Raw genomic sequence first — 56,405 nt, 5'->3', positions numbered from 1 at the left:
ATTCTCAAAGGCCTGACCGAGGAAGGTTTCGAAACGCTCCTTGTCTTCGTCGCTGCCATCGACATCCTGCTCGATGATGACAAAAAACGGATAGGCCCTGTCGAAGAACGTCAGGTTGAGTGCTTCGGCATTGAAGCGGAAATAGCTTTGCCACATCGCCTCGAAGGCTGACAGGCCGGGCAACCCGCGTTGCGCGGATTTCAGCAACGTGACGACTTGGTCGTAATTTTCGATGGCGCACAGTGCCGTCAGGCGGGCAGCGGGAAGGGGCCGTAGCCGCAGCACGGCGCGGGTAACGATCCCCAAAGTGCCTTCCGAACCGATGAACAGCTGGCGCAGATCGTAGCCTGTATTGTTCTTGGTCATCCGGTTGAGCGACGACAGCACGGTGCCATCAGCCAGCACGGCCTCAACGCCGAGCACGTTGTCGCGGGTGACGCCATGGCGGATGACGCGGATGCCGCCGGCATTGGTGGAGATATTGCCGCCGATCTGGCAGGAGCCGCGGGCGCCGAGATCGATCGGCAACAGGAACCCGGCGGTTTCGGCGACCAGTTGCGCCACTTCCAAAGGTGTGCCGGCCAGAACCGTCATGGTGCCGGCAGCCGTATCGATATCCTCGACACCGGACATGCGTTCCAGTGAAATCGCGATATCGCCCGAGCGTGCATTGGCACCGCCGGCAAGACCGGTCAGGCCGCCCTGCGGCACGACAGGCTGGTGGTGGCGATCGCAGATGGCGAGCGCTGCTGCGACCTGCTCGGTGCTTGCTGGACGCAGTACGGCGAGCGGCAGGAACTTGCCGGTGCCACTGGCATCGCTGCGGTAGCGGCCGCCAATGGCATCGCCGGTGAGCACCACATCCGTGCCAAGAGCTTCGATCAGGTTATCGATGACGGTCATGGCTGGTGTCTTCCATAATTCTGGGTGGGAGCATGGAGGAAGGACGACAACTCCGCAACCGTCCGGCAGCCGAGCTGGGCCATCGTGCTGGAGAGTTCGGCCTTGAGGATATCAATCAGATGATCGCCACCCGGAGCGCCCATTGCGGCGCTGGCATAGACGAACGGGCGGCCGATCAGGACGAAATCGGCGCCGAGCGCCAGCAGGCGGGCGACATCGAGACCGGAGCGGATACCGCCATCGGCGGCGATCAAAGCATCGGGGCCCAACGCACGGCGGATAGTGGGCAGAACGGAGACGGCGGTGGGGGCGGCATCGAGCTGACGGCCACCGTGATTGGAGACGATCAGACCGTCGGCACCCATCTCCAGATAGGCCTGCGCTTCCGAAACATCGAGCACGCCCTTGATCAGGAGCTTGCCTTTCCAAGCATCGCGGATGCTGCGGACACGCTCTGCACCCAGGTGGCCGGTCATGACACGGCCGACGAATTCCGCCGACTGCTTCAACGACGAACCCTTCGGATAATAGGGCGACAGGTTTTCGAAGTCGGGAATGCCGTGGCGCAGCACATGGCTTGCCCAATGCGGATGCGTGGCGATCTGGAACATCGTCTTCAGATCGAGGATAGGCGGCACGGACATGCCGTTGCGGATGTCGCGCTCACGGCGGGTGGGGGCGGGGATGTCGACGGTGAGTACCAACGTCTGATAGCCGGACCGCGCCGCCCGGGCGATCATGTCGGCTTCCATCGCGAGATCGTTTGGCGGATAGAACTGGAACCAGCCATTGTCGCCGGTAATAGGGCCGATGGTTTCCATGGAACGGTTGGCAAATGTAGAGAGCACATGCGGGATATTATGGGCCTTGGCCGCTTCAGCCAGCGGCACTTCGCAGCCGGGCCAGAGCAGGCCAGCGAGCCCCAGCGGAGCGACGCCGAATGGCGCGTCGAAACGTTTTCCGAACAGGGTGACGCCCAGATCCGGCGAAGGGGCTTCCGAGAGATAGCGCGGCATCAACTCGATGGTGTCGAAGCTTTCGACGTTGCGCCGGACGTTGCTTTCCCGGCCAAGGCCGCCGATCAGATAGTCATGCACGAACCCCGGCATGCGTCGCGCTGCGGCCTTCTCCATATCGGGAATGCAGGGAAAACGTCTGTTCAGGTCTGTCATGCTTGGGTCCGGATGCTCCTCGAATCGCCGGGAACCTTAGCGGGTTTGGTGGGGCTGGAGAAAGCCCTGCAACTCCATTGTCAGTCGGTTAGAAGAGCAATTCCGCCTGGCATTTTGGCCGGTTCGGACCTCTTCTCCTTCTCCTCAGCGGGGGGGAGTGCCGAACGGAGTGAGGCGATGAGGGGGCGGTTCGGCAAACTCGTCAATGAATGGCTTCGCCCCCTCATCCGTCCCTTCGGCCCCCCTTCTCCCCGATGGGGAGACGAGCGACGGTTTTACGCCGCTTCCCTCACCAGAGCCTGCGCCATGCAGTGAATGCCGCCACCGGTTTTGGAGATTTCACTCATGTCGATGGCAGCGACCTCGAAGCCGCGGGCGCGCAGTTTTTCGATCAGGGTTTTCGATGACGTCGGTGCGATAACGCGGTCGCGGCCCAGCGACATGAAATTGCAGCCGAGCGCCATCGTATCCTGGAAGGGAACGTCGATGATCTCGTGGCCCTTGGCCTTCAGCCAGTCGATGATGCCTGGTTCCGTGCAGGCAAGGCACACGGCCGTCAGTTTCGGCGCGATGGGCACGACCATCAGGTCGATATGGACGTAGTATTCGTCGATGAAGGCAAGGCGCGTTTCCCAGCCTTCCTTCTTGAACCAGTCTTCAACTTGGCGGGCGCCTTCCTCCTGGGTGCGGGCGCCGCCGCAACCGATCAACACGCAACCATCCTCGATGACGTTGAAGTCGCCACCTTCGAAGGTGCCGGCCGTCACCATGTCGTAGATCGGGATGCCGAGTTTTTCATAGGTGCGGATGGCCGCATAGTTTTCGCCGCGCCGCCACCAGTTGGCCATGGCGGTGATGATGGCCCCATAGGGGGTCATGACGCTCGAATCGCGTGAATAGACCTGCATCGGCAGTTCCGGCGTCGGCTCGTGCCAGTGAATTTTCACGCCGAAATGCTCATAGGCTGACACCAGTTCCTTGTGCTGCGATTGCGCCACCTGGATGTTGCAGGGTGCCTCGCGCAGGTGTTTGCGCGACAGCGAGCTGGTGGAGAGATGCCGCAGATGCGCCGGCGATCCGAGCAGCACGTCGGTCAACGGATCGGTTTCGTTCTTGAAGCCCCAGCGGGTGAGGGGCGCGGTTCCACCCTTCGGGTTACGGCGCTGAAGCGAAAAGGGTTCGTTGAACTGCATGTCATGCCTCCGGGGTTGCGGGTTTGGGGATCCACCAGTCGCGGCCGCGGGCGGTGGTCACATATTCGGGCCAGCGGAAATGGATGGGGGGTGCGTAGTCACAAAGGGGCGGGATCCATTTCGATCCGCCAATGCCGCCGCCAGTGCGCTCATTGAACTCGGTCTTGGCAGCGGCGCGAACCGTCTCGTCTTCCAGAAGCCGGATGGCCGACAGGGAAAGGGTCTTGGCCGCGCAAAGGACCGTCGGGTCGATCGTGGCGGGAATGCCGCCGAGCGCATTGGAGACCCAGACGGGATAGGTGTAGCCGGATGGCGCTTTCAGCGCCGGGCGTGCGATGTAGAAGCGGGCGGTCGGGGCGTGCCAGCTCATATCGGTGTAATCGTCGGAGGTGGAATTCAGCTGCGAAGGGGCGAGGTCGCGGCGCAGGATGGCTTCGGCGTCCTGCGGTGAAATCAGTTTTTCCATTTCGTCGATGAACGGCTGGGCCATCGCTTCGACGCCAAGATTGGCCTGGATTTCGCGGCCGACGGTCCTTGCTGCCTCATCCCAACGTGGCGGACCGGCGGTTTGCAAGGCATCCCAAACGAGATTGGCCATAGCGTGGTTTGCAAGACCAGGCCGGGATTTCGAGACCCAGTGGCGTTCATACCGGCAGCCGGTCATGGCGGCGGCCGCAGCCGCATTGCGGTCCAGGACCGACGTCACCTGTTCGGCCATGGCGATGGTCGGCACGCGGATCATGTACTGGATCTCGGCAAGGCCGGCAGGGAGATTGTCGGCGGTCGCCTGGCCTGCCGTCAGGATTGCCTCGCTGATCGACCAGCCGCCCTGATGGGTGAGCATTGAATCGCGCAGGGCCTTGGAAGCCATATACATCGTCATTAGCGCATCGTTGGCGCCGGGTGCACGCACGGCGGAATGGGACTGCGGGATTGGCGCATCGTCGCTGCGGCCCCAGGCTTCCGGTTGGTCGCAGATGAAGCGGTAGATCATCGAATAGGCGGCGCCGCAGTGCGTGTCCCAACGCACGGTATTGCACATTGGCAGCATATAGAACGGATGGAAGGAAAACATGCCGTCCAGGCCGTCATAGTAGCCCTTGGCCGCGTGGATCGGCTTGGAACCGCGCACTTTTTCCGCGGGTTCACCGGTGAAGCGTAGCGTACCCTTGATGCCGTGCCGTTGCATCGCCGCCTTGGTGGCGAGCAGGCCGCCGAGCGAACCGATGCCGAGCGCCGAATGCGGATCGGTATGGCCGCCAGCCTCGAAGCTCAGGCCGCCGCGTGGCTCTTTTTTGGTCGTCGCGGCCTGGCAATTGCCGGGGACAGCGTCGTATTCCGCATACATGCCGATCATGGGACCGGGACCGTTGCTCCATTCGGCACAAAAGGCCGTCGGCATTCCGGCTGAACCTTCCTCGACGGAAAAGCCCTGTTTGCGCAGCAGATCGACATACCAGTCGGCGGATTCATATTCGCGCCAGGCGGTTTCACCAAACGAGAAGATTTGGGCAGTCCAATCTGACAATTCGGCCCGGATGGTCTCGAGATAGGTCAACGCAAATGACTGGGCGGCAGATATCGGCACAGCGGCTTCGTTTCGCTGGAGGGATCGGCTGAGGTACTACGGTGAGTTAAGCGCCGATCCGACTTTTGAAAAAGTGAAATGTTTTCCCGCCTTCGACAAATTAAGTTCGCCAATGCTCAAAAACCGGACTAGCTTTTCACTCTGATCAGGAGGGAGCCGATGCAGAGAATTCCATCGACGCAGGCTTTGCGCGCGCTCGAAAGCTTCGCGCGGCACGGCACTGTGTGGAAAGCGGCCGACGAGCTGAACCTGACGCGCAGTGCCATCAGCCATCAGTTGCGCTTGCTGGAGCGGGAGCTCGGCTTCCAGATTTTCAACCGGGTCGGCACGCGTATCGAGTTGACGGAGCAGGGGCTCGGCTATGCCGCCGATATCAGGCAGGCGCTGAACGCCATTGCGGGTTCTGCTTCACGTCATGCCAGCCGCGGCGTCAGTGGTTCGATCACTGTCAGCTGTCCGCCGGGTTTCGCCTCCAACTGGTTGTGCAATTACATTTCCCACTTTCGCGATGCCTATCCCGATGTGCGGATTTCCATCGTCACTCCACGCCGGTTGGACGATATCAGCAATCCCGATGTCGATGTGTTCATCGCGTTCGGCACGGGAAACTGGCCGTCGATGCAGGTGGAGCTGATCATCGAAGTGGAGTTTGCGCCGCTCTGCAGTCCGGCTTTACTGAACAAGATCGGTGGTCTCAATGGCCCGAACGACATCAAGAAGATGTGCCTGCTGCACCTCACAGATTATGAGGATTGGGAGACCTGGCTCGCCTTGGCGGGGGTCGATCAGAGCTATGCGTCGACCGGCATTGTCTTCTCCGACATGAACCTGGTTTTCGCCGCGACATTGTCGGGGCAGGGCGTTGCGGTTGGCGACCGTTTTACCTGCCGGCACGCCATGAACAGCGGCCAGTTGGTGCAGCCGTTCGATATCAGCATCAATTCCAGCCGGTCCTATTATCTGGTGACATCGGAGGCCAAGGCCGACAATCAGGCCGTCGTGGCGTTCAGTTCATGGCTGCGCTCCGAGATGCTTAAAAATGACGCAGATGCCTAGCCGCTCGCTCACGGATCAGGCGGCTTTTGGCAAATTATATTTGTCCAAGCGGGGAAAAGATTTCGTTTGTCCTGTTGCTAAAACGCCCATACGATTTCGGTGTTGGAAAAGGAGCGTCTATGCGGAGCGGACACGAGGCGGCCGAAATCACAGCGAACGGAATAGGCAAGGCCTATGGGGATTTCCATGCCCTGCGCGATATTTCACTGACCATCGGCTCCGGTGAATTCCTCACGCTCCTTGGCCCTTCCGGCTCCGGCAAAAGCACTTTTCTGATGATCCTGGCGGGCTTCGAGACGCCGACATCCGGAACCCTGAGCAAGAACGGCGCCGATATCACAGCCGTACCAGCCGAGAAGCGTGCCTTCGGTATGGTCTTCCAGGGATACGCGCTGTTTCCGCACATGACGGTCGAGCAGAACATCGCCTTTCCGTTGCAGGTGCAGCGCCGGACCGACGCCGATATCAAGCGCAGCGTCGATCGGATCATCGATCGCGTCGGCCTTCGCGGGCATGAGAAAAAGCGGCCGGCGGGCCTGTCCGGCGGACAGCAGCAGCGTGTTGCCCTCGCGCGCGCCCTGGTATTCGAGCCCTCCGTGCTTCTGCTCGATGAGCCGTTTTCGGCGCTCGACAAGAACCTGCGTTCCTCGATGCAGGAAGAAGTCCGGCGGCTGCATCAAGAGACGGGTACCACCTTCGTGTTCGTTACCCATGACCAGTCCGAGGCCTTGGCGCTCTCGACCCGTATCGGCATTTTCAATCAGGGACAGCTGCAGCAGATCGGCACACCGAAGGATGTTTATGAACGTCCGGCCAACCGGTTTGTCGCGGAGTTTCTCGGTGACGTGAATTTCCTGTCGCTATCCTCGGTCAAGCCAACGTCTGATGGTGCAGAGGGACTGTTTGAGGGGCATCCGATGCGGATCTGTGCGCCCGGCCAGTCTGTCAGCGAACATTTCGCCATCCGGCCAGAGCATATGGTGATGTTCGAGCAGGCTCCGGCAGAAGGAAACATGCTGAAGGCGGAGATTGGCGAGATCACCTATCTCGGCGCCGAAACCCGCTTTGGCCTGAAGACGCCGGGTGGCATCGATCTCGTTTTGCAAATGCCGACGCGGGAGGTGAAGAGCGCTTTCCAGCCGGGACGGCAGGTCTGGGCCGGTTGGCCAACCAATCAGGGTTTCTTTCTGTAAGTGCTTTGTAGTGCGTGACACGAGCGACGCCGATAAAGGCGCGCCGCAAAAACCAGAGGAGAACGGCATGAGCGAAATATTGGCCAATGGCGGCATGTCCCGCCGCAGATTCACCCAGCTGGCGGCGTTGTTTCTATCGGTCAGCCCGATCGCGCTTGGCGCAACGCGCGGCTGGGCAGCGGAAGGCGAACTGGTCTTCGTCAACTGGGGCGGCGATGCAGGCCCCGCCTATGACAAGGCCTATGGCGCGCCCTTCAAGGAAGAAGCCGGCATCACGGTGAAGCAGGACGGCTCCGGCCCGACGGAAGGTGCTGTCGCGGCGCAATTCTCAAGCGGCAAGCCTGCCTGGGATATCGTCGATATCGACCCCTTCTCAGCAGAGGCGCTCGGCAAAAAGGGCATGATGGAGCCGATCGACTATGCGATCGTCGATAAGACGAAGATGCGTGAGGGCTTTGGCTGGGAATACTCCGCCTCGTCCTATTTCTTCTCCTATATCATCGCCTATGACGCTTCGAAATTCGGTGACAAGGTGCCGACCGGCATGGCCGACTTCTTCGATGTCGAAAAGTTCCCCGGCAAGCGTTCGCTCTATAAATGGGGGGCGGGCATGTGGGAAGCAGCGCGTCTCGCGGATGGTGTCGAGCCAGCAAAACTCTATCCTCTGGACCTCGAACGCGCCCACAAGAAGCTTGCTGCCTTCAAGGACAATGTCGTTTCCTATTGGGGCGGCGGCGCCGAAAGCCAGTCGGTGCTTCTGAATGGGGAAGCCTCAATGGCGCTGATCTGGTCGACCCGCGCCGGGCTGATCGAAAAGGATTCCGGTGGTTCGATCAAGTTTGTCTGGGATCAAGGACTGATTTCGCCCGGCGCCATGGGCGTGATCAAGGGCAATCCCGGCGGCAAGGACAACGCCATGAAGTTCATCGCTTCGGCGCAGGACCCGAAGAAGCAGGTGATCATGTTCGAGATGCTTGGCCAGGGCCCGGCAAACCCGGCGGCCGACAGCCTGCTCTCGCCGGAACAGGCGCGTCTCAGCCCCGTCGATCCGGCCAACATGTCCAAGCAGATCGCACTCGATATGAGCTGGTACGAGACCCATTACGGCCCGGCGCTGGATGAATATACGAAGATCATTTCGGCGTAGTTCGGACAGCTCCCTCCCCCTTGTGGGGAGGGTTGGGGAGGGGATTCCTTTTCAGCGGCAAAACCCCTCCCGGCCCTGCGGGCCACCCTCCCCACAAGGGGGAGGGATCGCTCCGAACCCGCTGTAACCTTTTGCCGGAAACATTTGATCGCGCACCGGAAAGGAGCCGCCATGAAATCCGATAGACTGAAACCGGCGCTCCTGCTTGGCCCCCTCGTTTTGTTTCTCGGCTTTGCCTATCTCGTGCCCTTTCTCGGCGTCATGCAGTGGAGCGTCACGCTGCCAGAGCCTGGCTTCGGGCAATATGGCAAGGCGGTGACCGATCCGCTGATCCAGTCGGTGTTTTTCCGGACCTTCCGCATCTGCCTGATCGTCACCATCTGCGCCGTCGCGGCCGCCTATGCGATTGCCTATGTCTGGGTGCGTGGCACGCCAGCGCAACGGCTGGTGACGGAACTCTGTATCCTCATTCCTTTCTGGATTTCGGTGCTGACCCGCGCATTCGGCTGGGTGGCGCTTCTGTCCAATCGCGGGCTGATCAATACCTGGCTGCAAGCGACCGGCATCATTTCCGAGCCGCTGACCATGGTGCGTAATGAATTCGGCGTCGTGCTCGGCATGATGCATTTCCTTATTCCATTTGCGGTCTTTCCGATCGCCTCGGCGATGCGCAGCCTTGATGAGCGCGTCTTTCTAGCGGCCCGCGGTATGGGCGCATCGCGGCTGCGCATTTTCTGGTCGATCTTCGTGCCGATGACAATGCCGGGCATTCTCGGGGCCGGGCTGATGGTTTTCGTCTTTGCGCTCGGTTTTTTCATCACTCCGGCGATCCTCGGTGGTGGCCGCAGCGTCATGATCGCTGAGCTGATCTATCTGCGCCTGTTCCAGAGCCCGGACTGGGGCCTGGGAGCCGCCATCAGCGTCATCCTGATGTTGATTGTCGGAGCGCTCCTGATCCTGATGCTGCGGCTGGTGCGGCCCAATAAGATGCTGGGTTGAGCCGATGTCGATGAGACCCACGCCGATTGCCATTTTCTTCGCCTTTGTGGTGGCTCTGTTCCTGCTTCTGCCGCTGATCGCCGTCGTGCCGGTGTCATTCACCCCGGCGCGCTTCCTGTCGATGCCGACTAATGTCTGGTCGCTCAGGCACTATCAGGCCCTCCTCGACAACCCGGCCTGGCTGCAGAGCATCTGGCTCAGCCTGCGTATCGGCATCCTCAGTTCGGTAATCGCGACGCTTTTGGCGCTGATGTTCAGCCTCGGCATCTGGATGTTCCGGCCGTGGTTCGGCAGCCTGCTGTTCGGCTTCGTGCTTTTGCCGATGGTCGCGCCGCCGGTCGTTTCGGCCATCACGCTGTATTTCTTCCTGACGACGCTTTCCAAGGTCAACGATATCGTTGCCTATGACACGTGGGTTGGCGTCGCCGTCGCCCATGCGGTGATGATTGCACCGTTCGCGGTGGTAATGATCACCGTGGCATTGGCACAGGTGGACCGGCGGATCGATCTAGCGGCGCGGGGTTTTGGCGCTTCCGTCAGCCAGCGGGTGTTCAAGGTCATCCTGCCGAACATCAAGTTTGGCATCTTCACCGCCTTCTTCCTGTCCTTCGTGCTTTCCTGGGAAGAAATCGGCGTAACGCTGTTCATCACCAGCGTCGATGCGGTCACCCTGCCGCGGATGATGTGGATGGGGTTGCGCGACAATATCGATCCGGCCATCGCGGCGATTTCGGTGATCCTGATTGTCATCGTCATCGCGGTCATTCTGGCGAAGACCGCCTTCACCCATAAGTTTTCCCGGAAGACCTGAGGCTGATCATTCCCGGATGGTAGGCACCGATGAATTATACAATCGTATAACAGTAGATGAGACGAGGAATACCCGCATGATCAGCACCGGCATGTACCTGACGAAACTGCTGACATCCTATGGCGTCGATACCGTCTTCGGCATTCCGGGGGTGCACACGGTCGAGCTATATCGCGGGCTGGCGGGCAGCGAGATTCGGCATGTGACCCCGCGCCACGAGCAGGGGGCGGGTTTCATGGCCGATGGCTATGCGCGGGCGACAGGCAAGCCGGGTGTGTGCTTCATCATTACCGGGCCGGGCATGACCAACATCGTCACTGCGATGGGGCAGGCCTATGGCGACAGCATTCCGATGCTGGTGATTTCGACCGTCAACGCCCATGGCCGGATGGGCTCGGGCGAGGGGTGGCTGCATGAACTGCCGAACCAGCAAGCGCTGGTGAGCGGTGTTTCTGCCTTCAGTTGCACCGTCAACCGGCCGGAGGATCTAGCTCCAGCCTTGGCGCGGGCCTTCGCCATCTTCGACAGTGCCCGGCCGCGGCCGGTGCATATCGAACTGCCAATCAATGTCATGCTGGCTCCGGCGGATCATTTAGCCGTGCCGGAAAAGCCTGTTCGCTTGGCGCGACCGGCTGGAGACGCAAATGCGTTGAACGCGGCAGCGGCGCTGCTGAATAGGGCCAAGGCTCCGGTCATTCTGGTGGGCGGCGGGGCCATCGGTGCGGCGGCACAGATCCGGGCGCTCTCGGAAAAGCTCGATGCGCCTGTCGTGATGACCACCAATGGCCGGGGCATCCTGCCACCGGGGCATACACTGGCGGTCAATCTTTCGGCCAGCCTGCCGGCCACCCGGGCGCTGATCGAGAGTGCCGATGTGGTGTTCGGCATAGGTACCGAACTCGGACCGACCGATTACGATTTTTATGAGGACGGATTCTTTTCCATTCCTGGTACCTTCGTTCGTGTCGATATAGATCCGGCCCAGTTGATGCGGACACGGGCGCCCGAGGTCGGCATTGTCGGAGATGCGGCGGCATGCGCGGCGACCTTGTTGGATCTGGTCTCGGCGGGGTCGCGGGAGGGGCCTGCTCGGGCAGCGCAGGTCGAAACGCTTGTTCATCGCGATGTTCCCGCCGCCATGCTTGATGATCTGATCATTCTTGAGACGGTCCGCGATACCTTGCCGGACGTGCTGATCGCCGGGGATTCGACGCAGCTCGTCTATGCCGGAAACACCGCTTATGAGGCAGCCTCGCCTGGCTCTTACTTTAATTCTGCAACCGGTTACGGCACACTTGGCTATGGCCTTCCAGCGGGCATCGGCGCCAAGATCGGTCAGCCGGAACGTCCCGTTGTGGTGCTGGCGGGAGATGGCGGGCTGCAATTTTCACTGGCCGAGCTCGCCTCGGCAATGGAGGCAAAGGCGCCCGTCATCCTGATGCTGCACGACAATGGCGGCTACGGCGAGATCAAGTCCTACATGGTCGCCAAGAACATTCCTCCGCTCGGGGTTGATCTGCATACGCCGAATTTCATCGCCATCGGCCGTGCCTATGGCTGGCATGCGGAGCGGCTGGAAAGCTTCGAAGCCTTGAAACCGGCGCTGGAGGCGGCGCAGGCGCGCAGTATTCCGACGATGCTGGTCTTTGGCGACGCCGTTCGAGCTCAAGCGGCAAGTGGCAGACGCTGATTAGCCGATAGGTGCTGCGGCCGGACACAGGATTCTGACTCTCGACCGTCGGCCACGCGTCGCTTGTGCCTGGTCTTGATGACGTTGCGCGCCAACTATCTTGAAGTCGGCCAGCCGATGTAATACCTTTGTAAAAATATTCCTTACCGAGGTTGAGATGAGCGCGACAGTGACGACGAAGGGGCAGGTGACCATTCCGAAGCCGGTGCGGGATTTTCTCGGTATCGTGCCGGGAACGCGGGTGGATTTTCAGCGCGCTGCCGATGGCAGTGTGGTTTTGACCCGCGCCGACGAAAAGCGTCCCGCAAGCCGTTTCAGCAAGCTGCGTGGCCATGCCGGCAAGGGCTTGAGCACCGATGCCGTCATGGCGCTGACGCGCGGTGACGAGTGACGCTGGTCGATACCAATGTCCTGCTTGATGTGGTGACCGACGATCCGAACTGGTCGGACTGGTCGATCGAACAGCTGGAAGCCGCCGCCTTGCGCGGCCCGCTCCTCATCAACGACGTCGTCTACGCCGAACTGGCGGTGCGCTATGAACGGATCGAGCGGTTGGAGGCATTTCTTGCCGAGGCCGGGATCGAGATGGCCGCCATGCCGCGCGCGGGCTTGTTTCTGGCAGGCAAGGTCTTTCAGAAATACCGCAAGGCTGGTGGGTCGCGCGCCGGTGTGCTGCCGGATTTCTTCATCGGCGCGCATGCGGCTGTCGAGAAGCTGGGTCTTCTGACCAGGGATACGGCGCGGTACCGGACGTATTTCCCGACTGTAACGTTGATCGCACCGGACCGGTAGGCGCGACGCTACGCCATCCCGCCAAAGACGAAAGGGCCGGACATTCCTGCCCGGCTCCTTAGTCGTCAAATCATTCCTGATTCCGGCGGGATCGGTTTTTCCTTTGGCTTGTACCCAAAGGACCTGAGCGCGACGTAAAAGACCGGAGTCAGGAACAGGCCGAGGAATGTTACCCCGAGCATGCCGGAGAACACGGCGGTGCCGAGCGATTGGCGCATTTCGGCACCCGGGCCGGTGGCGATCATCAGCGGCACGACACCGAGGATGAAGGCGAAGGCGGTCATCAGGATTGGCCGCAGGCGCAGGCGGCTGGCCTCAATGGCGGCATTGACCGGGTTCATGCCATCATCCTGCGCTTGCCGGGCGAACTCGACGATCAGGATGGCGTTCTTCGCCGCAAGGCCGATGAGAACAATCAGTCCGATCTGGGTCAGGATGTTGTTGTCCTGCCCTCTGAGATGCACCCCGATCAGTGCGGCGAGCACCGCCATCGGCACGACGAGGATGATCGCCAAGGGCAGAATCCAGCTTTCATACTGAGCCGACAGCGCCAGGAACACGAAGATCACCGAAAGCGCGAAGATGAAGATCGCGGTATTGCCGGTATTGCGTTCCTGGAAGGCAAGGTCCGTCCATTCGAACGAGGTACCCGGCGGCAGGATCTTTGCCGCGAGGTCTTCCATCTTGTCGAGCGCGGTGCCGGTCGAGACGCCGGGAGCGGGATTACCCTGGATCGGGACCGACACGTACATGTTGTAGCGCTGGACGAGCGAGGGGCCGGTGGTGTCGCGGATATCGACCAACGTTCCAAGCGGCACCAGTGCGCCGGTGGCGGAACGTACCTTCAGATCGAGAATATCTTCCCGCTCCAGGCGGTACTGCTGGTCGGCCTGCGCCCGTACTTGGTAGACGCGGCCGAAGGCATTGAAGTCGTTGACGTAGGATGTGCCGAGGTTGATCGACAGCGTTTCGAAGATATTGGGGATAGGTACACTCAGTGCCCGCGCCTTGTCGCGGTCGATTGCCAGGAAATATTGCGGGCTGGAGGCGGAGAAGGTGGTGAAGACGCCGGTCAGGCCCTCCGTCTGGTTGGCGGCGCCCATCATCTGATAAGCAAGACCCAAAGCCCGGCGCATGTCGGAGCTTTCCCGGTCGACGATCTGCATCTTGAAGCCGCCGGAATTGCCGATGCCGCGGATTGACGGTGGCGGCACGGCAATGATGAAGGCCTCCTGGATCTCCTGCATCGTGCCGTAGAGCTGGCCGATGATCTGGTTGGCGCTTTGGCCATGCTTCAGACGCTCCTCGAAAGGCGCGAACGGTGTGAAAATGACGCCGGAATTCGAGGCATTGGTAAACGTCGCCCCGTTGAAACCGGCAAAAGAGACGGCGCCGCTGATGCCTGGCACCTTGCGGATCAGCTCGGTTGCCTTTTGGACGACGGCGTCAGTGCGTGAAAGCGAGGCGCCATCGGGCAACTGCACGACGACGATTGCATAGCCCTGGTCCATGGTCGGCACGAAGCCGCGCGGCACGATCTGCGCCATATACCATGTGCCTGCCAGCAGGCCGAAGAAAACCAGCAGGCTGGCTCCAAGCGCCACCTTGGTCGACACCAGATGATGCACGACCCAGGAGTAGCCGTGAGTCATCTTGTCGAAGCCGCTGTTGAAGCCGTTGGCAAGGCCCCTTGCAACGCGCGTAAATGGATTGCGGGTCTCGTGGTGCTCCTGGTGCGGGCGCAGGATCAGGGCCGCGAGCGCGGGTGACAAAGTCAGGGAGTTCAGCGCCGAAATTGCCGTCGCCACGGAGATCGTCACGGCGAACTGCAAGTAGAACTGGCCGGAAATGCCAGGGATGAAGGCTGTCGGCACGAAGACGGCGATCAACACCAACGAGATAGCGATAACAGCCGTACCGACCTCGTCCATCGTCACATGTGCCGCCTGTTTCGGCGTCATGCCCTTGGCCAGATTTCGTTCGACGTTCTCGACCACGACGATCGCATCATCGACCACGATGCCGATCGCCAGAACCAGCCCGAACAGGGTCAGCATATTCAACGAGAAGCCAAAGGCGAGCAGGAAGGCAAAGCAGCCAATCAGCGACACCGGAATGGCGATAATCGGGATCAGTGCGGTGCGCCAGGATTGCAGGAAGACAAGCACCACGATCGCAACCAGTATGGCTGCTTCGAGGATGGTCTTGTAGACCTCGTTGATGGATTCCGAGATAAATTCCGTCGGGTTGTAGACGATGGTGTATTCAAGCCCAGGCGGGAAATCCTTCTTCAGGTTTTCCATTGTGGCCTTGATCTGTTCTGCGGCTTCAAGAGCATTGGTGCCAGGCCGCGAAAAGATACCCATAGCCACAGCGGCCTTGCCGTTGAGATAACTATTGGTGACATAGTCCTTGGCGCCGAGTTCGATACGGGCAACGTCCTGCAGTGTAACAAGCCGTCCATTTGCCGTCGATTTGACGATGACGTAGCGGAATTGGCGGGGGTCGTTGAAACGGCCCTGGGTCGTCACGGTGTACTGGAAGGCGTTGGTCCCCGCGTTCGGTGGTCCGCCGATCGAGCCGCCGGAGACCTGGACGTTCTGGTCGCGCAACGATTGCACCACATCGCCTGACGTCATGCCGTAGGAGGCAAGTTTTTCAGGGTCGAGCCAGATGCGCAGCGCATATTCGCGCTCGCCGAACAGGATGACGTCACCGACCCCCTCCAGCCGGACCAGCTGATCGCGGGCGCGGCTGCGGGCGTAGTTGGAGACGTAAAGTTGATCGTAGCGATCGTTCGGTGAGAGCAGGTGGACGACCATCATCAGGTCGGGCGAACTCTTCGCTGTTGTGATGCCGATGCGGCGAACCTCCTCCGGCAGGCGAGGTTCGGCGATCGACACGCGATTCTGGACGAGCACTTGAGCCTTGTCGAGGTCTGTGCCGAGTTTGAACGTTACGGTCAGCGCCATCGATCCATCGGCGGTGGAATAGGAAGACATATAGAGCATGTCCTCGACGCCGTTGATTTCCTGTTCAAGCGGCGTGGACACCGTATCGGCGATGGTCTCGGCATCGGCGCCCGGATAAGCGGTGCGGATGACGATGGTTGGCGGGGCGATCTCCGGATATTGGGCGATCGGCAGCTGGAAATAGGCAATGCCACCGACAATCAGGAGCACAATCGACAGGACCGATGCGAAGATCGGCCTGTCCACGAAGAAATGGGCAAATCTCATTGACCGTTCTCCGTCGTCGCGGCGGCTTCGGGCGGCAACACAACCAGCTTGGGATCGACGATAACGCCGGGACGCAGCCGTGTCAGGCCGTTGACGACCAGTGTTTCATCGCCCGTCAGGCCTTCGCGAATGACGCGATAACCATAGAGCCTTGGCCCAAGGCGAACCGGTTTGGTCGTGAAGCTGCCATCCTCGGCAACCACATAGACGACGCGCTGGTCCTGATCGGCGCCGATTGCCTCGTCGGGGACGAGAATGCCCTTGTAGGTATTGGAAGCACTCACCTGGACGCGGCCGAACAGGCCGGGCTGCAGGACGAAATTCGGATTGTCGAAGCGGGCGCGCACGCGCATCGTGCCAGTTTCCTGGTCAACACGGTTTTCCGCGAAATCAAGTTTGCCCTTGAAGGGTTTCTCGGTGCTATCGGCGATGGTCACGAGGACATCCAGCGAGCCGCCGCCCTCCTGCAGGTTGCTTCCGTGTTCGCGCGCCTGCCGCGCATAATTGAGCACCCGCCGCTCGTCGACATCGAAGTAGAAGTCAATGGGGTCGAGCGAAACGATCGTCGTCAGCGCGGTTTGGTCAGCCTGCACCAAGTTGCCGATCGAGATCAGCCGGCGGTCGATCCGGCCGCTGAGCGGCGCGACGATGGTCGTGTACTCCATATCGAGCTTGGCGCGTGCAAGGCTCGCCTCTGCGCCACGCAGATTGGCTTGTCCGGACTGCAATTCCCGGCGGCGGTCGTCAAGGGTCGATATCGACAGAGTGCCTTTCTGGACCAGCCCTTCGGTTCGGGTGAATTCAGCCTCTGCGAAAGTGAGGGTGGATTTCGCGACCTCCAGCGAGGAGTTTGCGACGTCCAGCGCTGTCTGGAAGGGGCGTTGGTCGATGACAAAGAGCGGATCACCCTTCTTCACCATCGCGCCATCCTTGAAATTCACCTGATCGAGATAACCGCCGACCCGCGAGCGTAACGTCACTTCATCGACGGCCTCGAAGCGGCCGATGAACTCGTCGCTGTCGACGACATCGCGGACAACGGGCTTGGCTACGGTGACTGCGGCTTTAGGTTGTTCTTGTGCCAGTGAAGGGACGGTATAGAGAGCTGAAGAGACGGTGAGTATCGCCGGAACAAGCCAGTGTCGTAGCATGTGTAAGTCCCTCTGAAGCGCATGAAACACATTATTCCGCGCGGTTGCGCGGGGCAGTTATTGGCGTTTTTCAGTGGTCTGTCTTGCCGGACTTCACGTGATTTCGGGCAGTCTGGGCACGGGCATGACCAAGTCGCGGTTCGTTCAAAATCAGCAGATATTTCAAGTCGGTAGATGCTTCTTCCGCTCGCCGCCGCCAGCTTTTGAAGCCGCGGCTATATCAAACAGGCAATGCCATCTTCATCCTCAACTTACATCATTCGGATATCGTGTCACCACGGAAATGGCCTGATCCGGTCTGCGCATGGCATTTAAGAATTTCCTTCAGTTCGCCAGCATGATTTATCGCCGGGCAGGCTCATAACCAAGCTGGTGAAAGGCTGGATGCCGGGTAGAAGATTGCCGGCCATGACGACTCAGATCATGCCGCCATTGGCGCGCAGCACCTGACCGTTGATCCAGGAGCCGTCCGGGCCGGCGAGGAAGGCGACGGCGGAGGCGATGTCTTGTGGCGTGCCGAGGCGCTCAAGCGGGTTCATCCTGGCCATACGGGCGATCAATTCATTGCTCTTGCCGTTGAGGAAGAGGTCTGTGGCCGTTGGGCCGGGTGCCACTGCGTTGACGGTGATGGAGCGGCCACGCAGTTCTTTCGACAGGATTGCGGTCAGCGTTTCGACGGCGGCCTTGGTGGCAGCGTAGATGCCGTAGTTTTCGAGCTTCAGGCCGACGACGCTGGTCGAGAAATTGACGATCCTGCCACCGTCGCGCAGGCGCCTTGCAGCTTCTCTCAGCGTGTTGAAGGTACCCCTCAGGTTGACGGCGATCTGGCGGTCGAACAGAGCGTCGGTGCTTTCCGCGAGCGACGAGAGCATCATGATACCGGCGTTGTTGACGAGGATGTCGATGCCACCGAAGGCGGCTTCCGCCGCGTCGAACATTTGACGCACGGCGTCCGTGTTACTGACATCGGCTTTTGCGGTGAGCGCGCGGCCGCCTTTGTCTTCAATTTTCCGGGCGAGCGCCTCGGCCGGAGTGGTTTCCCCGGAGTAGTTGATGACGATCTTAAAACCGTCCCTGGCAAGTCGCTCGGCAATAGCGGCGCCGATGCCGCGCGAAGCACCGGTGACAATGGCCACTTTGTTGCTGTTGTCTGACATTTTCTTCGTCCTTGATTAACCACGCCGCAGCGCGATTTCGATGAGGAGAAGATGCAGCTTTTCATTCGGCGGATAATTAGCCATCATTCGGTATCACTATTCGAAAATGGCGAACAATCCCGATGGATAGATTTGAAGCGATGCGGGTGTTTTCGCGCGTGGTGGAGAGGCGCAGTTTTACGCTGGCCGCAGAAGACACGGGCCTTCCCCGCTCCACGGTGACGGATGCGGTGAAGCAGCTGGAAGCTCGGTTGGGTGTGCGCCTGCTCCAGCGCACGACCCGGCATGTCAGCCCGACGCTCGATGGCGAGGCCTATTATCGTCGTTGCCTGACCATTCTGTCCGATATTGAGGATGCTGAAAGTGCCTTTGCCGGGGCAAAGCCGAAGGGGCTGTTGCGTGTCGATGTGCACGGCAAGCTGGCGCGGCATTTCGTTTTGCCTGGATTGCCGGCCTTCCTGAAGGAATATCCCGATATCCAGATGTATATGAGCGAAGGCGACAGGCTGGTCGATCTGATCCGCGAAGGGATCGACTGCGTGCTGCGTGTCGGCGATTTGCAGGATAGCGACATGATTGCCCGGCGCGTCGCGCTTCTGGAAGAGGTGACCTGTGCCTCACCGGATTATATTGCACGCTTTGGCCTGCCGCAAAATATTGACGATCTCGGCGGGCACCAGATGATCGGCTTCTGGTCGACAGCCATCGGCGGCTTGCTGCCGCTGGAGTTCACGGTAGCGGGTGGAATCCGCAGCGTTTCCTTGCCGACGGTGGTATCCGTCAATGGTGCCGATACGCTGGCGGCGGCGGCGCGGCTGGGGCTCGGCATCATGCAGGCCCCGCGCTATTCCCTGGAGGAGGACCTGAGAAACGGCACGCTCGTTGCCATCCTGCCGGACAATCCGCCATCCCGCACGCCGGTTTCGCTACTCTACCCTCGCAGCCGCCAGCTGTCACCGCGGGTGCGTGTCTTCATTGACTGGCTGTCTCGCGAATTTGTCACACGGCAGGACGAAATTTAAAAAGGCTGCGGTTGAACCTTGCCTTTTGGTTGGGGCTTACCCACATCCGCGGCAACTTCAGAGGCCTTCCCTCGCACGTCTTCCCCGCATGGCCGATCGACCCGGCCGGCCGTTCCTTATATCGATTCCGGATCGATAGGTTATGCGCTAGACGTGTGAATGTCCGCCGGAACCAAGGAAATCGACATGAACGCAGACGATATCAGCGAGATTTCCGCCTGGTTGACGACGCAGGGCCTGAAGGGCGTCGACGAAATGGACATCGTCAACGGCTTCTGCCAGCGCGCCCGTGCCGCCGGAATGCGACTTGATCGCGGCCTTGCCCTGATCGATACGCTGCATCCGGTCTATGAGGGGCGGGCCTTCCAGTGGGACAGCAAAGAGCCCGTGAAAGCGGCTTTCGAATACGGGCCGACGAACGAGGGTGTTTCGGCTGAAAATTGGGAGCGCTCGGCGTTCTTTCACCTGCGCGAAAAAAATCAGAACGAGATCCGAAGGCGCCTCGGTTTCGGCGACCCGACCGATTTCTACATGTTGGATGTCATGTTGGCGGCTGGACACAAGGACTATGTCGCGATGATCCATCGCTTCGCCCAGGACAGCCATATCGGTGACATGGACTGTTTTTACTCGCATTGGACGACAATGGACGAGGAGGGTTTTCGCGAGGAAGATCTGGCAGCCCTTCGGCAATTGGTTCCGGTGCTGGCGCTGGCGATCAAGTCGGGATCGCTGACGCGTATTTCACGGACCATTGCCGAGGTCTATCTCGGCGAGGACGCCGCCAAGCAGGTGCTTGAAGGCCGCATATCGCGTGGCAAGGCCGAGCGGATTTCGGCGGTTCTGTGGTTCTCCGATCTGCAGAATTATACCCGTATCTCCGACAACCTGCCGCCGGACGAGATCATTCCGTTTCTCAATGATTATGCCGATGCGGTGATTTCCTCCATTCACGAGGCCGGCGGCAATGTCTTGAAGCTGATCGGCGATGGCACGTTGGCGATCTTCAAGGCCGAGGAACGCGAAGACGCCTGTGGGCGGGCGCTGCTGGCGGAACAGAACTTGCGCGCGAAGCTGAAGGGGCTGAACGAGTTGCGCATGCTCGAAGGGCGCCCAGTAACCGAGGTTTATCTCGGGCTGCATATTGGTGATGTCTTCTATGGTAATATCGGTTCGAGCGACCGGCTGGATTTCACCGTCATCGGGCCAGCCGTTAACGAAGTCAGCCGCATCGCCTCGATGTGCCGCTTCGTCGATCGCAGCGTGATCATGTCATCGCAGTTCGTTGCCGCAGCACCTCCTCTGCGCAATTCCGAAGTCGTTTCGATCGGGCGTTATGCCCTGCGTGGCGTCAAGCGCGCCCAGGAATTGTTCACGCTGATGCCGTTGGAAAAGGCTGCCGAATAGGTCAAAGGCTTTCGGTGGACTGAGTGCGGCGATGCCTCAAAAAGGCTGCGTCCGACGGATTGCTTGTAAGGTCGATGGCGCGGTCGTAGGCCGCAAGTGCGGCACTGGTCCGGCCGCACCGCGACAAAAGTTCTGCGTTGGCCGCATGAAATGGCTGATAGGCATCGAGCACCGACGCCAGAGATTCCAGAACGCGCAGACCGGCCTCCGGTGCACCGGCCTCGGCCAGGGCCACGGCGCGGTTCAATTGCACCACCGGGGTCGGCTCCATGCGCAGCAGGCTGTCGTAAAGCAGAACGATCTGGCTCCAGTCCGGCGGTTCGGACTGGACATGCAGGGCGGCGATTGCCGCCTTGATCTGGAAGGGGCCGGCAGCGCGGCGGGCCATCGCCCGGTCGAGCAAAGAAAGGCCGTCGGCAATCCGCCCATCGTTCCAGAGCTTGCGGTCCTGCGAGGCAATGGGAATGCTTGTCCCATCGGCGTCCAGCCGTGCCGCCCGGCGGGCTTCGGTAATCAGCATCAGGGCCAAAAGCCCCTCGATCTCGGCCTCGCCCGGCCGCAGGCTGTCGAGCATGTGCCCGAGATAGATTGCCTCCTCGCCGAGCTGCCGCACCCGGTCCCCCGCGGCACAGGAGTAGCCCTGATTGAAGATCAAGTAGACGACGGTCAGCACGGATTGCAGCCGTTCCGCCCAGGCTTCCGGACCGGGCACCACATACGGGATGCCGGCAGCAAGGATTTTTGCGCGTGCCCTGGTCAATCGCTGGCCCATGGTTGTCTCGTTGTCGAGAAAGGCGCTGGCGACCTCGGGCGTGCTCAAGCCGCCAAGCGTGCGCAGGGTGAGTGCCACTTGGGTCTTCGATTCCAGCGCGGGATGGCAACAGGTGAAGATCAGCCGCAGGCGTTCGTCGGGAATGTCGTCTGTCGTATTCTCGTGAGCCTCGTCCACGGAGAGGCGGGCGATCTCGGCGGTCTTGCGATCTTCCCGGGCATCCTTGCGCAGCAGGTCGATTGCCTTGCGCAGCGCAACCTTCAGCAACCAACCTTGCGGTGAGGCGGGAACCCCCGTTCGTCCCCAATGCACGACGGCGGAAGCCAGTGCGTCCTGCAGCGCATCTTCGGCCAACTGGAAGTTTTTGAGCCGGGCGATCAGTGCCGACAACAGCCGCCCCCGGTCCGTGCGCGCCAGGGCATCAATGGCCCGGGATACGGCTTGAGGATCGGGGGCAGCTGAGTGCATCAGCTATAGTCCATTACCGGCCGGACTTCGACGGTGCCGTAGGTGGCGGAAGGGATCATCGCGGCATAGCGAAGTGCCGTATCCAGATCGGGAACATCCAAGATGTAATACCCGCCCAACTGCTCCTTGGTTTCGGCAAAGGGTCCGTCCATCGTTTCGACCTTGCCGCCCCGAACGCGCACGCTCGTGGCTGTTTCGACACCTTGCAGGCCTTCGCCCGAGACATAGGCGTTGGCGGCCTTCAGCATTTCACTAAAGGCGGCATAACCTTGCATCATTGTCTCGAATTCAGGTGTGCCATAGGCCGGTTCCACGGATGGATCCCCATAAATCAGCGCCATATATTGCATAGAAGGTCTCCTGTGTTTGGAATATTCACGGTTTCAGTTCAAAGGGCAAAGGCCGAAAGGGTGAGAGCGACAGCGAGGACAACCATCGCGAGGATGCAGGCGGTGTTGCCGATGATCCGCAGCGGATGGGCCGGTGCATTGGCGCGCAGTCCGAACGGGTGCAAGATCCGACCGGCCACCGTCAGTGCGCCTGCCGCATGCAGCCAGAGCGGGCCTGCACCCTGTCCCTCGGCCAGCACCATCAGGATCAGGATCATCGGCACCCATTCGACGAAATTGCCGTGCCGGCGGATACGTTCATGCAGATCGACATTGCCGGCGTCGCCGATGGACAGGCTAAGCGCCGAACGGGTTTTGCTGACATTGATCCATAGGAGCAGGAAAATGACGGTCAGAGCGACCGCGTAAAGCGAGGTAATCGGAAAATTCATTGCTGTTACTCTTTGTGTTTCTGTCTCTACACCCCAAGAACGTTGCTCGTTTTGGGATTTCGACATGGCGTGAAAATTATTTCGTATTTTTTTGATGCCGCCGCTGGGGCAGCGAGACTGGATGCTATTTTTCCGTGGATTTGGAAAAACGGATATCCGCAAGCGATGCTGCGATGGTGATCTCGTCCCCGAGCGACCATTCCGCTGCCCGCGCCGCCATGCTGGCTGGAACCATTGGCGATCCGCCGGGACCTGGAGGCACGTCATAGGTCGCATGAGCGTCATGCGGCAGGATGACGTGATAGCCGCGCTGGATGGCGGCCCGTGCCGTCGCTGCCACGCACATTTCGGACAGCACACCGCAGAGGGCAACGGTTTGCACGGCGGATGCCGCGAGCAGCCTGTGCAAGGGCGTACCGTCGAAACCGTCATCTGTGGTTTTCCGCACGACGCTCTCATCGGCAAGTGGCGGAAAGTGAAGTGCCCAACCGGGCCGATGCGGCTCATCGACCGTTCCGGGCTCTCCGTCGTTTTGCAGGAAAATAACCGGCACCTTTGCTGTACGCGCCGCGGTCATCAAAGCCTCGATTGCCGCCAGCAACGTGGAATGGTCCGGAACAGCCTCGATTCCGGTGACGAATGCCACCTGCACATCGACAACGATCAGGGCATCCGCTGTCGCCTCAACGCTTTCTGATCGCTCCATCAAAACCTACCTCGTTGGCTTTCGTAACGTCGGAAGAAGTGGGATGCCGTATGGAGGTCAAGGCCGTTTCGTCGCCATGACGTGGAGCCATTCGGTCGGCTTGTTATCATAGCCGCCCCCTGCTTTGGCTTCGATCGAGACCGATGCCCAGGCAAGCTGCGCGTAGACGTTTCTCAGCCAGCTTTCGGAGGGATAGTTGTAATACCGGTCGAACTCGTCGCGGCCTTCAGCTTCCCCGGCCTTGAAGCTGGCGTAAAACACCCCGCCGGGTTTCAACGCGGCATGGATGCGGGCGAGGATGTCCGGCAGGCCGGCTCTGGGGATGTGGAGAAGACACGCATTGGCCCAGACGCCGTCATACATGGCCTGCTCATTCAGATCACCGAACAGCAATGTGGCAACCGGGATCCGGAGGCGTTTTTCCGCTTCGTGGGCAATTTCGGGAGTGCCATCCGTCGGGCGGACGTCGAAGCCCCGTGCGAGCATGAATTCGCTATCCTGACCACCGCCGCACCCGAGTTCAAGAATGCTTGCGCCGGGCTGCAATTGCGACAGAAAGTTCGCGATCCGGCTCTCGCTCGGCTCCTGGCCTCTGGATGTGTATTTGGCGGCTTCCATTTCGTAGAAGCGCAAGGTGTCGCGATCGTGAGACATCGCTCTTTCAGAGTTTTCTCATAAACTATTGTTTATATTGAAAATACTGAAAGTCACTCGCAATGTCAAAACCGGACGTTGAGCCCGTCTTCCGGATCAGAATGTCAGACCTTCTGTCCGGCCTCGTTAAAGAAATGCAGGTTTTTGACCGGAAGCCTAACATTCACTTCACCGTGCATGCCCAGGAACCGCCGGTCGAGCGTAAAGGCCTTGAAGGCGACCGGGCCGAGCTTGAGGTGAACGATGATGCCGAAGCCGGTCGGCTCGACCAGATCGACGGTGGCCTTCAGGACGTCGGGACCTTCGGCCCCCAGAACCACATGTTCCGGCCGGATGCCGAGCGTGGCGCGGCTGCCGTCGATAAGATTGGCGGTGCCACTGAGCGGCAGCGTGACGCCGCCGGTGAGCGCAAAGCTGGCGCTGTCGCCGGTCACCATGTAGCGGCCTTCGAAGAAGTTCATGCCGGGTGAACCGATGAAACCGGCGACGAAGAGGTTCGCCGGATTGTCGTAAAGTTCGAGGGGGCTGCCGACCTGCTGGATGACGCCGCCGTGCATGGCGACAATCCGGTCGGCCAGTGTCATCGCTTCGATCTGGTCGTGCGTGACATAGATCGAGGTGGCGCCAAGATCCTGATGCATCTTCTTGATTTCGGCGCGCATCTGTTCGCGCAGGCGGGCATCGAGGTTGGACAGCGGTTCGTCGAACAGGAAGGCCTTCGGTTCACGCACGATGGCGCGGCCCATGGCAACGCGCTGGCGCTGGCCGCCGGAGAGAGCCTTCGGGCGGCGTTCCATCAGCGGGTCGAGTCCGAGCTTGCTGGCGGCACCGGCAACAACCGAAGCGATTTTTTCCTTCGGCGTTTTCCTGAGCCGCAGGCTGTAGCTCATGTTCTTGGCGACGCTCATATGCGGATAAAGCGCGTAGGACTGGAAGACCATGGCGATGTCGCGGTCCTTCGGGGCAAGATCGTTGACGCGCTTGCCGTCGATGCGGATTTCACCCGATGTGACGGCCTCCAGGCCGGCAATCATCCGCAGCAACGTGGACTTGCCGCAGCCGGATGGGCCGACCAGGACAACGAACTCGCCATCCTTGATCTCAAGGTCGACACCATGCAGCACCGGATGGATGCCGTAGGATTTGCGGATGGCGGCGATATCGATGGATGCCATGGGATCAGCCTTTCACGGCGCCGGCCGTCAGGCCCTGCACGAGGTAACGTTGGATCAACAGGAAGAACAGGCAGGCGGGGATAAGCGCCATGACGCCCGCCGCCATCATCTGTCCGAAATCGACCGAGAATTTCGAGACGAAGGAAAGCAGCCCGACCGGGAAAGTCGCGGAGTCGTTGCCGGAGATCAGCATCAGCGAGAACAGCAGCTCGCTCCATGCGGCCGTAAAGACGAAGCCAAGGGTGGCTGCGATACCCGGCAGCGTCAGCGGCAGGATGATCTGACGGAAGGCGACGAACTGGGTGGCGCCGTCGATCATCGCGGCTTCCTCGAGATCCTTCGGGATACCGTCGAAGAAAGACTGCATCAGGAAGGTGGCGAACGGCACGTTGAAGGCGGTGTAGACGATGACGAGGCCGGTGAGGCTGTTGGTCAGCCCGAGTGGCGACAGCATCTTGAAGATCGGCGCCACCAGCATGACCAGCGGAAACATCTGGGTCAGCAGCATCAGCGTCACGATCCAGTATTTGCCACGGAAGGTGAAGCGCGACATTGCATAGCCCGCCAAGGAGGCGAGCACGGTGACGATGATCGCCGTCGAGCCGGAAACGATCAGGCTGTTCTTGAAGAAGGTCGGGAATTCGCTGTGTTTCAAGACGAAGTCGAAATGCTCGAAACTGGTCTGCGACGGCCACATCCTGATGCCCTCGGAATAGAGCAGCTTGTTGGGAGTGACCGAGACTTTCAACAACCAGTAGAGCGGGAACAGCGCGAAGACGACATAGGCGAGAATGGCTAGACGGTGCGCGAGAATGGAGGCGATGCGTTTGCCGGTCATGATCTCAATCCTTGCTCAACAGCCACTGACGTAGGATCACGATCAGCATCGAATAGGTGATCAAAAGCGCCAGCAGCACCAGTGCGATGGCTGAGGCATAGCCGAAATCCAGCCGCTTGAAGGCCTGGGTGAAGATGTAGCTGGCGACGATCTGGCTGCGGTCGGCCGGTCCGCCATTGGTCATGACGATGATCAGGTCGGCGAAGTTTGAAATCCACACTGTCCGCAGCAGCACCGTGATGGCAATGGTCGGGGCGAGGAAGGGCAGGGTGATCGAGATGAATCGCTGCACTGGCCCGGCGCCATCGATGCTGGCTGCCTCGTAGAGATCACGCGGGATCGCTTGAAGGGCCGCCAGGAGCGTGATGGCGAAGAACGGGATGCCCCACCAGACATTGGCGATGATCGGCCCCCACATGGAAAGCTGCGGATCGGACAAGATATTGTAGGGCTCGCTCATCAAGCCGAGCGAAAACAGCCAGTGCGGAATGGGGCCGACGACGGGGTTGAACAGCCAGGCCCAGTTGAGGCCGGCAAGAAAACTTGGAACTGCCCATGGCAGGAAGACCAGCGCCTGCACGATGGCGCGTCCGGCAAACGGCTTGTCGAGCAACAGCGCGAGGATCAGTCCGAGAACGAACTGCAGCAGCACGGACCAGCCTGTCCACCACAGCGTGTTCTTCAAGGCCCGATAGAAATTCTGGTCTTGCGACAGGGTTTTGAAATGATCGAGCCCAATGAAGCCGCCGGAAAAGGGATTGAGCAGCTGGATATCGCGGAAAGCATAGGAAATACCGAGCACCAGCGGCACCAGCATGACGGTGACGATCAGGATCAGCGCGGGCGCGCTATAGAGATAGGGGGCGGAGGCATCGGCAAGGCGCTTCTTCAGCGGCCGCTGGTCCCTGCGCGCGCCGCCATTGCGGGCTGCTGCATGTGAAGCCATCGTCAAATATTTCCAGTTTGCGGCGCGGGGAGGCGTGCCGGCTTTTCCGTCAGGGGAATGGGCCGCAGGCAGCCGGCATCATGCCGGTGCCTGCGGTTAAAGGCTGATGACTTATTTGCTCGCGAGGAACTTCTGTTGAGCCTTGGTCATGTAGTCAGCCCATTGCTTGGCCATTTCCTCCGGCGTGATATCGCCGAGCATGGCTTCCTGGCTGGTCTTGATCGCCATCGAATCCTTAAAGAAGGCGAACTCTTCCAGATAGGTCGGCATCACCGTCGGGATGGCGTCCTTGTCGGCCAGTTCCTCGAACCAGCCCTTGAACTGATCCGTTGCAAAGAAAGGATCCTTCTCGGCGGATTTGAGGGCCGGCAGGGCGCCGATCTTCTTGTTCCACTCGATATTGCCTTCCGGGCCTTCGAGCGTGGCAATCAGCTTCCAGGACAGGTCCTTGTTGGCGCTCGCCGACATCATCGACCAGCCGGCAAAGCCGATGGTCGGGAATGTCTTGCCCGACGGACCCTTCGGCATGGTGGTGACGCCATAGTCGGCCGCGTCCATGCGCTCGGCGATGGCGATCAGCGCGTCCGGATCCTGGTCGAGCATCGCGCAGGTGCCGGTGTAGAAGCCGGCGACGATCTCGTTGAAGCCCCAGTTGACGCTGTCCTTCGGCGCATAGCCGTTCTTGTAGAGGTCGATCAGCCAGGTGAAGCCCTTGACCCAGCCTTCTTCCGAGAATTTCGATGTGCCGTCGGCGTTGAAGTAGGTGTTGTCGCCCGCCATCGTGGCGCCCATCATCATCCAGCCGTTGAGGCCGCCCGGACCGCCGCGCATGCAATAGGCATATTTGCCCGGCAGCTTCTTGATCTTCTCGGCGGCGGCGACGAAATCGTCCATCGTCTTCGGCGGGCCATCGACGCCTGCTTCCGCGAAGATCTTCTTGTTGTAGAACATGGCGCGCAGATAGAAGCCGTAAGGCAGCATATAGGCCGTGTCCTGGATGTCGCGGCCAAGTTCGAGCGCGCGATCGGTCAGTTCAGGCGTCTGGTCCCAGGTCTTCAGGTAGGGCTCGAGGCTTTCAAGCATGCCATTGTTGGCATAGAGCGACAGCCAGGTATCGGGCATTTCCATCACGTCTGGGATTTCGCCTGCAGAAACCATGGTGGCGAACTTCTGGAACGCTTCGCCCCAGGGCAGCGAGATGATCTCGACCGTCGTGCCGGGGTTGGCGGCTTCGAACTTGGCGACGATCGATTTCAGCGTTTCGGTACGTTCCGGGCTGGTGATGACTTCAACCAGCTTCAGCTTGGTGTCGGCAAGAGCTGTGCCTGCCATCAGCGTGGCGACCATGGTCGCGGCAATCAGTTTCCTCATTTTCGTTTCCCTTTTATTGTTGGTTGGGTTGCATGCTGTCGTGTCAGCCTATCGCTGCGGCAGCGATTGCCGCTTCGATATCGCTCCAGAGGGCCTCCGTTCCCTCCAGGCCGACATGGAGCCGTACCGACCGCGGACTGATGCCGAAGGCGACCGCGGAATTAGGTTGTGCTTTTTGCGAGAGGACGACTTCGCCCGGCACGATCAGGCTTTCGTGCCCGCCCCAGCTGACGCCGAGCTTGAACAGCTCAAGGTGATCCGAGAAGGTACGGACATTGATGCCTTCCTTGAAAATGAACGAGAACAGGCCGGATGTGCCCTTGAGGCCGGGCGGCAGATGATTGGCGAGGCCGGGATAGTTCACCGATTCGACTGCATCATGCGCCTGCAGACGCTTGGTGATCTCGACAGTGGATTGCTCATGCGCTTTCATGCGGATCGGCAGCGTGCGCATGCCGCGGATGAGAAGCCAGGCATCGAACGGCGACAGCTTGCCGCCGAGATAGGGATAGGCTTCCGAGCGGATGCGTCCGATCAGTTCCTTGGAGCCTGCAACAACGCCAGCGACGACGTCGCTATGACCGCCGAGATATTTCGAAGCGGAATGAATGACCAGATCGACGCCGAGCGAGATCGGCTGCTGGAAGACCGGGCTTGCCCAGCTGTTGTCGATCGCGGAGGTAATGCCGTGCGACTTGGCCAAGGCTGCGAGCGCTGCGACATCATGGGTCTGCATCACCCAGCTCGTCGGGCTTTCGAGATAAAGAAACTTCGCGCCGGGCAGGGCCTTGGCGACCTCTTCTTCATCGCGGCCATCGACATAGGTAACCTCGATGCCCATGCGCTTGAAAAACGTACCGAACAGGCGGTAGGCATCGGGATAGAGATGCTTGACCGCAACGATGCGGTCGCCGGGTTCGACGAAAGACAGAACCGTCGAGGAGATCGCCGACATGCCGCTGGCAAAGCCGATAGCGTCTTCAGCACCTTCAAGTTTGGCCAACATTTCCTCGAAGATCCGCACGGTCGGGTTCAGGCCGCGCGTATAGATCGGCCGGACCTTTTCGCCGCGATAGGACGCGACCATGTCGTCATAATCGGTGAAGGTGAACAGCGACGTCTGCACGATCGGCGGCACAACGGCGTCATAGGCATTGCTCACGTCATGGGTGACGATGAGAGAGGCATCTTCGAACGGATCAAACCCGTTGCTCATTTGGACATTTCCTTGATGTCTTCCTCGACGATCGCGAGGATTTTCAGTGTTTCAGCGCGCGCGGCTTCAGGGTCCTGAGCAGCGATCGCATTGAAGAGGGTGCGGTGGAATGGAAAGGAGCGGCGGGCGAAATCCAGCCGGTCGAAAGGCCATTCCCAGAAGCGTTCGAAAGCGCCGCGCATCTGTTCGAGCAATTGCTTGAACAGCGGGTTGTGGGTGGCGTCATAGATGGCGAGGTGGAAGGCCAGGTCTTCCGGGCCGGATGTACCCTTGGACAGGTGCACCCGCTCCATCTCATCGAGCTTTTCTTCGATCATCCGCACGTCTTCCGGCGTCCGGACGCGGGCTGCAACCATGCCAGCTTCCGCCTCGATACCCCGGCGCACTTCCAGCGTCATCAACAGCACATCACGCAGATGCGTCGTTTCCAGCGATAGCGGCATGTGGATGGTGCTGCCGGAGATCGGCTTCAGCAGGTAGGTTCCGCTGCCCTTGCGGGCCTCGACGACACCGAGCGCCTGAAAATGGCGGATGACCTCGCGGATGGTCGAACGGCCGACGGCAAGGGCGCTCATCAGCTCTCGCTCGGCCGGAAGACGGTCGCCGGGAACGAGGTTGGAGCGCTGGATATAGTCCGCAAGCGCTGCTGTCACCTGCTGCGCCCGGTCGGCCGGGGGCAGGGGGGCGAGTGCCGCTCTTGCATCCTTCTGCATCACTGTCCGCTTTCTAGTTAAAACCAGAATTGGTCTGACATCTGAGCAATAATGCAAATTGCAAGGAGTGCGTCAAGGGGCGGATTACGGTTCGGGGGGCATTGGAATGGCTGGCGCGACGAATACCGGTCGGGATGGTGGAAATGGCGCCCTGCCCGGCGATAGGTTAAACTGGCCACACCGCATCGGGGCTGGAGTATTCCTGCGGTTGAAACGGACAGGTGCGAGATGTCATTCGCAAACCGCAAGGACGCAGGCTCCAGACTGGCTGCTGCACTGACAGGTTACCGCGGAAAATGCCCGGTCGTGATTGCGCTTCCGCGTGGCGGCGTCGCCGTCGCTGCGGAAATTGCCCGTGCGCTTGATGCGCCGCTGGATCTCCTTTTCGTCCAAAAGATCGGTGTGCCTTTCCATTCCGAGCTTGCGATGGGCGCGATTGTGGATGGGCCAGAGCCAATCATCGTTCGCAATGAAAACGTCATCCGGCAGGCGCGAATCCGCGACAGGGAGTTTTCGGCGATATGCAGATCGCAACAGATGGAGATCGAGCGGCGCAAGCGGCTTTATCTCGGCAATCGCAACACTATCCCGCTTGCCGGGCGCGTGGTCATCGTTGTCGATGATGGCATAGCCACCGGCTCCACCGTCAAGGCGGCGCTTAAGGCCATTCGGAACCAGGGGCCGCAGGAACTGGTGCTGGCCGTTCCGGTTGCGCCGGCCGTTTCCCTGGAGGAGTTGGAGCGAAACGTTGATGCGCTCATCTGCCTCGAAGCGCCATTCGTCTTTCGCGCCGTCGGGCATTTTTACGATGATTTCCGCCAGGTGAGCGACGCGGAAGTCATTTCCGCGCTGGAGGTCGCCAATCAGAGTGGGTCAGCGTAACGGTTGACAGTCGGAGGTGGGGGAGGATCGCGGTGAGCGGCTGTCCCATTCTGTGGAGGAATGCAGGTGCTAGGCACTCTCAAGCTCGGGGTTTGCAATTCCGCGCGGATATGTCCGATCGCTGAGCGGCACGGCCGCGACGGCGGCGAGTAGCCGGTCTATCAGCAAGGTCTCAGCCCTGCTGCTGCGCGCAGAACGCTTGGTGACCAGATAGACATCGGCAGCCGGCGGGTTTTCATAGGGCGGCAATTGCCAGAGTTGCCGTGCCTCGATGTCGGCTGCCACCACATGGATCGGCAAGGGACCGAAGCCGAACCCGACCTTGATGAGGCGCTTGACTTCTTCGAGATTGGTGAAGAGCCCCAGCACCGGCCCATTGAAATTCTCCCGTTGCCGTAGGCGAGCGATTGGCGCCAAGGCACCGCCGAGTTGATCCGTCTTGAAGGAGACGTAGTCCAGCGTTGCGAGTTCGGTAATATCGGTGTCGCGCTTTCCAAACAGCGGGTGGCCGGGCGCACAGAAGAAGCCGAAATGTTCGCGATAAAGCACGGTGTAGTCCAGTTCCGGGTGCTTTTCGTGGGCAAGGCAGATGCCCAGGCAGGCCTCGCCGGATAGGACATTGTCGATGACCGTTTGGCTGGCGGAAACGGTGGTCGAGAAGCTGACCCGCGGAAAGGTCTTGTGGAAATCGGCAAGGAAGCGATCAAGGAACGGGCATTCGATATGGCTGGCAAAGGCCATTTCGACATGGCCGGTGACCAGGTCGGGGTCGTCCTTGATGAGATCGGGCAGGCCGGTGACGATCGAAAACATTGTCAGACATTCCGCGTAGAGCCGTTCGCCAGCTGACGTCATGCGGAAGTGGTTGGAGGATCGGTCGATCAGGCGGCAGGCCATATGCTCTTCGAGGCGGCGCAGTGCGTTGCTGATGGTCGGCTGCTTCAGCGACAGGCGGTTGCCTGCAGCTGTCAGGCTCTTTTCTTCGACGATCACCGTGAAGGTGCGCAGAAGGTTCCAGTCGATCTCCCAGACGAAACGGCGTCTCGGGCTGAGCATAGTTGCCTCATTCATTTGGTGAATGCTGGTCCTTCACCTAATGTATTTGTCGGGCCAAGTCCATTGTGGTTTGATCGTCGTCACCGGAGACCCAGCGAGGCGTGACGTGACCGATACTACCCAAATTTTCCCCGATTTCGGATTGACCGCCGAGCAACGGCATCAGGCGGTGCGCGGTCACTATTACGAATATCCGGGCATGGACGGCGAGCGTGGCGAGATCTGGTGCTATACGCGCGCTTACGCTTATGCGCCCGGTGAGATGGTGGATCTGCACATCAGCTCGACAGCGTCCTCCTGCCGGCTGGAGATCGTCCGCGACGGGGCGGTCGAGACAAGCGTTTATGGCACCGATGATATCGCCACGGCCTGGCAGGAAACGCCTGATCAGGTCTCCGTGCTCGGCTGCGGCTGGGAACCGACCTTTGCTTTCCAGGTTCACGACAGCTGGCCATCTGGCGCCTACCGCATCACGCTGACGGCCGAGGGACGCGACGGCAAGCCGATCCAGTGTCACCACATGATCATTGTCCTGCCAAAACCCGGTCCAAAGCCAGGCCGGATCCTGCAGGTTGCCGCCACCGGCACCTGGACAGCCTATAATACCTGGGGTGGATCGAACCATTATCAGGGCATCACTGGCCCGAACCGCGACAAGTATGCCACCACTGTCAGTATCGAGCGGCCGCTTTGCCGTGGCTTCGTGGTACTGCCGCCGGATGCGCCCCGTGTGCCGCTGGAAGTAAGCCTGCCGCCGGGCACCATTCCGCGTTATCCGCATATGGAATGGGCTTTTGCCAACGGCTATTCGAAGAAATACACCTCGTCCGGCTGGGCCAGTTACGACAGTCAGTTTTTCCGTTGGGCCGAGCGGGTGGGATACGATGTCGATCTCGCCAGCCAGCACGAATTGCACAACGATCCGGATATACTGAACGACTACGACTGCGTCGTCTTCGTTGGCCATGACGAATACTGGACCTGGGAAATGCGCGACGCCGTCGACGCCTATGTCGATCAGGGCGGGCATGTGGCGCGCTTTGCCGGCAATTTCATGTGGCAGACGCGGCTGGAAGATGAGGGGCAGCGGCAGGTCTGCTACAAATATGTGGCCCGCAAGGAAGACCCGATCTACCAAAACGGCGACGTCACCCGTGCCACCAATTCCTGGGAAGCGCCCGAAATTGGCCGTCCCGGCGCGCTGACCTTCGGGCTCAACGCGACGAATGGCGTCTATTCCGGCTGGGGCGGTTGTGCGCCGCGCGGCGTTCGCGGCTTCCCGATCTACCGGCCGCGTCACTGGGCTTTTGCCGGAACCGGCCTGTTCTATGGTGACCTTCTGGGAGCCGACAGCCATATCTACGGCTACGAAGTCGATGGTCTCGCCTATGAAATCCGTCATGGACTGCCTTATCCAACAGCCGACAGCGGCGCGCCGGAAGGACTGGAAATCCTCGCGCTCGGTATGGCAAGCCAGGTCGAAGAGAGCGATATCCTGACGCGCGAAGACCTGTTCTTCGGCGACGAGGATGGCCGCTTCATCGCCGAAACCCTCTATGGCGAAGCCTCCGACGAGAACATGGAAAAAGTCCGCTACAGCAACGGGATGATCATCAATTTCAAGCGGGGGAAGGGCGAGGTTTTCCACGCCGGAACCTGCGAATGGGTGGCGGGCCTGCTGCGGAAGGACGCCATGGTGGAGCGCGTCACCGCCAATGTGCTTAACCGCTATCTCAATCGATAAATTCAGCCAGAGCAGAGCATCATGAACATCCAAGCCAACGAGCGGCCCGCATCCCATCTCTTCTATGTCACGCGCCTGCGCCGGCCGCTGGTCGACCGCGCCGAAGGCATTTATTTCTGGACCGAGGACGGCCGCCGCTTCATCGACGGCTCCAGCGGGCCGATGGTCAGCAATATCGGCCACGGTAACCGCCATGTCATTGAAGCCATGAAGCGGCAGATGGAGAAGACAAGTTTCGCCTATCGGCTGCATTTCGAAAACCAACCGGCCGAAGAGCTGGCCCGGCGTCTTGCCGGAAAAATGCCCGGGGATCTGGATCGGATCTTCTTCGTTTCCGGTGGGTCGGAAGCGGTGGAATCGGCGATCAAGCTGGCACGGCAATGGGCTGTTGCCACCAATCAGCCGAAGCGCTGGAAGGTCATCTGCCGGTTTCCGTCCTATCACGGCGGCACGATGGGTGCGCTTGGCGTTACCGGCGACCTGGCACTGACGGAAACCTTTGCGCCGCAGATTCAGCCAATGCCGGCCATCCCGGCACCGACAGCTTATCGCGATCGCGACAACCTGACGATGGAACAGCGTGGTTTGCGCTATGCCGATATGCTGGAAGAAAAAATCCTGTCCGAAGGGCCGGAAAGCATCGTTGCCTTCATCATGGAGCCGATCGGCGGCGCGGCAACAGCGGCCCTGGTTGCACCCGACAGCTATTTTGCGCGCATCCGCGAGATCTGCGACAAATACGGTATCCTGCTGATCCACGACGAAGTCATGAGCGGTGCTGCGCGCACCGGCAAATATCTCGGCGGCGATCACTGGAATTGCAAGCCGGATATCATCACGCTGTCGAAGGGCATTGGCTCCGGCTATGCGGCGCTCGGCGCCATGGCTGCCTCGGCAAAGCTGGTAAAGCCGGTGCTCGACATGGGTGGCTTCCAGCACGGTTATACCTATGCCGGCAATCCGCTCGCCTGTGCTGCGGGCCTCGCAGTCCTCGAAGAGATGGAGCGGCTCGGCGTCGAGGCCAATGCTGCCGCAATGGGCGATCTCTTGAAGTCCGAGCTGGAAAACCTGTCGAAGCGCTTCCCCTTCATCGCCGGAGTCCGCGGCAGGGGGCTCCTGATCGGTGCAGATCTCGTCGCCGATCCGGTGACCTTCAAATCCTTCCCGAAAGCGCAGGCGACCAACCAGCGGCTGCTCGATATCGCTTACGACAAGGGGCTGATCCTGTACTCCCGCCGGATTCGCGGTGATGGTTATGAGGCTGACAACCTGATCCTTGCCCCGCCGCTGGTGATTACAGCGGCGGAAATCGGCGAAATGGTCTCGATCCTGGGCGATAGCTTCGAACAGCTGGCACGTGAACTTGATCTGCCGGTCAACGGCTGAGAACGGGATCATGAAGAACAAAGTCATTATCACCTGCGCCGTTACCGGCTCCGTCCATACGCCGTCGATGAGTCCGTATCTGCCGGTAACGCCGGACCAGATCGCCGAACAGGCGATCGCTGCGGCGGAGGCCGGCGCATCGATCCTGCACCTGCATGCCCGCAACCCGGCCGATGGACGGCCGACCGCTGATCCCTCTGTGTTCATGCAATTCCTGCCACGCATCAAGCAGGCAACCGATGCCGTCATCAATATCTCGACCGGCGGCAGTTCGCTGATGACGCTGGACGAGCGGCTGGCGGCATCGCTGCAGGCGCAGCCGGAAATGTGCTCGCTCAATATGGGCTCAATGAATTTCGGCATTTTCCCGCTCGCCAAGCCCGGCATGGAATGGCAGCACGACTGGGAACCGCAGCTTCTGGAGGCGACGCGCGGCACGATCTTCAAGAACACGTTTGCCGATATCGAAGACATTCTGAAGCGGCTGGGTGAGGGGTGTGGCACGCGTTTCGAATTCGAATGTTACGACGTCGGCCATCTCTATTCGCTGAAGCATTTCTATGATCGCGGGCTGGTAAAGGGCCCGCTGTTCATTCAGTTCGTGCTCGGCATTCTCGGCGGCATCGGTGCCGATCCCGATAATCTCAGCCATATGAAGCGCATTGCCGACAAGCTGTTCGGCGCCGACTATCGTTTCTCGGTGCTGGCGGCGGGCCGCCAGCAGATGCCATTGATCACCATGGGAGCTGCGATGGGCGGCAATGTTCGCGTCGGGCTGGAAGACAGCCTCTATCTTGGACGGGGGGAGCTTGCCAAGTCCAATGCAGAGCAGGTGAGCCGCATCCGCACCATCCTTGAAGCCCTGTCGCTGGAGGTTGCGACGCCGGAGGAGGCACGTACCATGCTGGCGCTCAAGGGCGGCGATCGGGTGGCCTTCTGATGGCGGATGTCTCGAACCAGGGCGTCGAAATCCGTGTCGCAACGGCTGAAGACGTGCATCTCATCCATACCGGTTTGCTGAGCATTGCCCGGCATCTCGATGCTGAAGGCAAAGTCACGGCAACGCCGGAAGACCTTCGCAAGCATGGTTTTGGCCCGCAGCCCGCGTTTATGGTGCTGCTTGCCGAAATTGACCGCGAATTTGCCGGCATGTGTCTGTTCTTCCAAAGCTTCTCGACCTGGCGTGGACAAAAGGGCGCTTATATTCAGGACATCGTCGTCGAAGAGCGCTTTCGGGGCGCTGGCATCGGTGTGGCGCTTCTGCGCCACACCGCAGCGCATGTCCACGCGGGGGGAGGCACCTATCTGCGGCTGTCGGTGGATGCGAAGAATGTTTCGGCGCAGCATTTCTACGAGCGAATGGGACTTGCCTGGTCCGAGCAAGAACGGATTCATGCGGCCTATGGCGAGACGTTCGAAGCACTAGCGGGACAGCACGAAAGCGGGGTTTGAGGAATGGGTATGAAGACCTTCTATGCGCAAGAGCAGGCAAAGCACGATCCGAAAATGTTCCTCTCCAGCGGTGCGCCGCAGCCCAATCCGGAAAAGCCGGAGCGGATCGCACGCCTGCTGGAGGGCGCAAAAGCCGCCGGATCCGAGATCATTAGGCCGCGTGATCATGGCTTGAAACCGATCGCTGCTGTCCACACGCCGGAATATCTCGAATTCCTGCAGAACATTTTTCTCCGCTGGCAGCGGATCGAGGGCGCCTCGGAGGAGGTGATCCCGAATATTCATCCGTTGGCGCGGACCGGACGCTATCCGGCCTCGGCTGTCGGCCAGGCCGGCTACCATATGGCCGACACGGCTTGCCCGATCTCCGCCGACACATGGGGCAGCGCCTGCTGGAGTGCCTGGAGTGCGGTAGAAGCGGCCGAAGCGGTTCTGGCCGGTGCACGCCATACCTACGCACTCTGCCGCCCGCCGGGCCATCACGCCTTTGCCGACGTCGCTGGCGGGTTTTGCTTCCTCAACAATTCCGCCATTGCCGCGCAGCATTTGCTGACGTCGTCGAAACGTGTCGCCATCCTTGACGTGGATCTGCATCACGGTAACGGCACGCAAGGAATCTTCTACGGCCGCAGCGACGTCCTGACGGTGTCGCTGCACGCCGATCCGGTGCGGTTCTATCCGTTCTTCTGGGGCAATGCCGACGAGCGCGGCGAGGGCCTGGGTCTGGGCTACAACTACAATCTGCCGCTGCCACGCAAGACCGCCGACGCCGGATTTCTGGAAGCCCTGGACGCTGCCAACCGCCGCATCGAAGCTTATGCGCCGGATGCGCTGGTTGTTGCCCTCGGCCTTGACGCGTTCGAAGGTGATCCGTTCGGTGGGCTTTCCGTCTCGACGCCAGGCTTTGCCCGCATTGCCCAAGCCATCAGCAATCTTGGCTTGCCGACCGTCATCGTCCAGGAAGGTGGTTATCTCTGCGACGAACTCAGCGCCAATCTGACGTCTTTTCTGACGGGGTTTGCGGGCTGATTGTCCGGTGATCATCCTACGTTACTTTGGTTCCATAAGATAGATTACGCGATCTTCTTTTGTAGCGGGGTACATTCTATTTCCAAGTGCGACATGCCAGTAATTTCAATGGCTTCACTTTGGAGATTTTGGCATGTCTCGATGCTATACGCAGATCACCCTTGCCGATCGTCGGCGTCTTTATCATCTCGTGGCGGCAAAGGTTCCGGTCAGGGAGATGGCGCGTCAGCTTGGCCGTCATCGCTCGACGATTTACCGCGAGATCAGGCGCAACACGTTTCGCGATCGTGAACTGCCGGACGGCAGATTCCATTTTCAAATGCGACTTGCGAATAATACCAATGGCATGATGTCCGGACGTTTCGGTGTGCCCTGCCTGATGCCCGTCAAGTCTTGCGTTTGCGGCAGTAAAGTTCCAGCCGGTGGCGGACGAGGTCGTAGCCGAGTTCGGCGGCGATCTCGGCTTGCAACTGCTCGATCTTGTCAGAGCGGAACTCGATGACCGCGCCGGTATCGATATCGATCAGATGATCGTGGTGCGGCGCGTCGGCGGTTTCAAATCGGGCGGTGGCGCTTTCAAAGGCGTGGCGATGCACGACGCCTTGTTGTTCCAGCGCCGAGAGTGTTCGATAAACAGTCGAGAGCGAGACCGTGGCGTCGATTTCCTTTGCCCGGCGGTGCAATTCGCTTGCATCAGGATGGTCTTCGGCCGTGGCGAGAATCTTCAGGATTGCCGCGCGCTGACGTGTCACGCGTACACCACCGTCCCTGAGGACGCCCTCCAATTCCGCAACGCGATTCTTGTTCTGTTTCATGAGCGCACACTAGCCAAGCGAGGCAAGTTTGAAAATAGCTAGTTGCGAATGCTTCTCATTTGCATTGACTTGTGCAGACCATTCACATAGTTCTGTCGATGACAATCATGGGAGTATGGGATGATCGATCAGACGAAACGCGTGATTTTGGCGGTGGCGGCGGCTTTGGCGGCCATGGCGCTCGCTCCGGGAGCCGCATCGGCGCAGGAGAAATTCAAGGCCGTTACGACTTTTACTGTGATTGCCGATATGGCCAGGAACGTTGCCGGTGATGCAGCAACTGTCGAATCGATCACCAAGCCCGGCGCCGAAATTCATAATTACCAGCCGACTCCACGTGACATCCTGAAGGCGCATGACGCCAACCTCATCCTGTGGAACGGCCTTAATCTCGAACTCTGGTTTGAAAAATTCTTCCAGAACTTCGACAATGTTCCCGGGGTTGTCGTATCCGAGGGCGTGGAGCCGATGGGCATTGCAGAAGGCCCCTACAGCGGCAAGCCCAACCCGCATGCCTGGATGTCGCCGTCGTCCGCGTTGATCTATGTCGACAATATCCGCGATGCTTTCGTCCAATACGACCCAGCTAACGCGGATACCTACAAGGCCAATGCCGAGGCCTATAAGCAGAAGATCGAGGCGGCGATTTCGCCTATCCGCGCCGAGATTGGCAAAATCCCCGAAGGCAAGCGCTGGCTGGTGTCGAGCGAAGGTGCCTTCAGCTACCTGACTCGGGACTTCGGCTTGAAGGAACTCTATCTCTGGCCGATCAACGCCGACCAGCAGGGCACGCCGCAGCAGGTTCGCAAGGTGATTGATGCGGTGCGTGCCAACAATATCCCGGTCGTCTTCTCCGAAAGCACGATTTCACCCGACCCGGCACAGCAGGTGGCACGCGAAACAGGCGCAAAATACGGCGGCGTGCTCTATGTTGATTCCTTGAGCGAGGCGGACGGTCCGGTTCCCACCTATATCGACCTTCTGCGCGTCACGTCCGAAACCATCGCCAAGGGTCTTTCGCAATGAACCTTCAGGTTAAAGCCCGCCCCGGTCAGGGGCCGGCGGCCGGGCAGCCGGGCAGCGGCATACGCGTCTCTGGCGCAACCGTAACCTATCGCAACGGCCATCGGGCCTTGCTGGACGCCTCCTTCGACATCCCGACAGGGACCATCACCGCGCTTGTTGGCGTCAATGGTAGCGGCAAGTCGACCTTGTTCAAGGCGATCATGGGCTTTGCCCGGCTGGCCCGTGGCGACATTTCGGTGCTTGGGCTTTCCGTGCCGGAAGCGCTGAAGAGGAACCTCGTTGCCTATGTGCCGCAGGCCGAGGAAGTCGACTGGAATTTCCCGGTTCTTGTCGAAGACGTGGTGATGATGGGCCGCTACGGTCACATGAATATGCTGCGCATCCCCAAGAAGGCCGATCACGATGCGGTCGAAGCCGCCCTTGCCCGCGTTGGCATGAGCGATTTCCGCAAGCGCCAGATCGGCGAGCTTTCCGGCGGCCAGAAGAAACGCGTCTTCCTGGCCCGCGCACTGGCGCAGGACGGTCGGGTCATCTTGCTCGACGAACCCTTCACCGGCGTCGACGTCAAGACCGAGGACGCGATCATCCGCCTGTTGATGGGCTTGCGCGACGAAGGCCGGGTCATGCTGGTCTCCACCCACAATCTCGGCAGCGTGCCGGAGTTTTGTGATCGCACGGTTCTTCTCAAGAACACCGTGCTTGCCTATGGACCGACCGAAACAACCTTTACCCGCGAAAACCTCGAACTCGCCTTCGGCGGTGTGCTGCGCCATTTCGTGCTCGGGGGCGAGAGCCTGCATGACGATGCCGATCCGCGGCAAGTGTCCGTCATCACCGACGACGAGCGTCCGCTGGTCATGTACGGCGCCAAGGACCGGATGGTATCGCAACCGGCCAAGCCGGAGACCGATCCGGAGGCAGACGGCCGATGATCACAACGCTGCTGGAACCGTTCACCTATAACTATATGTTGAACGCCATGTGGGTGAGCGCGCTGGTCGGCGCCGTCTGCGCCTTCCTTTCGTCCTATCTGATGCTGAAGGGCTGGTCGCTGATCGGCGATGCGCTCTCGCATGCGATCGTCCCTGGCGTGGCTGGCGCCTATATGCTCGGTCTGCCATTCTCGCTCGGCGCCTTCTTTTCCGGCGGACTTGCGGCCGGCGCGATGCTGTTCCTCAACCAGCGAACCCGGCTGAAGGAAGACACCATCATCGGGCTGATCTTCACCGCGTTCTTCGGCCTCGGCCTGTTCATGGTCTCTCTGTCGCCGACATCGGTGAATATCCAGACGATCGTGCTCGGCAACATTCTCGCCATCACCCCGGCCGACACCCTGCAGCTTGCCCTTATCGGCGTGATCTCGCTGATCATCCTGACGGCAAAATGGAAGGACCTGATGGTAACCTTCTTCGACGAGAGTCACGCACGTTCGATCGGTATCCGCACGACCTTTCTCAAAGTCCTGTTTTTCACCCTGTTGTCCGCCTGCACGGTAGCGGCCCTTCAAACTGTCGGCGCTTTTCTTGTCATTGCCATGGTGGTGACACCCGGCGCCACGGCCTATCTGCTGACCGATCGCTTTCCCCGGCTGATCCTGATCAGCGTGGCGATCGGGTCTCTGACGAGTTTCTTCGGCGCCTATTTCAGCTATTTCCTCGACGGCGCCACCGGCGGCATCATCATCGTGCTGCAAACGCTGATCTTTCTCATGGCCTTTGTCTTTGCCCCGAAACACGGGCTGCTTGCCGCCCGCAGGCGCACAGCGCAAGCGTTGGAGGTGGTCCGATGATCTCGCTCGACATGCTCCTGGCGGTGTTCGAATTTGCGTTCATGCGCAACGCCCTGCTGATCTCGGTGCTGGTGGCGATTCCGACTGCGATGCTCTCCTGCTTTCTCGTGCTGAAAGGCTGGTCGCTGATGGGCGATGCCATCTCGCACGCTGTCTTTCCGGGCGTTGTGATTTCCTACATTGTCGGCCTGCCTTTTGCCGTCGGCGCCTTTGCCGCCGGCATGTCCTGCGCGCTTCTGACCGGCTACCTGAAGGAAAACAGCCGCATCAAGCAGGATACGGTGATGGGTGTGGTTTTCTCAGGCATGTTCGGCCTTGGCCTGGTGCTTTACGTCAAGATCCAGAGTGATGTGCATCTGGACCATATCCTCTTTGGCGACATGCTCGGCATCGGCTGGCCCGATATCCTCCAAACCGGCCTGATTGCGCTGGTGACAACCGGTATCCTTGCAGTCAAATGGCGGGATTTCCTGCTGCATGCCTTCGATCCTGCCCAGGCAAAAGCCGTCGGCCTGCGCGTCAACTGGCTGCACTATGGGCTGCTTGCTCTTTTGTCGCTGACGATTGTCGGTGCCTTGAAGGCCGTCGGGTTGATCCTCGCCATCGCCATGCTGATTGCCCCCGGCGCCATTGCCTTCCTGATCACCCGCACGATGGGAAGGATGCTTGTTGTCGCCGTATTCGTCGCGACCGTTGCCTCCTTCTCCGGCGTCTACCTCTCGTTTTTCATCGACAGCGCACCGGCGCCCACCATCGTGCTCCTGATGACCATAATCTTCATCGCTACCTTCATCTGGTCGTCATGGAAAGCCGCCCGTATCGAGGCACAGCGGACAGTGATCGAGTGACTTGCCGCGGTTTCAGCGGGAGCTTCCTGCCTGCCGTAGCGCTTATGCGTGCCGCTGCCCATCCCGGTTTCTCATGAGCGTATAGCCCTTTCGCCGCTTCTTCCGCAGGAGGGCGAGAAAGTGATCCACGGCCTGGGTCTCGTGCGCGAACAGATCGACCCGCCATTGGCCATGCGTTCCGATGCGGCCCCAGTTGCGGATCAGGGACGTGTCGCCGAACAGGGTCGGTTCGATCGACATGGCGTAGAACCGCGCCATGTTTTTTGAAGGATCGATCCTTTGAACGCGAAGGTGATACGGTTGCTTGCTCATGATGCAAGAATCGCCCGAACAGCATCATGCGTCCAATGAGAGTTTTGAATCGGTCACGCGTGTTCGATTCATGTTGATGATGGCTTGGGACCGCCAATGAGCATGCTTCACCATATTTCGTTCGGGGTGTCGAACATCGAACGTTCGGCGTCGTTCTACGATGCGGCTCTTGCGCCGCTCGGCTATGTTCGCGTCTGGGAGGACATCGAGCCCGGCGCTATCGATCAGGCCGTTGGCTACGGTATTCTCGGCGGCGGCGATAAATTCGCCATCAAATTGCGGCCGAAAGGACAAAGACCGCCAGGGTCGGGCTTTCATCTCGCCTTCGCGGCTGCAAACCGGCAAGCGGTCGCGGATTCTCATGCGGCGGCGCTCGAAAAGGGTGGCCGCGACAATGGCGGCCCCTGCTTTCGCCCGGCCTATGGGCCAAACTATTATGCAGCCTTCGTCATCGATCCGGACGGGCATCCGATCGAGGCCGTCTTCAATTCACCAGAATAACGTTTTGTTCGGGAAAATCGGGATGGGCTTCAAACGATCCTGCCGCGCGCGACCACCGGCCAGATGGCTGAAATCTCGCCTTGGTCGATGATGTTGACTGCATCGACCAGATTGGTCACGACGCAGGCATGGTTCGGCACGACGCGTAGCCGGTCGCCAACCTTCAGGTTGATCGGGCCTTCGCTGACGAGGCGGCCATGCTCTTCCGAGAGCTGGTCGATGGTTATGTCGTCGCGGTCGAGCACATGGCCGTAACCGGAAAGGCCGAGAAGGTCGGAGGTCAATGCCTTGGAGCCAGCGTCGATGATGGCGCGATTGGCGGCAGGGACTGAAACGACGGTCGCAAGCACGGTGAGCGCACAATCGTCCCACGTGCACACACCGCGGGAAACCAGCGAGCGGTCGTTATAGACATAGGTTCCGGGCCGGTACTCGGTTGTGACCGGCGCTTTGGCCGCTTCCATCATCGATGGTGTACCGCCCGATGTAATCACAGGAACCTTGATGCCGGCTGCTTCGATGAAGGCCTTGGCCCGGGTCATGAAGGATTCGACCGCAGCAGCGCCATTGGCTGGCGGATAGGTCATCAGGCCGCCGAACGCAAGACCCGGTGCCTTGGCGATCCGTTGCGCAAGGGTTGCCGCGGCCTCCGGGGTCGGCACGCCGCAGCGGTCAGCCCCGGTATTGCATTCCACCAGCACCCGCAACGGCGCCGGCTCAGACGCGAAAGCGTCCGAGAGGCCATCAATGACCGTCTCGTTGTCGGCGACCACACTCAGCGTCACTTTCCGCGCGAGAGCGGCGAGATGGCTCAGCTTCTCGGCGCCGAGGATATTGTAGGTGATCAGGACGTCACGGATTTCGGGGCTGGCAGCAATCATCGCCTCGGCTTCGGACACCTTCTGGCAGGTGACGCCGATGGCCCCTGCCCTCAGCTGCATCTCGGCGACCGCCGGCAGTTTGTGCGTCTTGATATGCGGGCGAACCTTCAATCCATGCGCGTCGGCATAAGCCTGGAAACGATCGATATTGCGCCGCGCTATGTCCATATCGATCAAGACGGCAGGCGTGCTCACGGTCTCAAGCGTCGATGGGGCCTTGCTCATGGGGTCTCCGAACATTCTGCTGCAATTTTAAACGGAAGCGTGTTGCGCTTGCGCCCGAATTCCTATCCGGCAAACTCCCGGCAGTCCATGCATTCTGTATTGATTATATGATTCTGATATGCGAGCCGCCCCACGCCGAGGTCAGGCAAGCAAAGATCGGCGGCTGCGCGCTTACCGCAGAGGAGCGTTGGAAGCCAGGATATCAACCCTCCCTACCCTGCCTGCGCCGCCATTGGCGCGGCGAGAGGCCCGTTTGAGTCAGGAAGAAACGGGAGAAATAGGCAGGATCGGTAAAACCGAGCCGGAAACCGATTTCCTGCACCGGGATCTGCGTAAACAGCAGTTCGCGCTGCGCTTCGTCGATCAGTTTGCCGTTGATCAGTGTCTGGGTACTGCCACCGGTGAGCTGTTTGACGATACGGTTGAGGTGCGTTGGGGAAATGCCGAGCGCATCGGCATAGTACGATGCTGGCTTGTGGGAGCGAAAATGCTCGTGGATCAACCCAGTCAACCGGTTTAGCCGCCGCTCGTTTTGCGTCGCTCCCCCGTCTTCGTCACCCTCCCCTTCGGCGGACAGGTGCGCTGTCAACCGGAGCGCGGACGTGAGGTATGCCTCGCACAGATCCGCCGGTCCTGTGCGTCGGGCGGCGGCTTCTGCAGCGAGACGATGCAGCGTATCGGCGATGTAGTGGCTGTCGGCATGTTCCTGCTGCAATGCCGTCAGCCGCGGAAGGCCCAGCCACGTGCCAAACCGGCTGTGATCCGCCGGCATGGTTTTCAGATGCGACGTCAGCACCGTGAAAACATAACCGTCAATATCCTTCGAAAACCGGAAGCCATGACGGGAAAGGGGCGGCACGGTGATGACGGCGGGCGCGATAATCGCATGTGCCACGTCATCAAAGATCGCATCGCCGGATCCTGTCTCGATGTACAGGATCTGAAAGAACTGCTCATGACGATGCTGGCCGATCTCCCAATGATGCAGGCTGCTGCGCGATGGGATCGTTTCGCAATGCAGCCAGAATCCGGAGGAATCGCCGCGCTTTTCGCCGTAGAGATCGTAGGTCGGGGTTGCGCGCATGTTGGTATCGCACCTGCTGGAATGTTCGATTTGTGCAATTTATTGAGCTTGATGTCCATGGTGGCGGCGGTGTGCCGGTGTCAAAATCCACCTGCATTGTTCGGGAGGAAAAAAATGCGCACGCAGGTCGTTATCATCGGTTCGGGTCCATCCGGATTGCTGCTCGGACAATTGCTGGCCAAAGCCGGCATCGAGGCGATCATTCTGGATCGTGTTGGCAAGGACTATATTCTTAACCGGGTGCGTGCGGGGGTGCTTGAGCAAGGTACGGTGGAGCTGATGGATGAGGCCGAAGCCGGTGGAAGGATGCATGCCGAAGGCTTGCCGCATGGCGGCTTTTCGCTTGCCTTCGACGAGCGGGATCACCGGATCGACCTGGCGGATCTGACCGGCGGTAAAGGCGTCATGGTCTATGGCCAGACCGAGCTGACGCGTGACTTGATGCAGCATCGCGAGGCGATCGGAGCAGTGACGGTCTATGATGCTTTCAATGTCTGTCCGCATGATTTCGAGGGCAGGTCGCCCTACGTCACCTATGAGAAGGCAGGGATAACCCACCGCATCGATTGTGATTTCATTGCCGGATGCGATGGATTTCACGGTGTCAGCCGCAAGGCCGTCCCGGACAAATCGATTACCACACTCGAAAAGGTCTATCCGTTCGGCTGGCTCGGATTGCTTGCCGATGTGCCGCCGGTCAATCACGAACTGATCTACGCCAACCATCCGCGTGGTTTTGCGCTCTGCTCTATGCGCTCGGAAAGCCGCAGCCGCTACTACCTGCAATGTGCGCTGGACGAAAAAGTCGGGGACTGGAGCGATGATCGCTTCTGGGACGAACTGCGCCGCCGCCTGCCCGCACATCATGCCGAAGCCCTGATCACCGGCTCATCGTTCGAAAAGTCCATCGCGCCGCTGCGCTCGTTCGTGGCCGAGCCGATGCGGTTCGGCAATCTCTTCCTTGTTGGTGATGCCGCGCATATCGTTCCGCCAACGGGCGCCAAGGGGCTTAATCTGGCGGCGAGCGATGTCCATTATCTCTATGCTGGTTTGTTGGAGTTTTATCAGGAGCGCTCGCTGGCCGGCATCGACGCCTATTCCGTCCGCGCTCTTTCCCGTGTGTGGAAAGCCGTGCGCTTTTCCTGGTGGATGACGACGATGATGCATCGTTTTCCGGATACCGGTGCCTTCGACCAGAAGATTCAAGAGGCCGAACTGGATTATCTGACCCATTCGCGTGCGGCGGCGACGGTGCTGGCTGAGAATTATGTGGGGTTGCCGTACTGAGGCGACCTTAACCGAAGTTATTGGACCATCGGCGGCAAGCAGGCTTGCCGCCGATCTCCCACTCAGGCGCGTTCAAGCCCGATCGCGATACCCTGTCCGACCCCAATGCACATGGTCGATAGCGAATAGCGGCGGCCGGTCAGCTTGAGTTCGAGGGCAGCAGTGCCGGTGATACGGGCGCCGGACATGCCGAGCGGGTGGCCAAGCGCGATGGCACCGCCGTTGCGGTTGACGCGTGGATCGTCGTCGGCAATACCCAGCTCGCGAAGAACGGCAAGACCCTGGCTGGCAAAGGCTTCATTGAGCTCGATCACGTCGAACTGGTCCTGCGTCATGCCAAGCCGGGCCATCAGCTTTCTCGAGGCGGGCACCGGGCCGATGCCCATAACGCGCGGCGGCACGCCTGCGGCGGCACCGCCCATGATCCGGGCGATCGGTGTCAGTCCGTGTTTCTTCACGGCGGCTTCGGAGGCAATGATCAGGGCAGCGGCACCATCGTTGACGCCGGAGGCATTGCCGGCGGTAACGGTGCCGCCTTCCTTCTTGAATGGAGTGCCAAGCTTGGCAAGCGTTTCGATGGTCGTTGCGCGCGGGTGCTCGTCCCTGTCGACGACGATCGGGTCGCCCTTGCGCTGCGGAATGGTCACGGATGTGATCTCCTGGCTGAGGCGTCCGTTTTGCTGAGCGGCGGCGGCCTTGTCCTGCGAGCGGACGGCAAAGGCGTCCTGATCCTCGCGAGTGACCTTGTAATCCTCAGCGACATTCTCACCTGTTTCGGGCATGGAATCGACGCCGTACTGTTTCTTCATCAGTGGGTTAACGAAGCGCCAGCCGATCGTGGTGTCGTGTATTTCGGCGGCGCGTGAAAAGGCGCTTTCCGCTTTCGGCATAACGAAGGGTGCTCGCGACATGCTCTCCACCCCGCCGGCAATCATCAGGTTCGCCTCGCCGGAACGGACGGCACGGGCGGCGGCAATGACGGCATCCATGCCGGAGCCGCAGAGCCGGTTGATCGTCGTGCCGGAGACCTCCAGCGGCAAGCCCGCGAGCAGCAGCGACATGCGCGCGACGTTGCGATTGTCCTCGCCTGCCTGGTTGGCACAGCCGAAAATGACGTCATCGACCGCCTGCCAGTCAACACCGGCATTGCGCTGCATCAGCGCCTTGAGCGGGATCGCTCCGAGATCATCGGCCCGGACGGAGGAAAGAGAGCCGCCGAAACGGCCGATCGGGGTGCGGATATAGTCGCAAATATAGGCTTCGGTCATTACGCGGCTTCCTTGTTGCCCTGATGGGCTTTCTTGGTGCGCGCATTGATGTCGCGCAGGGTCTGAAGCTCGGTTTCAGTGGGAACCGGCGTGTCGATCACCGTTTCGGCAAACTTAATCGGCCAGCCGCAATTCTCGACGATCTGTTCGCGGGTCACGCCCTGGTGGATCGAGACGACGGTGAGCTCCTTGGTGACAGGGTCCGGCTCGAGAATGCAGAGATCAGTGATGACGCGGGTCGGTCCTTTGGTCTTCATCCCCAGCCGTTCGCGATGATTGCCGCCTTCGCCATGGCCCATCGAGGTGATGAAATTGAGCTTGTCGACGAAGCCGCGCTTGGAGAGCGCCATGGTGATGAAGATCTGGCCGCAATTGCTGGCGATCTCCGGAGCTCCGCCACCGCCAGGCAGCCGCACTTTCGGATGCTCATAGGGGCCGACCACGGTGGTATTGAGATTGGCAAACCTGTCGATCTGGGCGCCGCCGAGAAAGCCGGTGGTGATGCGGCCGCCCTGCAGCCAGTAGCGGAACATTTCCGGCACCGAGACCGTGAAAAGCGCTGTGTCGCACAGTTCTCCGTCCCCGATCGACAGCGGCAGAACATCCGGCTTGGTGCCGACCGTGCCGCTTTCGTAGATCAGCGTGATATCCGGCGCATGCGTCAGGCGGGCAACATTGCAGGCGGCCGACGGCGCGCCGATGCCGACGAAACAGACATCGTCATTGGTGAGCGCGCGCGAGGCGGCAATGGTCATCATTTCGGTGGGGGTGAAATCGCTCATCGTTTATCTCCTCACGCAGCCTTCTTCGCATGTTTGGCAAAGTCTCCCGGCCCGGCCTTCATGATGTTTTCCTCGATCCACGCCTGGAACGTATCGCGATCTCGGGCAATCTCGTCCCAGGCGATGTAGAAGGCGTTGGAGCGCGCATAGTAGCCTTGCGCATAGGATGGGAAGGCGCCGCCGGGCACCTCGACAACCGCAGTCACCGCCCAGGACGGCAGGACGACGGAGTTGGGCGATGGCGGGTTCAACTCGTCAACGATCTCCTCCACCGTGACGATGGAGCGCTTGGCGCCGAGCACGGCTTCCTTCTGCACGCCGACGATGCCTTCAAGGAGCACGTTGCCCTTCCGGTCTGCCCGCAGAGCATGAATGATCGTCACGTCCGGGCGGATGGCTGGCACGGCCGCCAGCACTTCCCTGGTGAAGGGGCATGTGACTTGCTTGATGTTCGGGTTCACCTTGGTGAGATCGGCGCCGATATAGCCGCGCAACATTGCAAACGGCAGGTTTGCAGCGCCTGCCTCATAGGCATTGGCCATGGCGGCATGGGAATGTTCCTCGATCTCCAGCGGCCGTGGCCACTGGTTTTCGACAGCATCGCGGAAACGGTGCAGCGAGCCGACGCCGGGATTGCCGCCCCAGGAGAATTTCATGCCGCGGGCCGCACCCGCACCGATCAGCTGGTCATAGAGAATGTCCGGCGTCATGCGGATCAGGAAAAGGTCCTTCTTGCCCTGCCGGATCACCTCATGACCGGCGGCATAAGGAATCAGGTGGGTGAACCCCTCCATGGCAACGGTATCGCCGTCATGCACGTTTTCGGAAATGGCTTCCGCCAGCGAGATCAATCGCGCCAAGGCATTCTCCTCCTGATGTGTATCCAAGTCTGGGTTGGCGCAAATAAGCGCTCGAATCCGTGCGTCGTCAAATATTTTGTGCGTTATTTGACATTTGTTCGTATATCGCACATTGTGGGCCAATGATGGGAGCTTTGACATGCGGGAATCGGATTTTGTCAGCGGCTTTGCGCGCGGGCTGAAAGTCATAGAGGCCTTCGGAGAGGCGCGGCCGAAACTCACAATCGCCGAGGCGGCAAAGCTGACAGAGCTCGATCGGGCTACGGTGCGCCGCTGCCTGCTGACGCTCGCCGATCTCGGTTATGCCGACTATGACGGAAAGTTCTTCGCGCTGACGCCGAAGGTGCTGCGGCTCGGCCATGCCTATCTGTCGGCAACACCGCTGCCGCTGATGATCCAGCCCTATCTCGACCAGCTCTCGGAAAAATCCGGCCAAAGCGCATCGGCCTCGGTTCTCGACGGGACTGAAGTGGTCTACATTGCCCGTGCCTCGCAGAAGCGTGTGATGTCGATCAATCTGTCGCCGGGTTCGCGCCTGCCGGCCTATTGCGCTTCGATGGGACGGGTTCTGTTGGCAGCCCTGCCGGAAACGGAGGCGCGCGGCATCCTGGATCGCTCCGAACTCAAGGCGAATACGCCGCTGACGAAGACGGATCCAGATCTATTGATGGACGAACTCCGCCGCGTCCGTGCCGGGGGCTGCGCGGTTATCGATCAGGAACTGGAGTTGGGGCTTTGCTCCATCGCGGTTCCGATCGAGAATGATCGCGGCCGGGTGGTTGCCGCGATCAATATTGGTGCTCCTGCGGCTCACGTGCCTGCCGCCGAGATGATAGTGCGCTACCTGCCCTTGCTGAAAGAAACGCAACGCGCACTGCGGCCGGTCTTGCGTTGAGCCATGCGTTGGTTCGTGGTTGTTCCTATCTGATCTGACCGGGCAGGTTTACTGCTGCCGGCAGGGCAGCAGTAAACGCGTCCACGAAAGTACCGATTAGCCCTTCGGCCCCATCGTCATGAAAAGGGCCGGCTTTTCACCAGCCGTCTTTGCCACGGCAAAGACATCATACGCCGCATTCGGATCATCGCCCATGCCAAGCGAGCCGGATGGCATGCCGGGCACTGCCAGGCCGGCGATGGCGGGCTCTTCGTCAAGCAGCTTACGGACTGCCTCCAGCGGCACATGGCCCTCGAGGAAATAGCCCGCCACGACGGCGGTGTGGCATCCCTGCAGATCGGCGGGGATCCCGAAACGGGCCTTGATCGGTGTCAGGTCGTCGCGATCCTCGATCTTGATGTCAAACCCTTCTGCCTTCATCGCCTCTGCCCAGAGATGGCAGCAACCGCAGTTCGGGTCCTTATAAACAGTCATCGTCTGCGCTGCGGCAGAGGCATGCCCCATGCCTGCAAATGTGGCTGCGATGGCGATGCCCGCGCAGATAAACCGTCTTCTATCGATGTTCATGTCGTCATTCCTTCAAGGACTATATTTCTGGTGTTTTGAGTGCTTTCTTCCTGTGGTGGATGCCGTCGATCGAGCCAAGCGCCGTCCTTTGACGAGGTCTTGCGCGGCGGGATCGGAGAGGATGCGCCGCTGCGGTTTCTCGTCATGACGATACGTCGCATGAACCAAATCTGCTATCTTGTTCCACAGGATGCGCGTACGGATGCAACCATTGCATTCGCACTGATGTACTCGATGATGCGAGATCAGACCCTGGGAGGCCGAGACGGCGGATCGACCAGTGACGATGCAAGAACCGGGGACGGCACACTCAAAAATCGATGGGTGGTCCAGGTAAGGTTCACGGGCGTGTCACCCGCTGCATGGCCAACAAAGGCCGTGGCGCAAAGCAGGGCCATTGGACAAGCCACGCCATCACAGCCCGACGCCTCGCCGGGACAGCAGGACATGTCTTCCGGCATCGCTGTCATATGCGTTGAAACTGAAGCCGCCATGGTGCTGCCGGCCGCGCCTATGCTGACGGGACCAAAAAAGATCCCGAGCAGGGCAGACAGCAAGAGCAGCCGATGGATGATCGCAGCGAGCTTCATGCACTTGTCATGGCATGGTGCTGCCCCTGTTGGAAGAGGTGCCATGAAAATGTGTCGGCATGCGGCCCGCCTCGCGTCGCCACCAGCGACAATAGCTGCTGCCGGCAACTTGCCTGCAGCCGCATAAACCTGAGGAGATTGGATAACCTGAAGCCACAGACGCCGCTTTATCGCATAAGGGCGGTATACCCTGCACTGAGGTGCGGGGGTGAATGGCAATCTAATCCGCTCAAAAGACCGAGAGGGGTGGATGAGCGGCCAATCCATCGCGTTTTTAAACGATATCGGCAATAAGCGGCCGCTTCCCCCGCAGCGGACGCCGCGGGGACTTTCGTTTAAAGAACGCACTGCTTCTTACTTGAGCTGATCCTGCACCTTGGCAATGGCGGCGTTGGCGCAGGCTTCATCGAGATGGCCGCCCGGTGCGCCACCGACGCCGATCGCGCCGATGGTCTCCTTGCCGATCTTGACGGGTACGCCACCGGCCAGAACGAGAAAGCCGTCAATGGCGACGAGCTGGGCCGCACCCTGGTTCTTCTGGATGTTTTCAACCATGACGCTGGTCGGAATGCGAGCCGATACGGACGTGAAGGCCTTCTGGCTGGCGGCACTGACCGTATGCGGTCCGGCATTGTCGGCACGCAGCAGGGCGCGAACCACGCCTGCCCGGTCCACGACGGCGGCCGATACGTTGTAACCATCGGCGGCGCATGCGGAGACGGCGCCCTGTGCCAGTTCTACCGCGATATCCAGCGGCATGTTGTTTTCTTTGAGAACTTCGGCAGAGGCTGCGGATGTCAGGGCAAGTGCAATCGTGCCGGCAAGCAGTATACGGTTCATCTCATCTGTCTCCTATCGTGTACGCGATGCGGGAAAGCGCCTTGCTTTCTGACGACCGGGATATCTGAGCAGGTGCGGATGCTGAATCCGCAACGGAACCAATGCGACTAGGTATTCCTACCTATGGGGAGTTCGGCGTTGGCGGACGTCAGCTGCACGAAGTCGGCCACGGAACTGGTACCCAGCTTGTCGGCGATATTGGCCCGGTGTGCATCGATGGTTCGTGCCGAAACGTTAAGCGCAACGGCGATTTCCTTCGTGGCCCAGCCGCGGCAAACCATATCCAGGACCTCGCGTTCGCGGTCCGTTAGGCTGCGGAGAAGTTCTCTGGATTCCTCTTTTTCCAAGACGCGCTCCAGCGTCTGGAACGCGGATTGTATGGCGTCCAGCAGAACCTGCTCGTCGACCGGCTTGGTCAGGAAGTCGAGGATGCCTGCCTTGAAGGCGCGGCGGCAGGCGTTCACGTCACCATGGCCGGTTATCATGATCGTGGGCCAGCCAATGCCGCGTTCTAGCAGCCGCTCGTGCATCTGCAGGCCGCTGATCAGCGGCATACGCAGGTCGGCGAGGATGCAGCCTGGGCGTTTCGGATCGACATGCGCCAGGAATGTGGCCGGATCGGCGAAAGTTTCGACCGTCATGCCATAGGTCCGCAGCAGCAGTTTTATCGCCTCGCGGACCGGTTCGTCGTCGTCGATCAGGTAGATCTGAAACGGTTTCATTGTGCGGCCTTCAGGTGTTGCTCCACGGCGGGCAGCGTAACGGTAAAGATGGCGCCGCCGGACGTCTGGTTGCGGCCGTCGATGTGTCCGCCGATCCGCTCTACCAATGACGCGCATAGCGCGAGCCCAAGCCCCATTCCATCGGTTTTTGTCGTGTAGAACGGTTCGAAAAGACGCGGCAGCGTGTCCGCTTCGATACCGGGACCGGTGTCGCTGACCTGAATGATCGCGCCGCTCTCCAATAGGATCGTCTCGATGCGGATGCTCCTATCAGGCATGTCCCCATGTTCCAGCGCGTCGGCAGCATTGCGGACGAGATTATGCAGCACCTGCTCCATCTCGATGGGATCGACCACTGCTTGCGGTGACGGCGTCGCAAGATCGAGAATGAGGGTGATCTGGCGCTTTTCGAGATCGGCCCGCACGAGCTCGGCGATATCGACAACGATCTGGTTGAGATCGGCAAGAACCAGTTTCTGCTCGCGCTTGCTGATATAGTCACGCATCCTTTTCAGCATCGCTCCGGCGCGCTTGGCTTCGCGCACATTGGCGCTTAGCGCTTCGGGGAGCAAGGCAGGATCGGGGTGTTCGCTCGCGGCAAGGCGCAGGGCGGCCTGGCTCTGGCTCAAGAGGGCGGTCAGCGGCTGTGTCAGCTCATGAGCAATACCTGATGCCAGCTCGCCCAGCGCGTTGACCCGCAGCGCGTGGGCCAGTCTCGTTTCATGCTCGTGCAGATGCGCCCGCCGCTCCGCTTCTTCCGCGGTTTGCTGCAATTTGCGGGCATTGGCCTTCAGCTGCCAAGTGAACAGCAGCAACAACAGCACAGCCAAGCAGGCGAGCGCGAAGCCACCGATCCTGGTCCCGCTCAAAATGTCCGAGAGGGCGAGAGGGCGCGTGGCGTCCACCATGAACGGCTGGCTCTGACTGTCCACAATCTTGCTGAAATGCGGTTGCGTCAGAATGCTGTCGGTCACGCTGGGTCCATTGGCCTCACGATCCAGCACCGTTTCGCCATCAAGGCTGACGCGCACATGCGCCCAGGCCGGTCGCTCATCGCCCTCGATCAGCAGGACAGGATCGATCTGGACAACGATCGCCAGACCCGGATTGCCCGCTGTCGCGCGCTTTCCCAGAAGGTATCTGCCTGGATAGGCGGTGTTGAGATAGGTCCGTACTTCACCCTGTTTTTGTCCGGCAATGGCGCTTGCTATGGGGGATAGGTCGGTTTTCAGCGGACCGGGCCACGATATCAATGTGGCCGCAGTGGAAACCCCGTCCACTGGAAGCCTGACGAGGTCGATTGCGGTGATGCGCGGGTAAAACTGGACAATGCTCTGAAAGACCTCGCCGATCGCTGTTTCGGGCAACTCGGGAGCGGCCTTGATCAGTGCCACGAGGCTGGTCAGGTGCGCATCGTGCTGCGCCGCCCGTTGCGAGATCAGACGGTGGATCGTCTGCCCTGTCGCGGCGAGTTCTTCCGACGCTCGTTGATACTCTATCCGCATAGAGACGCCGGCAAACAGTACGGTCAGACCAAGCCAGACGAACAATGCGACCGTCAGGTTCCTGAGTGGAAGATGCCGCCAGATCATGTCGTTCGAGTACCCGTCCAGGTTTGCCAAACTGTAACCCCTCGCCGTTTATCCAACGAAGGCTTGGTGGATCGTAGCACAACAAGACCGCTGCGGAAGGTGATGGCTGTCGCAGATGACGCAACAAGGCCCTGCAGCCAGGTTCAAGATATCAAAAACACCACCGGGAGCATCGGCAGCTTGACCCGACCCGGAAGCCTGAAACATAGATAACGCGCTACATATTGGCTGATACAGGCCAACCTGAATTTATGGAAGCGATGGAATGCGGAAATTACCTGCGCTTTCGGCGATGAAGGTTTTCGAGGTCGTCGGCCAGACGCGCAGTTTCACGCGTGCGGCCGAAGTGCTGAACCTGACGCAAAGTGCGGTCAGCCGGCAGGTGCGCAATCTCGAAAAACAGCTGGGCGAGAATCTGTTGATCCGCCATCACCATGATCTGGAGCTGACGCGTGCCGGTGCCGAACTGCTCGCAACTCTTCAGCTGGCCTTTCACAATGTCGAGCAGACGGTGCGCTCGATCATGGAGAAGAACAACCGCAACAGGCTGCGCATCAACGTGCCGCCGACCTTTGCCAAACGCTGGCTGATGCCACGGCTGTCGCGCCTGCGCCAGGCCCTGCCGGAGATCGAGATCAGCCTCAGCACCGATCTCAAGGACACGCTTGCCGAGCGCAGCCTGCTCGATTGCGCCATCCGCTTCGGTGACGGCGAATGGGCGATGCTGCAATCCCGCATCCTGATGACAGAGCGGCATATTGCTGTCTGCGCGCCCGGCCTGCTGGAGGCGGTCAGCCGAAGCGCTCCTATCGATCTTTCCGCCTTCACATTCCTGCATGTTCTGGCCGCAGCCGATCAGCGCTACCTCACCTGGCAGCATTGGCTGGACGCCGCCGGCCTTAGCGGCACCGATGTGCGGGGCGGGATGGAGTTCGACCTTCTCGACCTGGTGATCGAAGCCGCCTGCAACGGGCTTGGTATCGCCGTGGTCGATCGCTTCATGGTCGCCAGCCAGCTGCAAAGCGGCCAGTTGGTACCGGTACTTGATGTCGAGATCGAAGGCCACGAATCCTATTGGCTGGTGACACGCACGGATCAGCCCGAACCCGCGAATGTCCGGGATTTTCGCGCATGGCTGCAAAGCGAGGTCACGCTGGATCATGACCTTTACGGCGCCGCAAAATGAGCAGGGCCGAACATTCGTTTTTGGAATGATTGACCCGAGAATAAGTCGCTTGCGAACAGGGGGCGAGGTCCCGTCTACTGCCTGAAACAGATTACGTTTCGGGTGGTCATGACGCAGCATCGCAATTTCATCGGTGGCCGCTTTGTCGAGGCTTCCGGCTTGCCTGGGATCGAAGTGCGTAATCCCGCCGACGGCAAGATTTTCACCACGGTTCCGGCCGCAGACGACGCCGCTGTTGTTGCTGCCGTGGAGGCCGCGAAGACCGCGCAAAAATCCTGGCGCAAGTTGCCGGCGATCCAGCGGGGCGATGCCTTGCGGAAACTGGCCGATGCCATCGAGCGGCATGCGCCAAGGATAGGCGAGGCGCTGGCTCTGGAATCCGGCAAGAGCCTCGCAGACGCGACCGCGGAGGCCATCTACGGCGTCGAACTGATGCGCTACCACGCCGAGTGGGCGCGCCGGATCGAAGGCGAGGTCATTGAAAGCGATACGCCTGACGAAACCCTGATGCTGAAGCGGGAGCCGATCGGCGTCGTCGCCTGCCTCATCCCGTTCAATTTCCCGATCTATACCCTGGTGCGTAAGATCGCGCCTGCCCTGATCACCGGCAATGCCGTCGTCGTTCG

The 56,405-nt window shown here is 60.2% G+C and carries 56 protein-coding genes and 1 pseudogene (2 of these 57 cut by a window edge); 26 read left to right on the top strand and 31 right to left on the bottom strand.

Annotated features, from left to right (window positions below):
• From ASD36_RS24010 to ASD36_RS23995, 4 genes are all read right to left on the bottom strand, one after another.
• A protein-coding gene (locus tag ASD36_RS24010) for an FAD-binding oxidoreductase (RefSeq protein WP_060502273.1) crosses the window boundary here: on the bottom strand, positions 1-903 show its 5' portion. It extends 477 nt beyond the left edge of the window; the window shows 903 of its 1,380 coding nt (coding positions 1-903); it begins with the start codon at positions 901-903; its stop codon lies beyond the left edge, outside the window.
• On the bottom strand, positions 900-2,075 hold the full coding sequence (locus ASD36_RS24005; protein ID WP_082511972.1) for an alpha-hydroxy acid oxidase: 1,176 nt from the start codon (positions 2,073-2,075) through the stop codon (positions 900-902). Before ASD36_RS24005 ends, ASD36_RS24010 begins: the two co-directional genes overlap by 4 nt.
• A gap of 275 nt (positions 2,076-2,350) precedes the next feature.
• The gene (locus tag ASD36_RS24000; protein WP_060502271.1) at positions 2,351-3,268 is read right to left on the bottom strand and encodes a dimethylarginine dimethylaminohydrolase family protein; all 918 of its coding nucleotides are present in this window, start codon (positions 3,266-3,268) and stop codon (positions 2,351-2,353) included.
• A 1-nt stretch (position 3,269) separates the two neighbouring features.
• Positions 3,270-4,850: a hypothetical protein gene (locus ASD36_RS23995; protein WP_060502437.1), complete on the bottom strand. Its 1,581-nt coding sequence runs from the start codon at positions 4,848-4,850 to the stop codon at positions 3,270-3,272.
• A gap of 165 nt (positions 4,851-5,015) precedes the next feature.
• On the opposite strand from ASD36_RS23995, the gene ASD36_RS23990 reads away from it, so the two are divergent.
• From ASD36_RS23990 to ASD36_RS23955, 8 genes are all read left to right on the top strand, one after another.
• Positions 5,016-5,912 carry a LysR substrate-binding domain-containing protein gene (locus ASD36_RS23990; protein WP_037110273.1) on the top strand — a complete coding sequence of 299 codons (897 nt, stop codon included), beginning with the start codon at positions 5,016-5,018 and terminating at the stop codon, positions 5,910-5,912.
• A 119-nt stretch (positions 5,913-6,031) separates the two neighbouring features.
• Entirely contained in the window at positions 6,032-7,105 is a 1,074-nt protein-coding gene (locus ASD36_RS23985) for an ABC transporter ATP-binding protein (RefSeq protein WP_060502270.1), read from the top strand.
• Positions 7,106-7,172: 67 nt separating this feature from the next.
• Positions 7,173-8,252, top strand: a complete 1,080-nt coding sequence (locus tag ASD36_RS23980) for an ABC transporter substrate-binding protein (protein WP_060511925.1) — start codon at positions 7,173-7,175, stop codon at positions 8,250-8,252.
• Positions 8,253-8,423: 171 nt separating this feature from the next.
• Positions 8,424-9,251, top strand: coding sequence for an ABC transporter permease (locus ASD36_RS23975; protein ID WP_060502268.1), 828 nt, complete (start codon positions 8,424-8,426; stop codon positions 9,249-9,251).
• Positions 9,252-9,255: 4 nt separating this feature from the next.
• A complete protein-coding gene (locus tag ASD36_RS23970; RefSeq protein WP_060502267.1) occupies positions 9,256-10,062 on the top strand; it encodes an ABC transporter permease in 807 nt (268 codons plus the stop codon).
• A 76-nt stretch (positions 10,063-10,138) separates the two neighbouring features.
• On the top strand, positions 10,139-11,752 hold the full coding sequence (locus ASD36_RS23965) for a 5-guanidino-2-oxopentanoate decarboxylase (protein WP_060502266.1): 1,614 nt from the start codon (positions 10,139-10,141) through the stop codon (positions 11,750-11,752).
• A gap of 157 nt (positions 11,753-11,909) precedes the next feature.
• Entirely contained in the window at positions 11,910-12,143 is a 234-nt protein-coding gene (locus ASD36_RS23960; RefSeq protein WP_060502265.1) for an AbrB/MazE/SpoVT family DNA-binding domain-containing protein, read from the top strand.
• Entirely contained in the window at positions 12,140-12,544 is a 405-nt protein-coding gene (locus ASD36_RS23955; protein ID WP_060502264.1) for a type II toxin-antitoxin system VapC family toxin, read from the top strand. The genes ASD36_RS23960 and ASD36_RS23955 overlap by 4 nt, the downstream gene beginning before the upstream one ends.
• Before the next feature lie 65 nt (positions 12,545-12,609).
• On the opposite strand, the gene ASD36_RS23950 is transcribed toward ASD36_RS23955, so the two are convergent.
• From ASD36_RS23950 to ASD36_RS23940, 3 genes are all read right to left on the bottom strand, one after another.
• On the bottom strand, positions 12,610-15,783 hold the full coding sequence (locus ASD36_RS23950; protein ID WP_060502263.1) for a multidrug efflux RND transporter permease subunit: 3,174 nt from the start codon (positions 15,781-15,783) through the stop codon (positions 12,610-12,612).
• Complete coding sequence (locus ASD36_RS23945; RefSeq protein WP_060502262.1) at positions 15,780-16,934, bottom strand: efflux RND transporter periplasmic adaptor subunit; 1,155 nt, start codon at positions 16,932-16,934, stop codon at positions 15,780-15,782. The genes ASD36_RS23950 and ASD36_RS23945 overlap by 4 nt, the downstream gene beginning before the upstream one ends.
• A gap of 416 nt (positions 16,935-17,350) precedes the next feature.
• Complete coding sequence (locus tag ASD36_RS23940; protein ID WP_060502261.1) at positions 17,351-18,091, bottom strand: SDR family oxidoreductase; 741 nt, start codon at positions 18,089-18,091, stop codon at positions 17,351-17,353.
• Positions 18,092-18,213: 122 nt separating this feature from the next.
• Between ASD36_RS23940 and ASD36_RS23935 the strand changes: the two genes are divergently transcribed.
• Both ASD36_RS23935 and ASD36_RS23930 read left to right on the top strand, forming a co-directional pair.
• Entirely contained in the window at positions 18,214-19,113 is a 900-nt protein-coding gene (locus ASD36_RS23935) for a LysR family transcriptional regulator (protein WP_060502260.1), read from the top strand.
• Positions 19,114-19,299: 186 nt separating this feature from the next.
• Positions 19,300-20,520 carry an adenylate/guanylate cyclase domain-containing protein gene (locus tag ASD36_RS23930; protein WP_060502436.1) on the top strand — a complete coding sequence of 407 codons (1,221 nt, stop codon included), beginning with the start codon at positions 19,300-19,302 and terminating at the stop codon, positions 20,518-20,520.
• A 1-nt stretch (position 20,521) separates the two neighbouring features.
• Here ASD36_RS23930 and ASD36_RS23925 read toward each other — a convergent pair whose 3' ends face one another.
• The 11 genes from ASD36_RS23925 to ASD36_RS23875 form a co-directional block, all read right to left on the bottom strand.
• The gene (locus tag ASD36_RS23925) at positions 20,522-21,760 is read right to left on the bottom strand and encodes a DUF6596 domain-containing protein (protein ID WP_060502259.1); all 1,239 of its coding nucleotides are present in this window, start codon (positions 21,758-21,760) and stop codon (positions 20,522-20,524) included.
• Complete coding sequence (locus ASD36_RS23920) at positions 21,760-22,110, bottom strand: YciI family protein (protein ID WP_037110310.1); 351 nt, start codon at positions 22,108-22,110, stop codon at positions 21,760-21,762. The genes ASD36_RS23925 and ASD36_RS23920 overlap by 1 nt, the downstream gene beginning before the upstream one ends.
• Positions 22,111-22,148: 38 nt before the next feature.
• The gene (locus tag ASD36_RS23915) at positions 22,149-22,541 is read right to left on the bottom strand and encodes an MAPEG family protein (protein ID WP_060502258.1); all 393 of its coding nucleotides are present in this window, start codon (positions 22,539-22,541) and stop codon (positions 22,149-22,151) included.
• A gap of 124 nt (positions 22,542-22,665) precedes the next feature.
• On the bottom strand, positions 22,666-23,247 hold the full coding sequence (locus ASD36_RS23910; RefSeq protein WP_060502257.1) for an isochorismatase family protein: 582 nt from the start codon (positions 23,245-23,247) through the stop codon (positions 22,666-22,668).
• Positions 23,248-23,304: 57 nt separating this feature from the next.
• Positions 23,305-23,901: a class I SAM-dependent methyltransferase gene (locus ASD36_RS23905; protein WP_060502256.1), complete on the bottom strand. Its 597-nt coding sequence runs from the start codon at positions 23,899-23,901 to the stop codon at positions 23,305-23,307.
• A 104-nt stretch (positions 23,902-24,005) separates the two neighbouring features.
• Positions 24,006-25,076, bottom strand: coding sequence for a sn-glycerol-3-phosphate ABC transporter ATP-binding protein UgpC (gene ugpC / locus ASD36_RS23900; protein ID WP_060502255.1), 1,071 nt, complete (start codon positions 25,074-25,076; stop codon positions 24,006-24,008).
• Positions 25,077-25,080: 4 nt separating this feature from the next.
• The gene (locus tag ASD36_RS23895) at positions 25,081-25,914 is read right to left on the bottom strand and encodes a carbohydrate ABC transporter permease (protein ID WP_060502254.1); all 834 of its coding nucleotides are present in this window, start codon (positions 25,912-25,914) and stop codon (positions 25,081-25,083) included.
• Positions 25,915-25,918: 4 nt separating this feature from the next.
• Complete coding sequence (locus ASD36_RS23890) at positions 25,919-26,860, bottom strand: sugar ABC transporter permease (RefSeq protein ID WP_060502253.1); 942 nt, start codon at positions 26,858-26,860, stop codon at positions 25,919-25,921.
• 111 nt (positions 26,861-26,971) lie between these two features.
• Complete coding sequence (locus ASD36_RS23885) at positions 26,972-28,231, bottom strand: sugar ABC transporter substrate-binding protein (RefSeq protein WP_060502252.1); 1,260 nt, start codon at positions 28,229-28,231, stop codon at positions 26,972-26,974.
• Between the two features lie 43 nt (positions 28,232-28,274).
• On the bottom strand, positions 28,275-29,447 hold the full coding sequence (locus ASD36_RS23880) for a PLP-dependent transferase (protein WP_060502251.1): 1,173 nt from the start codon (positions 29,445-29,447) through the stop codon (positions 28,275-28,277).
• Positions 29,444-30,160 carry a FadR/GntR family transcriptional regulator gene (locus ASD36_RS23875; RefSeq protein ID WP_060502250.1) on the bottom strand — a complete coding sequence of 239 codons (717 nt, stop codon included), beginning with the start codon at positions 30,158-30,160 and terminating at the stop codon, positions 29,444-29,446. Before ASD36_RS23875 ends, ASD36_RS23880 begins: the two co-directional genes overlap by 4 nt.
• A gap of 228 nt (positions 30,161-30,388) precedes the next feature.
• On the opposite strand from ASD36_RS23875, the gene ASD36_RS23870 reads away from it, so the two are divergent.
• On the top strand, positions 30,389-31,042 hold the full coding sequence (locus tag ASD36_RS23870) for a phosphoribosyltransferase (protein WP_060502249.1): 654 nt from the start codon (positions 30,389-30,391) through the stop codon (positions 31,040-31,042).
• A 69-nt stretch (positions 31,043-31,111) separates the two neighbouring features.
• Here ASD36_RS23870 and ASD36_RS23865 read toward each other — a convergent pair whose 3' ends face one another.
• On the bottom strand, positions 31,112-32,098 hold the full coding sequence (locus ASD36_RS23865) for a LysR family transcriptional regulator (protein WP_060511923.1): 987 nt from the start codon (positions 32,096-32,098) through the stop codon (positions 31,112-31,114).
• Between the two features lie 106 nt (positions 32,099-32,204).
• Here ASD36_RS23865 and ASD36_RS23860 point away from each other — a divergent pair, with 106 nt between their 5' ends.
• From ASD36_RS23860 to ASD36_RS30365, 6 genes and pseudogenes are all read left to right on the top strand, one after another.
• Positions 32,205-33,842: a N,N-dimethylformamidase beta subunit family domain-containing protein gene (locus ASD36_RS23860; RefSeq protein ID WP_060502247.1), complete on the top strand. Its 1,638-nt coding sequence runs from the start codon at positions 32,205-32,207 to the stop codon at positions 33,840-33,842.
• A 21-nt stretch (positions 33,843-33,863) separates the two neighbouring features.
• Positions 33,864-35,228 (top strand): aspartate aminotransferase family protein, encoded by a 1,365-nt coding sequence (locus ASD36_RS23855; protein ID WP_060502246.1) that lies wholly within the window; start codon positions 33,864-33,866, stop codon positions 35,226-35,228.
• A 7-nt stretch (positions 35,229-35,235) separates the two neighbouring features.
• Positions 35,236-36,168, top strand: coding sequence for a 3-keto-5-aminohexanoate cleavage protein (locus tag ASD36_RS23850; RefSeq protein WP_112834662.1), 933 nt, complete (start codon positions 35,236-35,238; stop codon positions 36,166-36,168).
• Positions 36,168-36,680: an N-acetyltransferase gene (locus ASD36_RS23845; protein ID WP_112834656.1), complete on the top strand. Its 513-nt coding sequence runs from the start codon at positions 36,168-36,170 to the stop codon at positions 36,678-36,680. The genes ASD36_RS23850 and ASD36_RS23845 overlap by 1 nt, the downstream gene beginning before the upstream one ends.
• 9 nt (positions 36,681-36,689) lie before the next feature.
• Positions 36,690-37,709, top strand: a complete 1,020-nt coding sequence (locus tag ASD36_RS23840; RefSeq protein ID WP_060502244.1) for a histone deacetylase family protein — start codon at positions 36,690-36,692, stop codon at positions 37,707-37,709.
• 133 nt (positions 37,710-37,842) lie between these two features.
• Positions 37,843-38,010 (top strand): annotated as a pseudogene (locus ASD36_RS30365) (helix-turn-helix domain-containing protein); the annotation flags it as partial.
• Between the two features lie 85 nt (positions 38,011-38,095).
• Here ASD36_RS30365 and ASD36_RS23835 read toward each other — a convergent pair.
• Complete coding sequence (locus tag ASD36_RS23835) at positions 38,096-38,524, bottom strand: Fur family transcriptional regulator (protein WP_060503489.1); 429 nt, start codon at positions 38,522-38,524, stop codon at positions 38,096-38,098.
• Between the two features lie 120 nt (positions 38,525-38,644).
• Here ASD36_RS23835 and ASD36_RS23830 point away from each other — a divergent pair, with 120 nt between their 5' ends.
• Genes ASD36_RS23830 through ASD36_RS23815 form a run of 4 tightly spaced genes read left to right on the top strand, consistent with a single transcriptional unit; the run spans position 38,645 to position 42,187 of the window.
• Positions 38,645-39,550, top strand: coding sequence for a metal ABC transporter substrate-binding protein (locus ASD36_RS23830; protein ID WP_060503488.1), 906 nt, complete (start codon positions 38,645-38,647; stop codon positions 39,548-39,550).
• Positions 39,547-40,482 (top strand): manganese/iron ABC transporter ATP-binding protein, encoded by a 936-nt coding sequence (locus ASD36_RS23825; protein ID WP_060503487.1) that lies wholly within the window; start codon positions 39,547-39,549, stop codon positions 40,480-40,482. Before ASD36_RS23830 ends, ASD36_RS23825 begins: the two co-directional genes overlap by 4 nt.
• A complete protein-coding gene (locus ASD36_RS23820) occupies positions 40,479-41,339 on the top strand; it encodes a metal ABC transporter permease (protein ID WP_060503486.1) in 861 nt (286 codons plus the stop codon). The genes ASD36_RS23825 and ASD36_RS23820 overlap by 4 nt, the downstream gene beginning before the upstream one ends.
• Positions 41,336-42,187 carry a metal ABC transporter permease gene (locus ASD36_RS23815; RefSeq protein ID WP_060503485.1) on the top strand — a complete coding sequence of 284 codons (852 nt, stop codon included), beginning with the start codon at positions 41,336-41,338 and terminating at the stop codon, positions 42,185-42,187. The genes ASD36_RS23820 and ASD36_RS23815 overlap by 4 nt, the downstream gene beginning before the upstream one ends.
• Before the next feature lie 42 nt (positions 42,188-42,229).
• On the opposite strand, the gene ASD36_RS23810 is transcribed toward ASD36_RS23815, so the two are convergent.
• Positions 42,230-42,499 (bottom strand): WGR domain-containing protein, encoded by a 270-nt coding sequence (locus ASD36_RS23810; protein WP_060503484.1) that lies wholly within the window; start codon positions 42,497-42,499, stop codon positions 42,230-42,232.
• A gap of 102 nt (positions 42,500-42,601) precedes the next feature.
• On the opposite strand from ASD36_RS23810, the gene ASD36_RS23805 reads away from it, so the two are divergent.
• Positions 42,602-43,000, top strand: coding sequence for a VOC family protein (locus ASD36_RS23805; protein ID WP_060503498.1), 399 nt, complete (start codon positions 42,602-42,604; stop codon positions 42,998-43,000).
• Positions 43,001-43,029: 29 nt separating this feature from the next.
• Here the strand turns inward: ASD36_RS23805 and ASD36_RS23800 are convergent, their stop codons facing one another.
• Positions 43,030-44,106, bottom strand: a complete 1,077-nt coding sequence (locus ASD36_RS23800) for a D-TA family PLP-dependent enzyme (RefSeq protein ID WP_060503483.1) — start codon at positions 44,104-44,106, stop codon at positions 43,030-43,032.
• Between the two features lie 202 nt (positions 44,107-44,308).
• Positions 44,309-45,190 carry a helix-turn-helix domain-containing protein gene (locus ASD36_RS23795; RefSeq protein ID WP_060503482.1) on the bottom strand — a complete coding sequence of 294 codons (882 nt, stop codon included), beginning with the start codon at positions 45,188-45,190 and terminating at the stop codon, positions 44,309-44,311.
• Between the two features lie 114 nt (positions 45,191-45,304).
• Between ASD36_RS23795 and pobA the strand changes: the two genes are divergently transcribed.
• On the top strand, positions 45,305-46,477 hold the full coding sequence (gene pobA, locus ASD36_RS23790; RefSeq protein WP_060503481.1) for a 4-hydroxybenzoate 3-monooxygenase: 1,173 nt from the start codon (positions 45,305-45,307) through the stop codon (positions 46,475-46,477).
• Positions 46,478-46,539: 62 nt separating this feature from the next.
• Here the strand turns inward: pobA and pcaF are convergent, their stop codons facing one another.
• The 3 genes from pcaF to ASD36_RS23775 are packed head-to-tail and all read right to left on the bottom strand — an operon-like array spanning position 46,540 to position 49,387.
• Entirely contained in the window at positions 46,540-47,745 is a 1,206-nt protein-coding gene (gene pcaF / locus ASD36_RS23785) for a 3-oxoadipyl-CoA thiolase (RefSeq protein WP_060503480.1), read from the bottom strand.
• Positions 47,745-48,527 carry a CoA-transferase subunit beta gene (locus ASD36_RS23780; RefSeq protein WP_060503479.1) on the bottom strand — a complete coding sequence of 261 codons (783 nt, stop codon included), beginning with the start codon at positions 48,525-48,527 and terminating at the stop codon, positions 47,745-47,747. The genes pcaF and ASD36_RS23780 overlap by 1 nt, the downstream gene beginning before the upstream one ends.
• 11 nt (positions 48,528-48,538) lie before the next feature.
• Positions 48,539-49,387, bottom strand: coding sequence for a CoA transferase subunit A (locus ASD36_RS23775; protein ID WP_060503478.1), 849 nt, complete (start codon positions 49,385-49,387; stop codon positions 48,539-48,541).
• Positions 49,388-49,526: 139 nt separating this feature from the next.
• On the opposite strand from ASD36_RS23775, the gene ASD36_RS23770 reads away from it, so the two are divergent.
• Positions 49,527-50,282, top strand: a complete 756-nt coding sequence (locus tag ASD36_RS23770) for an IclR family transcriptional regulator (RefSeq protein ID WP_060503477.1) — start codon at positions 49,527-49,529, stop codon at positions 50,280-50,282.
• A gap of 96 nt (positions 50,283-50,378) precedes the next feature.
• Here ASD36_RS23770 and ASD36_RS23765 read toward each other — a convergent pair whose 3' ends face one another.
• The 5 genes from ASD36_RS23765 to ASD36_RS23745 form a co-directional block, all read right to left on the bottom strand.
• On the bottom strand, positions 50,379-50,843 hold the full coding sequence (locus ASD36_RS23765; protein ID WP_060503497.1) for a DUF411 domain-containing protein: 465 nt from the start codon (positions 50,841-50,843) through the stop codon (positions 50,379-50,381).
• Positions 50,844-51,094: 251 nt separating this feature from the next.
• Positions 51,095-51,439 (bottom strand): hypothetical protein, encoded by a 345-nt coding sequence (locus ASD36_RS30800; RefSeq protein WP_156393913.1) that lies wholly within the window; start codon positions 51,437-51,439, stop codon positions 51,095-51,097.
• 354 nt (positions 51,440-51,793) lie between these two features.
• A complete protein-coding gene (locus ASD36_RS23755; RefSeq protein ID WP_060503475.1) occupies positions 51,794-52,279 on the bottom strand; it encodes a heme-binding protein in 486 nt (161 codons plus the stop codon).
• A 107-nt stretch (positions 52,280-52,386) separates the two neighbouring features.
• Positions 52,387-53,001, bottom strand: a complete 615-nt coding sequence (locus ASD36_RS23750; protein ID WP_060503474.1) for a response regulator — start codon at positions 52,999-53,001, stop codon at positions 52,387-52,389.
• Positions 52,998-54,623 (bottom strand): ATP-binding protein, encoded by a 1,626-nt coding sequence (locus ASD36_RS23745; protein WP_156393912.1) that lies wholly within the window; start codon positions 54,621-54,623, stop codon positions 52,998-53,000. Before ASD36_RS23745 ends, ASD36_RS23750 begins: the two co-directional genes overlap by 4 nt.
• A 235-nt stretch (positions 54,624-54,858) precedes the next feature.
• Between ASD36_RS23745 and ASD36_RS23740 the strand changes: the two genes are divergently transcribed.
• Positions 54,859-55,779, top strand: coding sequence for a LysR substrate-binding domain-containing protein (locus tag ASD36_RS23740; protein WP_060503472.1), 921 nt, complete (start codon positions 54,859-54,861; stop codon positions 55,777-55,779).
• Positions 55,780-55,887: 108 nt separating this feature from the next.
• On the top strand, positions 55,888-56,405 hold the start of the coding sequence (gene aldA, locus ASD36_RS23735) for an aldehyde dehydrogenase (protein WP_060503471.1). Its footprint extends 907 nt past the window's final position; the window shows 518 of its 1,425 coding nt (coding positions 1-518); it begins with the start codon at positions 55,888-55,890; its stop codon lies beyond the right edge, outside the window.

The organism is Rhizobium sp. Root1334 (assembly GCF_001426665.1).
Lineage (GTDB): Bacteria > Pseudomonadota > Alphaproteobacteria > Rhizobiales > Rhizobiaceae > Pararhizobium.
Note: the sequence above shows the minus strand (reverse complement) of the source record. Positions and strands in the feature narration are given on the sequence as shown.

Coding starts and splice junctions, on each gene's coding strand:
- ASD36_RS23845 (WP_112834656.1), top strand. CDS start 36,168: ATGGCGGATGTCTCGAACCAGGGCGTCGAAATCCGTGTCGCAACGGCT.
- ASD36_RS23840 (WP_060502244.1), top strand. CDS start 36,690: ATGAAGACCTTCTATGCGCAAGAGCAGGCAAAGCACGATCCGAAAATG.
- ASD36_RS23800 (WP_060503483.1), bottom strand. CDS start 44,106: ATGAGCAAGGCCCCATCGACGCTTGAGACCGTGAGCACGCCTGCCGTC.
- ASD36_RS23930 (WP_060502436.1), top strand. CDS start 19,300: ATGAACGCAGACGATATCAGCGAGATTTCCGCCTGGTTGACGACGCAG.
- ASD36_RS23770 (WP_060503477.1), top strand. CDS start 49,527: ATGCGGGAATCGGATTTTGTCAGCGGCTTTGCGCGCGGGCTGAAAGTC.
- ASD36_RS23810 (WP_060503484.1), bottom strand. CDS start 42,499: ATGAGCAAGCAACCGTATCACCTTCGCGTTCAAAGGATCGATCCTTCA.
- ASD36_RS23980 (WP_060511925.1), top strand. CDS start 7,173: ATGAGCGAAATATTGGCCAATGGCGGCATGTCCCGCCGCAGATTCACC.
- ASD36_RS23935 (WP_060502260.1), top strand. CDS start 18,214: ATGGATAGATTTGAAGCGATGCGGGTGTTTTCGCGCGTGGTGGAGAGG.
- ASD36_RS23940 (WP_060502261.1), bottom strand. CDS start 18,091: ATGTCAGACAACAGCAACAAAGTGGCCATTGTCACCGGTGCTTCGCGC.
- ASD36_RS23755 (WP_060503475.1), bottom strand. CDS start 52,279: ATGAACCGTATACTGCTTGCCGGCACGATTGCACTTGCCCTGACATCC.
- ASD36_RS23795 (WP_060503482.1), bottom strand. CDS start 45,190: ATGCGCGCAACCCCGACCTACGATCTCTACGGCGAAAAGCGCGGCGAT.
- ASD36_RS23915 (WP_060502258.1), bottom strand. CDS start 22,541: ATGAATTTTCCGATTACCTCGCTTTACGCGGTCGCTCTGACCGTCATT.
- ASD36_RS23750 (WP_060503474.1), bottom strand. CDS start 53,001: ATGAAACCGTTTCAGATCTACCTGATCGACGACGACGAACCGGTCCGC.
- pobA (WP_060503481.1), top strand. CDS start 45,305: ATGCGCACGCAGGTCGTTATCATCGGTTCGGGTCCATCCGGATTGCTG.
- ASD36_RS23960 (WP_060502265.1), top strand. CDS start 11,910: ATGAGCGCGACAGTGACGACGAAGGGGCAGGTGACCATTCCGAAGCCG.
- ASD36_RS23875 (WP_060502250.1), bottom strand. CDS start 30,160: ATGCAGAAGGATGCAAGAGCGGCACTCGCCCCCCTGCCCCCGGCCGAC.
- ASD36_RS23925 (WP_060502259.1), bottom strand. CDS start 21,760: ATGCACTCAGCTGCCCCCGATCCTCAAGCCGTATCCCGGGCCATTGAT.
- ASD36_RS23740 (WP_060503472.1), top strand. CDS start 54,859: ATGCGGAAATTACCTGCGCTTTCGGCGATGAAGGTTTTCGAGGTCGTC.
- ASD36_RS23890 (WP_060502253.1), bottom strand. CDS start 26,860: ATGGCTTCACATGCAGCAGCCCGCAATGGCGGCGCGCGCAGGGACCAG.
- ASD36_RS23950 (WP_060502263.1), bottom strand. CDS start 15,783: ATGAGATTTGCCCATTTCTTCGTGGACAGGCCGATCTTCGCATCGGTC.
- ASD36_RS23835 (WP_060503489.1), bottom strand. CDS start 38,524: ATGAAACAGAACAAGAATCGCGTTGCGGAATTGGAGGGCGTCCTCAGG.
- ASD36_RS23830 (WP_060503488.1), top strand. CDS start 38,645: ATGATCGATCAGACGAAACGCGTGATTTTGGCGGTGGCGGCGGCTTTG.
- ASD36_RS23780 (WP_060503479.1), bottom strand. CDS start 48,527: ATGAGCGATTTCACCCCCACCGAAATGATGACCATTGCCGCCTCGCGC.
- ASD36_RS23905 (WP_060502256.1), bottom strand. CDS start 23,901: ATGTCTCACGATCGCGACACCTTGCGCTTCTACGAAATGGAAGCCGCC.
- ASD36_RS23870 (WP_060502249.1), top strand. CDS start 30,389: ATGTCATTCGCAAACCGCAAGGACGCAGGCTCCAGACTGGCTGCTGCA.
- ASD36_RS23885 (WP_060502252.1), bottom strand. CDS start 28,231: ATGAGGAAACTGATTGCCGCGACCATGGTCGCCACGCTGATGGCAGGC.
- ugpC (WP_060502255.1), bottom strand. CDS start 25,076: ATGGCATCCATCGATATCGCCGCCATCCGCAAATCCTACGGCATCCAT.
- ASD36_RS23990 (WP_037110273.1), top strand. CDS start 5,016: ATGCAGAGAATTCCATCGACGCAGGCTTTGCGCGCGCTCGAAAGCTTC.
- pcaF (WP_060503480.1), bottom strand. CDS start 47,745: ATGACCGAAGCCTATATTTGCGACTATATCCGCACCCCGATCGGCCGT.
- ASD36_RS23895 (WP_060502254.1), bottom strand. CDS start 25,914: ATGACCGGCAAACGCATCGCCTCCATTCTCGCGCACCGTCTAGCCATT.
- ASD36_RS23965 (WP_060502266.1), top strand. CDS start 10,139: ATGATCAGCACCGGCATGTACCTGACGAAACTGCTGACATCCTATGGC.
- ASD36_RS23805 (WP_060503498.1), top strand. CDS start 42,602: ATGCTTCACCATATTTCGTTCGGGGTGTCGAACATCGAACGTTCGGCG.
- ASD36_RS23970 (WP_060502267.1), top strand. CDS start 9,256: ATGTCGATGAGACCCACGCCGATTGCCATTTTCTTCGCCTTTGTGGTG.
- ASD36_RS23910 (WP_060502257.1), bottom strand. CDS start 23,247: ATGGAGCGATCAGAAAGCGTTGAGGCGACAGCGGATGCCCTGATCGTT.
- ASD36_RS23920 (WP_037110310.1), bottom strand. CDS start 22,110: ATGCAATATATGGCGCTGATTTATGGGGATCCATCCGTGGAACCGGCC.
- ASD36_RS23945 (WP_060502262.1), bottom strand. CDS start 16,934: ATGCTACGACACTGGCTTGTTCCGGCGATACTCACCGTCTCTTCAGCT.
- ASD36_RS24000 (WP_060502271.1), bottom strand. CDS start 3,268: ATGCAGTTCAACGAACCCTTTTCGCTTCAGCGCCGTAACCCGAAGGGT.
- ASD36_RS23975 (WP_060502268.1), top strand. CDS start 8,424: ATGAAATCCGATAGACTGAAACCGGCGCTCCTGCTTGGCCCCCTCGTT.
- ASD36_RS23825 (WP_060503487.1), top strand. CDS start 39,547: ATGAACCTTCAGGTTAAAGCCCGCCCCGGTCAGGGGCCGGCGGCCGGG.
- ASD36_RS24005 (WP_082511972.1), bottom strand. CDS start 2,075: ATGACAGACCTGAACAGACGTTTTCCCTGCATTCCCGATATGGAGAAG.
- ASD36_RS30800 (WP_156393913.1), bottom strand. CDS start 51,439: ATGAAGCTCGCTGCGATCATCCATCGGCTGCTCTTGCTGTCTGCCCTG.
- ASD36_RS23865 (WP_060511923.1), bottom strand. CDS start 32,098: ATGCTCAGCCCGAGACGCCGTTTCGTCTGGGAGATCGACTGGAACCTT.
- ASD36_RS23880 (WP_060502251.1), bottom strand. CDS start 29,447: ATGAGCAACGGGTTTGATCCGTTCGAAGATGCCTCTCTCATCGTCACC.
- ASD36_RS23815 (WP_060503485.1), top strand. CDS start 41,336: ATGATCTCGCTCGACATGCTCCTGGCGGTGTTCGAATTTGCGTTCATG.
- ASD36_RS23985 (WP_060502270.1), top strand. CDS start 6,032: ATGCGGAGCGGACACGAGGCGGCCGAAATCACAGCGAACGGAATAGGC.
- ASD36_RS23855 (WP_060502246.1), top strand. CDS start 33,864: ATGAACATCCAAGCCAACGAGCGGCCCGCATCCCATCTCTTCTATGTC.
- ASD36_RS23820 (WP_060503486.1), top strand. CDS start 40,479: ATGATCACAACGCTGCTGGAACCGTTCACCTATAACTATATGTTGAAC.